The organism is Nocardia arizonensis, from assembly GCF_001310275.1.
In the GTDB taxonomy this organism is placed as follows: Bacteria; Actinomycetota; Actinomycetes; order Mycobacteriales; family Mycobacteriaceae; genus Nocardia; species Nocardia arizonensis.
The window spans coordinates 1-57,671 of record NZ_LGYZ01000082.1 but is presented as its reverse complement, the minus strand read 5'-3'; the positions used below and the strand labels follow the sequence as shown (position 1 = coordinate 57,671).

Sequence of the window (57,671 nt, the reverse complement as noted above, 5' to 3'; positions counted from 1 at the left end):
CCGCGAGGTAGCCGAGGCGCGCGACCTCCGAGGGGCGGAAGTCCGGCCCGCCGGGGCGGCCGAGCATCAGCACCTTGCCCGAGTTGCCCAGCGGGGCGGCGGCGAGTTTGGTGTCCATGTCGCGCCAGATCTGCGGCACCCAGTCCGCCTCGGAATCGAGGGATGTCGGCTTGTCCAGCGGCATCCAGGGCGCCGAACCGGCCTGGGTCTGCGGTGCGCTCTGACTGCCGACCACTCGGTAGGCGCCCTGCGGGCCGACGTCGATGATCGTGCACCAGCCGACGCGAAGCACCCGTGGCACGCCGTCGACGAGGACCTGCATGCGGTCGTCGCGGGCGCCCGCCACCTGATCGATCAGTTCGAGTTCGCGGTGGGTGTCCAGGACGCCCGAATACGGGCGGATGGAGTCGACGTGCACGTCGCCGAGGGATTCGGCGGCCGTGATGAGGGTGTCGGGCAGTGAGTTGGGCGGCACCTCCACGACGAGGTCGTCGACCGCGAAGCCCGCGCCGCGCTCCACCACGTCAAGCGAGAGGATGTCCGCGCCGACGGAGCCCAATGCGAGCGCGAGTGCGCCGAGGCTTCCCGGGCGATCCGGAAGTTGCACGCGGAGCAGATAAGACACGCGCGATCCTTTCCTCTGGCCGGCCGAGCGTGGATGTCGGATACCCCGGTCCGGCAATACTTACACCCCGGAGGGTCCGTTATCGACTCGAATTGCGTCCAGTGAGGAACGCCACGCGGCAAATTCGAGACATGGCGGCGTGTCGCTCTAGTCGAGGGGGTGTGTCGTCGCTTTCCGGGCGCGGAAGATGTGCGGGCCCGGTCGGGGTCTAGGCTGTCCGATGGCCGAATTCTCCACGCTCAACCATGCCGAAAGGGGTCCCGCGGTGCCCGCCATCTCCCGCGACGAGGTCGCACACCTCGCCCGGCTGTCCCGGCTCGCGCTGTCCGATGCCGAACTGGACCAGTTCGCCGGTCAGCTGGATTCGATCCTGAGCCACGTGCGGACCATCTCCGAGGTCGCCGCCGCGGATGTTCCGCCCACCTCCTCGCCGAATCCGGCGACGAATGTGACCCGGCCCGACGAGGTCCGGCCGAGCCTCACCCCGGAGGAGGCGCTCTCGGGCGCGCCCGCGGTGGAGGAGCAGCGATTCATGGTTCCGCAGATCCTGGGAGAGGGCGAATGAGCGCGGTGTATCCGGTGGCGATCGGGGCCGTGGGGTCGGGAGTGGCGGCATGAGCGACCTGACCACCCGCACCGCGGCCGAGTTGGCCGAGCAGATCCACGCGCGCGAGATCACCTCCGTCGAGGTGACCCAGGCGCATCTGGACCGCATCGCCGAGGCGGACGGCGACATCCACGCGTTCCTGCACATCTCCGGCGAACAGGCCCTCACCGCGGCGGCCGCGGTGGACGCGGCGCTGGCCGACGGTAAGGCGCCCGCCTCGCCGCTGGCCGGAGTTCCCTTGGCGCTCAAGGACGTCTTCACCACTGTCGACGCGCCCACCACCTGTGCCTCCAAGATCTTGGAAGGCTGGGTCTCGCCCTACGACGCTACGGTTACCGAGCGTTTGCGGGCCGCGGGCATCCCGATTCTCGGCAAGACCAACATGGACGAGTTCGCCATGGGCTCCTCCACCGAGAACTCGGCTTACGGCCCCACCCGCAACCCGTGGGACACCTCGCGCATTCCGGGCGGCTCGGGCGGCGGTTCGGCCGCGGCGCTGGCCTCGCACCAGGCGCCACTGGCCATCGGCACCGATACCGGCGGCTCCATCCGCCAGCCCGCCGCCGTTACCGCGACCGTCGGCACCAAACCCACCTACGGCACCGTCTCGCGTTACGGTCTGGTCGCCTGCGCCTCCTCGCTGGACCAGGGCGGCCCGTGCGGGCGTACGGTGCTCGACACCGCGCTGCTGCACGAGGTCATCGCAGGCTACGATCCGCGCGATTCGACCTCCCGCGACGTGCCGATCCCGCCGGTGGTCGCCGCGGCCCGCGAGGGCGCGCGCGGGGATCTGCGCGGGTTCAAGGTCGGCGTGGTGAAGGAATTGCACTCCGACAGTTACCAATCCGGTGTCATCGCCTCCTTCGACGCCGCGGTCGCGCTGCTGCGCGAACTCGGCGCCGAGGTGGTCGAGGTCTCCTGCCCGCACTTCGAGTACGCGCTGTCGGCCTACTACCTGGTCATGCCGAGCGAGGTCTCGTCCAACCTGGCCCGTTTCGACGCGATGCGCTACGGATTGCGCGTCGACGACGACGGCAGGCACAGTGCCGAACAGGTCATGGCGGCCACCCGCGCCGCCGGATTCGGCCCGGAGGTCAAGCGCCGTATCATGATCGGCACCTACGCGCTGTCGGCGGGCTACTACGACGCCTACTACGGTCAGGCGCTCAAGGTGCGCACGCTCATCACCCGCGACTTCGACCGCGCCTACGAACAGGTCGACGTGCTCGTCTCGCCGACGAGTCCGTTCACGCCGTGGAAGCTCGGCGAGAAGGTCGACGATCCGCTGGCCATGTACCTGTCGGACCTGTGCACCCTGCCCACCAACCTGGCCGGCCATCCCGCCATGTCGGTGCCGTCCGGGCTGAGCGAGGACGACGGACTGCCGGTCGGTCTCCAGATCATGGCTCCCGCCCTCGCCGACGATCGGCTCTACCGGGTCGCCGCCGCCTACGAGGCCGCCCGCGGACCCATCGCCTGATCCAATCGCCCTTCCCGCGCCCGTGCGCTGCCGGGCCGGGAGGGGACGGTCAGTCCTCCCGGTCCGCGGAGACGACGCGCTGGTGGGCGGTGAGCAGCAGATGGTCGAACTGGGTCTGGGTGTGCACGGCCGGGCCCGGGAGGGTGCCCAGATCGGTCATGATCTGAGCGGCGAGGTCGCGCAGTTTGGTGTTGGTCTCCTGCGAGCGCCACCGCAGCACTCCGAACGCCTGGTCGGAGCTGATGCGGTAGACGTAGCGCAGCACGCCCTTGGCCTGTTCGATCGCCGCCCGCGACTCCTGTAGATCCGGCAGTGCCTCGTCGAGCGCTTGCCTGCGTTCCTCGTCGATGACCTCGGTGAGGTCGATGTAGTAGCCCTCGACCCCGACGACCTCCTCGTCCTCCAGGAGTTGATCGGAGAGCACGATCACCTCGTGCGGTGCGCCCGCGGTGTCGATGATGCGGTGGCGGCTACAGAAGGGCACCGAATTGGTGACCATATCGGAGATGAGCCCGGCGACGTAGTCCCGATCCTCGGGATGTTTGTGCGAGAGCAGCAGCTCGGTGGTGGGATGGGCCTCGCCCGCCGCGTATCCGTGCATCGCGGCGACCTCGTCGGACCATTCCCACCGTTGATCGACGAAACGGAAGCCGAACCGACCCGCCGTGAGCGGAACGCCGCCGCCGAGCACCTGTCCGGCCGCCTCGTCGCCGAGCGGTAGAACTTCTTCGATTTCGGTCACCGCACGAGTATGCCCAAATCGTCGGCGCAGGTCGAAGGGGCTCCCGCTGCGATCGTCGTCGCCGACCCGCTAGGCTACGTCAGCCCTTCATGGGAGCCGCGGCTCCGAGGGGTCCGCTGATCCGGAAAGGCCGGGTACTCCAGGTGTTGATGAGTTCGGGCTCGACAGTCGAGCCGTACGCGGGGCCACGACGGCCCATCCCGTGGCGAACCGGCGTGCTGATCGCCGCACCGCGGGCGCGTGCGTGATCCGGTCGACTTCCCTCGCCGTTCGCCCAGGGTGGCCGTGGCGTCCGCGTCCGTGCCAGGACGGTGAGTATCCATCGCCGGACGAGAAGGAGATCGGTGCGAATGTCGGTCGGAAGTGACGGTGTGGGCGTCCCGCCGCCCCTGTCCGTAACCGAGGCGACACTGGATCACATGGGTGCGGGAGTGTGGCATCGGCCGGAACCGCTGGTATTGCTGGTCGAGGACGACGAGGGCGACGCGCTCCTGGTGGAGGAGTTGGTCGCCGACGGCGCGCCGGGACTGCGTCTCATTCGCGCCAGTTCGATCGCCGAGGCGTGCGCGCGGCTGGCCGACCGGCGGCCCGATTGCGTCCTGCTCGACTTGAACCTGCCCGACGCGCACGGACTCGACGCGCTGGCCCGCATCCACGACTACGCCGAACATGTCCCGGTGGTGGTGTTGACGGGCCTCGACCAGGAGCAGACCGGTCTGGCCGCGGTCGCCGCGGGCGCGCAGGACTATCTGGTCAAGGGTCGCGTCGAACCCGAATTGTTCGGCCGCGCAATCCGATACGCCATTCAGCGTAAGCAGACCGAACTGGCGGCGGCGGCGCTGCGCACCAGTCAGATGCGCGCGGAGGAGAACGCGCGCCTGGAACGCGGACTGCTGCCGACCCCGCTGTTGCGCGGGGAGCGCGTCATCGACGTGGTCTCGCGATATCGGCCCGGTCGGGTCAGAGCGCTGCTCGGCGGTGATTTCTACGATGTCGTCCAGCACGACGACGGCACCGTGCACGCGCTGATCGGCGACATCTCGGGACACGGACCCGACGAGGCCGCTATCGGGGTCGCGCTCCGATTGGCCTGGCGCACACTGGTTCTGAGCGGTATCACCGGCACCCGCCAACTCGCGGTGCTCGAGGAGGTGCTGCTGGCCGAACGCACCGGGCGGCGCACCTTCGCCACGGTGACCACACTCGTGCTCGACCCCGCCCGGCGCACGGCGTCGGTGCTGCGCGCCGGGCACCACGGCATGTTCGTCTTCGACGGCGCCGGGATCGACATGATCGAGGTGCCGGGCGGCCCGGCGCTGGGTTTCCTACCGGGACAGGCCGATTGGCCGCCGCAGGAGGTGCGGATGCCGATGGGTACCGGGCTGCTGCTGTTCACCGACGGCCTTTTCGAGGGCCATATAGGTTCGGGGCAGGAACGTTTGGGCGAAGCGGGGCTGTTGCGGCTGGCGCGTGACCTTTCCGGTCACCCGCCCGCGGAATTCGTGGACGCGCTGATCGAGCGCGCGGAGAAGCTGGCCGCCCAACACGGCGGACTGGCCGACGATGTGGCGGTGATGTACCTGCGATGGAATCAAGACGCGGCGAACCGGGGTGGTCAGCGGTGAGTGCAGGTGTTCGGGGGAAGGATTTCGCGGGTCGATTGACCGTTCAAGCGTGGTTTCAGGTCGTGCTCGGCCTCATAGCGCTGTTGGTGCTGATATGCGCGGTCGTCGGCTCGGTGGTGATCACGCAGGGCAATCGGGCGGCCGACCGGCTGCTCGACCACGTCCAGCCCGCGACGGCGGAGGCGTATCGGCTGCAAGCCGCGCTGATCGATCAGGAGACGGGTATCCGCGGTTTCGCGATCACCGCCGACCCCCAGTTCCTGGTGCCGTACACCCGAGGCAAACAGGACGAGGCGAATTCGGTGGCGCGGCTGCGAGGATTGCTGGCCGATCGCGCGCCGTTGCTCGAGGATCTCGACGGGGTGCAACGGGCCGCGCAGCGCTGGCGTGCGGACTATGCCGAACAGCTGGCGGCGGGCGTTCCCGCCGCGGGCGGCGTGCCCGCGGCCGAGGGCGCGGCCACCGAACGTGGCAAGGTGCTCTTCGACGAGTTGCGAGCGCGTTTCACCGCGCAGAACGACGGCCTGGCCGCGGCGGCGCGCCATGATCGCAAGGAGCTGAACACCACCCGGACGGTGCGCGACGCCGTCCTCGGCGGCATGATCGCGGCGATTCTGGTGGCCGGTCTGGTGCTGATGGTGTTGGTGCGGCGTCTGGTGGCCCAACCGCTCGGATATCTCGAGAACTCCTCGCTGCGGGTCGCCGACGGTGACTTCGACCACGAGATCACCGCGCACGGTCCGTCGGATCTGGCGACGGTCGCCGAGGCGGTGGAGCGAATGCGCCGCCGCATCGTCGAGGAACTCGCCTCCTCGCGCGTGCAGGAGACCAAGCTCGAGGAGCAGGCGGCGAATCTCGACGCGCAGACCGTCGAACTGCGCCGCTCCAATGCCGAACTCGAGCAGTTCGCCTACGTCGCCTCGCACGATCTCCAGGAACCGCTGCGCAAGGTGGCCTCGTTCTGTCAGTTGCTGGAGAAGCGTTACGGCGACGCGCTCGATGAGCGCGGCGCCCAGTACATCGCATACGCGGTGGACGGCGCCAAGCGGATGCAGGTGCTGATCAACGACCTGCTCACCTTCTCCCGGGTTGGCCGGGTCAACGACCGCACGACGGTCGTGGCGCTCGATCAGACCCTGGACAAGGCACTGGACAATCTGGCCTCGGCCGTCGAGGATTCCGCCGCCGTCGTCGAACGCCCCGAGCGGCTGCCCGAGATCACCGGCGACGCGACGCTGCTGGTGATGCTGTGGCAGAACCTGATCGGCAATGCCGTCAAATTCAAGAGTCCCGAACGGGAACCGGTCATCCGCATCACCTGCGAGCGCGTCGAGGACGAGCGCGCGGGATGGCAATTCGCGGTGTCCGACAACGGAATCGGTATCGCCCCCGAATTCGCCGACAAGGTGTTCGTCATCTTTCAGCGATTGCACAGTCGCGACGAATACAGTGGGACCGGTATCGGACTGGCGTTGTGCAAGAAGATCGTCGAGTACCACGGCGGGCGCATCCGGCTCGATCCCGCCTACGGCGAACAGACGGACGGCACCCGCATCGTTTTCACCCTGTTCGATTCAGACCAGCCATCCGACAAGGAGCATTCCGCGTGAGCGTGCACGGCAGACCCATCGATATCCTCCTCGTCGAGGACGATCCGGGCGACGAACTGATGACCAGGGAGGCGTTCGAGGACAATCGAATCGGCAATACGCTGCACGTCGCGCACGACGGCGAGGAGGCGCTGGATTTCCTCTACCGCCAGGGCGCCTACGCCGACGCGCCGCGGCCGGATCTCATCCTGCTCGATCTGAACCTGCCCAAATACGACGGCAGGCAGGTTCTGGAGAAGATCAAGTCCGATTCCGATCTGGCGCACATCCCGGTGGTGGTGCTCACCACCTCCTCCGCCGAAGAGGACATCCTGCGCAGCTACAAACTGCACGCCAACGCCTACGTGACGAAGCCGGTCGATCTGGATCAGTTCATAACGGCGATCAAGCAGATCGATGACTTCTTCGTCCAGGTGGTGCGGCTGCCGCAGCGGTGAGCGGCAGCCGCGGCGCGTTCAGTTCGCGTCGACGGCCCGGTCGACGGTGTCGAAGACGGCCAGCAGTTTGTCCAGGCCGGTGACCTCGATCGGGCGGCGGACCTGATCGGAGGCGACCACCCGCAGCCCGCCGGCCGGGGCGGTCTCGGTGGCGACGAGCAGTACGCTCAGCCCGGCCGAGCCGAAGAAGCTCACCCCGGACAGGTCGACCACGAGCACCGGCGGCTGCTCGCGCAGCGCCTCCTCGACGGCCGCCTGCAATCGCGGCGCCGATGCCACGTCCACCTCACCCGTGACCATCAGCACGGCGGTGGACCGTACCGTCGTGTGTTCCACGTCCAGCAGCGAATTCTTGCCCTCGGAGCTCATCGGGCCACCGCCTCGGCGCCGCCGGTGCGCTCGGGAACATCGCGCACTTCCGGTGCGCTCGGGGTCGCCATCACTGCACTACCTCCGCTGCGTGTCGAACCTCTGCCGAATCCGGATGCGGCGCAGAGGATGAGCCTTCGGAGGTCAACCTACCCGACTCGGGCGAGGGATATGCCCCCGGTTCGCCGCGCCGGCCGGTCGGGTTATCCTGACCGCCACGGACGGGTTCGACATCTCGACTAGGCGGTAGGTATGGCGGAGTGGACCACGAGTGCCCCGACGACGATCGAGGTCAGGGTTCCCGCCCAGCTCGAACAACTGGCCATGCTGCGGGCTCTGGTCGAAACGGTGGCATTCATGGCGGATTTCGCGGTCGACGAGGTTACCGACATCCGGCTCGCGCTCGATGAGGTCGCCACCGGTCTGATACTGGAGGCCGCGCCCGGCTCCACCCTCGACTGCGCGTTCACCTACAGCGACTCCGCGGCCATGCACGTGCGGGTGCACGCCGTCTCCTCGACCGCGACGCCGCCGAGCCAGGACAGTTTCGGCTGGCATATCGTGCGCACGCTGACGCGGTCGGTGGCGGCGACGCAGACCGAATTCGACGCCGTGCGCAACGGTTATCCCACCGTGGTCGACTTCGACTGGGTGCGGGGCGGCACCGATGGCCGGTAGCGGCACGGAACAGTCCGGGTCCGAGCCGCGCAGACATTCCGGCACCGAGTCCTACGACAATCTGGAACCGCTGTTCACGCGGTTGGCCGCCCTGGACGCCGAGGATCCGGCGCGGGAGGCGTTACGTCAGGACCTCATAGAACGCTGTCTGCCGCTCGCGGCCAATATCGCGCGCCGGTTCTCCGGCCGGGGCGAGAACTTCGACGATCTGGTGCAGATCGCCCGCATGGGCATGGTGCAGGCGGTGGACCGCTTCGATCCGTCCTACGGCGCCTCGTTCCTGTCCTTCGCCGTGCCGACGATCATGGGCGAAGTGCGCAGGCACTTCCGCGATCACACCTGGGCGGTGCGAGTCCCGCGGCGCCTGAAGGAGATCCAGCAGGCCATCGGCCCCGCGACGGAGAAGTTGACCCACGAGCTCGGACGCATGCCGAGGGCGCGCGAGATCGCCGCGGAGATCGGGGCGGAACTCAGCGAGGTCACCCAGGCGCTGATCGCCAGGAACGCCTATCAGGCCGCTCCGCTCGATCCGGGGCCGGACGCGGGGGATCAGGACAATGCCGCCGCCTCGGTGCTCGACACCCTCGGCGCGCCCGACGCCAATTTCGGTTCGGTCGAGGACTACCTGGCCGTGCGCCCGTTGATCGAGGCGCTGCCGCAGCGACAGCGTCAGGTGCTGATCTGGCGGTTCTTCGACTCCATGACCCAGAACGAGATCGCCGAGCGGCTCGGCTGCTCCCAGATGCAGGTGTCGCGCATTCTGACCAAGACCCTGAACTCGCTGCGCGAACAGGCCATGCGCGACTGACCCGGTCTCAAGCCGCCATCAGCGCGTACTGGGTGGTGCCCTGTTCCCCGGTGTGGGTGCGCACGAGATCGCAGAGTTGGTGCACAAGCAACAGGCCGCGTCCGCCGGGCTCGCCCGCGCGCGCGGGGCGGCGACCGGCCTGCGGATCGGTCCACGAACCGTGGTCGTGCACCGCGCAGACCAGGTGCGCGCCGTCGGACCACATGCGCAGCCGCACCGGGCCGACGCCGTGGCACAGGCCGTTGGTGGCGAGTTCGGTGACCACGAGTTCCAGATCGGCGATCCGCGCGGCGTCCTCGGCGAGCGATCCGGCGTGCGCGACGGCCCAGCGCCGGGCCGCGGACACATCGGCGGATTCGGCCACGATCATCTCCGCGGCGTCGGCGGGTTCGGCGAGTGCCTGGTTGTAGCGTCGCAGCACAGCCTCCGGTGCGTAGTCCTCGCTCTTGCGCCGATGCTCGCCCTCCCACAGCAGCGGGTGGGTCGCTGCGGCGTCAGCGATGGCGGTCGCGTCGAGTCCGGCGCGGTCGTATGGGCACACGATGGTGATGTCACGTCCTTCGAACGCCTGGTTGATCAGGGCTTCGTGCTGGACGCAGGCCGGATACTCGAGTGCGCTGCGACCTGCCCAGATCGGCTCGCCGATGATGCGGACCGGCTTGTCGATGTGTTCGTCGGCGAAGGCGCGCAGCACGCCGGGAATGATTCGGCCCGGATTGCGGCCGGCCTCGGTCATATCGATCATGCGCACCGCGTCGGCCCGAGCGCCGAGCGCCTCGCGCAACAGCCGCAGGCGCGGGAGCGGTGCGGCCACGGCGACGGGTTCGCCGAGGGTGATTCCGTCGAGGACGAACGGCAGCAGACCCGCCACGTAGTCCTCGTCGCCGTCGTAGAACATCGCCGGGTGGACCAGGCCGCCGGTCGGCGCGGTGGATGTCGCGGTCATATCGCTTCCGTGGCGTTCGTCTCGGGTGTGGAGGGCGCGGGCGACCGCATGGTCCGAGCGTACGTCCACCGGGCGCGTGCCACCACGTGGGTTCGCGGGCCGGGTCGCGCGCCGCGCGCCGCCGCGGTGCACGACGCGATAGCGGGCCGATTCGCCACGGCGGTCGACGGGCGAGGTGCGGGTCCTCGGCGCGTCGCGCTGCCAGTCGAATTCGACGCGGGTCGGATAGCCGGAGACGGTGATGTCGAAAGGGTCGCGGGTGGCCGTCGCGGCCGTGGTCAGCGTCCGCACGATGCGCCAAGCGATATCACCGTCGGCTATCGCGTCGTCGGCCCAGGCGACGGAGGTGACCTCGACCGAGAGCCGGTCGCGGTCGTAGGTGAAGGAGCAGTCGAGCGTGGAGCCCGGCACCGCGTCGACGATCAGCGCCGAGGCCACCTCGTTGAGGGCGAGCCGGATATCGGCGATGTCCTCGGCGGTGTAGGCCGCGTCCACCGATACCGCCTCGGCCACCGACCGCACCAATCCGAGTTGTTCGCGTCGGGCGGGCAGCCGTATCCGCACCGTGGTCGTATCGGCGAATGCCACGGACGGGGTCGGCCCGGAATTCGATCGCATTGATTCTCACCACCTTCGGGTGCGAGCTCCGTACGGGTCCGTACCCCGGCCCCCGCCGATAACGTGTGATTTCGTGAGCATTCGGTCGACATCATGTCGGCTGATGTCGGTCGATTACCCGGGTAGGGGTGATCGAATCCCGTCGTCTCGAATCTCGCGACCGTGATTTGTCGCGCATCGAATCGCCCGCGCCGCGCTGTCGGCGCGCGTACGCATCGGCCGGATCCGATATCGGTGTCGACCTCGGGACCGAGGGCCGTGGATGTGGAGTGGGCGTCGGCGGGCGGTGCCGCCGCGTACGGGGCGCACCGCGGTGTCACGCTCGGGATGGCTCGCATGCGATGTCGCATGCCCGCGCGGGCGGCGGCGGCCGAACGGCGGCGGGTCCGCGCGCGGCGCTCAGCTCGTTCGCGACGATTCGGCGCGGCGCTGGATACCGGCTGTCATCCCGTCGAAGCCGCGCCGCAGATTGCGGCCGAGGAGGGCTGCGACCAGGGGGTGCAGCCAGCCGTCGAGTTGGAAGTGCGATTCGTAGCGGGTGCGCGTCTCGCTGATCGGGGTGACGGTGTGCGAGCGCAGGCTGTGCAGTGTGCCGAGGGGCGCCGGACGCATGCAGTAGCTGAGTTCGCGGCCCGGTGTGTGGCTGCGGATGAATTCGCGCTGGCGGCGCGGGGTGGAGCCCGCCACGGTGACCAGCATGTCGATCGGCTCACCGGGAACGAGACTGCTCGCGCATTCGGTGACGAACGGATTCCACTCGCCGTAGCGGGGCAGGTCGGTGATCACGTGCCACACCACCTCGGCGGGCGCGTCGATGTAGACCGTCTCGTCGATGACAAAGCCCATGCGAGCAAATTAGAACATGTTCTACATTCGGGCAAGGTGCGGTTCAGCATCCGCCCAGACCGGTGCCCTGATCGACGCCGTAGCGGTGACCGTGCCCCGGCGGTGCATCGAGGGCGGCGATCAGATCGGCGGTGGTCTGCACGAAACTCACCAGCGGCAGCCAGCGCGGGGCGGGCGCGTCGGCACGGACCCCCGTGCGGTCCGGCGCGCGCCACAGCAGCGCGGGCGACCAGCGCACCACCGGATCGGAGCTGTTGGCCAGCACCGTCGCGCCCGCGCGGTGCACCGCCGCACCGGGCGGACCGGCCCACAGCACCGCGCAGGTCCGGCGATCCTGATCGGCGTCGTCGGTGAAGATGGCGCTGCCGCCGAGCGCGCCGAGACTCTGGCCGTACACGTAGAGCCGGGGGCGGTGTTCCAGCGCCGCGACCCGCCCTTCCAGCGCGGTGAACAGCCCGCGGGCGGCGTCGACCGCCGCGTCCCGACCGAACAGGAAACTCACCCAGCTCGGTGCGTGGGAGTACTGCACGCCAACCAGTGCCACATCCGCCCCGAAGCGCCGCGTCATGCCCTCGGCCGCGCGCGCGTCGATCCATCCCGAACCGGTCGGAACCGTGACGACGATATTCGACCGGTCGAATCCGCCCGACCGCTCGAGCTCGCGCACCGCCAGCCGCACCCGGCTGTCGAGATCGGGCGCGGAGCCGAGTCCGACGTACACCGTGACCGGACCGGGCGGCGTCCGCGCCACGAACCGACGACCCTGCGAGCCGAGCGAATCCCACGGCACCGCCGAATCCGGCCCGCCCGAACGGGTCGGTGAATCCGGTCGCACGACCGCCGGATCCATCCTCGCGTCCGCGGCCGCGTAGACCGCGCGCCTGCCGTCGAGGGCCGCCGGGACACCGGCCAGACCGGCGACCGTCGCGATCGACACCCCGAGCGCGACCGCCCGCAGCCTGCCAAGCGCCCGCACTCCCCGCCCGATACCCCGGGCCGAACCCAGGCAGATCGCCACCGGCACGGCCGCTCCCAGCGCCCACGTCACCCAGTACCCGGGTCCGATGGGCGGGGTGCCCATGGCCGCGCGCAATCCGCTCTGCCAGTGGCCCGCCGCGGTCGCGGCCGCGACTATCGACAACGCGGTCGCCGCCGCGGCGGGTCGCCGCGCGGCGGTGAACAGTCCGTCGACGTCGACACCGCTGCGGCGCAGGGCGAATCGGACCATACCGGCCGTCGCCAGTGCCACCGTGACCAGTAGGGCGGTCAGGATCGCCTGTGCGCCCGGTGTCCGCGGCAGCAGATTGGGGGCCAGCGAGATCAGTGTTCCGATGCCGACCGCGGTGGTCGTCCCGATACGTGGACCCCTCGGGATTCGGGCCGCGAGGCGCTCGGCCGCTTCCCGTGTGCGGACGACGTCGGCGGTCGGACGGACGTCGGTGGCGCGGATGCCGGTTCGGTGAAGGGGACCGCGCGCAGGCGTGCGGGTGGCCACATCTCCGATGTGCGTGGTTTTCGGTACGAGCGCGGCGTCCGCGCTCGCCGCCGATGACCTCGGGCCGCGAGTAGCGTTGCGGCACGGTGTGTTCGGAGTCCTTCCGTACGATTCGGGCGCCGCCGGATCATCGGATGCCGCGGTATCGCCGATGGTGTCGGTCATGCGCGGGCTCCCGCGAGTGGTGCGGTCCGAGCATGCCATTCGGTACCGCGGCGGCCGCGCCGGTGGGTCGTGCGGGCGAGGACGAGGCCGGCCACGCCGAGCGCGCCGAGCGCGCCGAGCAACGCTCCGGCGGCCCGCGCGAGGCCGGCGGAGGATTCGAGCACGGGGACTCCGTAGTGCTGGCGGCGGGAATTCAGGTCGACCGCGGTATCGGCGACATCGGCCATCGCGAAGCAGCCCGCCCGGTCCACCGAACCGGAGCGGGCGGCGCAGGCGCGGCGCATACGTCGGTCGAAGGCGGTGTCGATGGCCTGACGGGCCCACGGGCCGAGCGGTGCGCCCGACCGGTCGGCGTAGCGCAGCAGGTCGTAGCCGAGATCGTGTGCCTTGCAGGCGGTCTCGAATTCGTGGGGCAACGGCACGGGGGAGGAGCAGTCACCGTCCGGGTGCACGCTCGTACCGTCGAGGATGGCGGGGCGGTATCCGGCGAGCTCGGCGAAATCCTCCGGCAGGGTGACCGTTTCGGGAGTCGCGGCCGTGAGTTGGGCGACGGCCCGTGCCGCCGCGGCGTTCTCGGCTACGGCCACGGTGGGTTGCGCGCCGGCGAGCGGTGCGAACGCCACGGCGAAGGACATCACCGTGAATGCCGCCATCGCGACCGCCCCGCACCGACGCAGCGCCGCCGGGGTCATCGGGTCGGTCGTCTCGACCGACGGCGACGGGACGCGGGGCATCGGAACGGTCGGCGACAACGTCACGGGCGCGGCGTGCTCGACGGCCGGACGTGCCGCGGTGCTCGGGTTGCTCATGGTGGACGACGCTAGGAACGGGCAGTGCCCGCGCACGTCCCGCCGGAGTGCGGTTCCCGGTGCACCGCGGCGGGGGAGCGGGGGCCCGATCTCACACCGGGGTACGGGGACGGAATTCACCCGCGGGTATGACGGCGGTCGGCGGGGCGGGTTTCTAGTGTCGTAGGCATGCAACGACAACGCCGTGGCCGCTTCCGGCGGATCAGCCCCCGGATGTGGATCGACCTGAGCGTCCTCGCGGTCGCGGTGGTGTTGTACACCGTCTCCTGGCCCACCCTGCACCTCACGCATTCGGTGCCACCGGGGGTGCAGCCGTTCGTCGCGGCGCTGGCCGCCTTCCCGATCGTGCTGGTTCGGGCCAACCCGGCACTCGGCTGGGCCATCTCGGCGGGCGCGGCGCTGGTCATCGCGCTGGCGATACCGCATCAGCCGCACAACGACCTGCCCTTCCAGGTCGTGCACATCATCTCGTTGATCGTGCTGCTGTTCGCGGTGGCACTGCGCGCGGTGCCGCAGATCGTGGCGGTCGCCTGGGTCGCGACCTCGCTGCTGTTCGGCGCGACGATGTCCGACGGCGGAGTCAGCGCGGCGTGGGGATGGCCGATCGGGCTGGCGGCGGTGGTGCTGTTCGGGCTGCTGGTGCGCAGGCTGGTGTCCTCGCGGGCGCAATTGCTGCGCCAGGAGGAGGAGAACGAACTGGAACGCGCGCGGCGGGCGATACTGGAGGAGAAGGCGCGCATCGCCCGCGACCTGCACGACGTCGTGGCCCACCACATGTCGCTCGTGGTGGTTCAGGCCCAGACCGCGCCCTACCGGGTCGAGGACGTGAGTCCGGCCGCCCGCGCGGAATTCGACTCCATCGGCGCGACCGCGCGTGAGGCGCTCAACGAGATCCGCGGCATGCTCGGCGTGCTGCGCAGCGACGGCCAACTGCCCGAACACGCGCCCCAGCCACGGGCCGCCGACGTGCTCGCGCTGTTCGAGGGGGCGCGACGGGCGGGCGTCACCATCGAGTGGACCGTGCGGGGCGACCTCGACACGGTGCCGCACACCACCGGCCTCGCGCTGTACCGCATCGCACAGGAGTCGCTGTCCAACGCGGCAAGGCACGCGCCGGGCGCGCCGGTGTGGATCCGCCTCGAATACGGGCACGACCTGCGCATGCGGGTCACGAACGCGGCCGCCGCCACGTCGGGTGGCGCGGTCGGCAACGGCGGACACGGTATCGCCGGCATGCGGGCCAGGGCGCTGGCGGTGGGCGGCGAGGTCACCGCGACGCCGTTGCCCGACGGCGGATTCGAGGTCGAGGCGCGCCTGCCGCCGATCACCGAAGCGGGCGATCCGGTGATCGCCGCGGTCGGCATCGAGTGATCGCCCCTGGCAAGTGATTTCGGACTCGCGCCTGCCGGGTCGCCGGCGCCCGCGAGCGACCGGCCGAGACGCGCGGTGACCGTATCGCCGTACGCTGGGCCCGTGCCTATCACGGTTTTGATCGCCGACGACCAGGCGATGGTGCGCCAGGGGTTCGGCGCTCTGCTAGCGGCCCAGCCGGATATCAGCGTCGTGGGTGACGCGCCCGACGGCAGGGTCGCGGTGGCCGAGGCCAAACGCCTGCGCCCGGACGTGGTGCTGATGGATGTCCGCATGCCGGAGATGAACGGACTCGACGCCGCCCGCGACATACTGGCCGCCGGTTTCGATCCGCCGGTGCGGGTGCTCATGCTGACCACCTTCGATATCGACGACTACGTGTACGAGGCGCTGAGCGCGGGCGCGAGCGGATTCCTGCTCAAGGACGCGCCCGCGGAGGAACTCGTGCGCGCGGTCCGGGTGGTCGCCGATGGTCAGGCACTACTCGCGCCGACCGTGACCCGCAGGCTGATCGCCGACGTGACCCGCAGGCGCACCGCGGCGCGGGCCAGACCCGCGCCGGAATTGGCCTCGCTGACCCCGCGTGAACGCGAGGTACTGGAACTCATCGCAAAGGGCATGTCCAACACCGAGATCGCCGAGTCGCTGTTCGTGGCCGAACAGACCGTGAAAACCCATGTGTCCAAGGTGTTCTCGAAACTGAGCCTGCGCGACCGGGCGCAGGCCGTCGTGCTGGCCTACGAATCCGGGCTGGTCACGCCGGGCTGAGCGCTCAGCGCGGACATTTGCCGCCGCGAAGTTCGTCGATGTGGCGCTCGAGCAGTCGGGCCAGCCGATTGAGCAGCGCGGTGCCGTCCTCGTAGGTGCCCGAATCGGCCCGTGCGGCGACAGCGACGGCGACCTGGCCGGACGCGGCGGGCACCAAGCCGAATTGGCGCACCGTGTAGACGCCGGTGTCGTCGTCGGGGCCCCAGCCGCCCTTGAACTCCGCGCCGTCGATGGTGCCGAGGCCCCAGCCCTGTTCGGGGGTGATCTCGCCCATCAGCTTGGTCACCTCGTCGGTCTGCGACAGACACGGCAGTTTGGCGGCGAAGCGCACCTGCTCGGTCAGCGTCCACTCCGTGGAACCGAAAGAGGTGTAGTCCAAGGTGGTTCGCGGGCCTGCCACGCCGGTGGTGAGATCGCCTGCCTCGTCGAGAACGTTCTGCACCGCCTGCGCCGCCTCCAGACCGTCGCCGAGGGACTGCCACAGTTCTTCGGCGGCGTCGTTGTCGGACACCGTGATAGCGGCCTCCGCGGCGGGGCGCGCCCCGTCGGGGTCGTGGCGCAGCGCGGCGATGGCCAAGGGCACCTTGATGGTCGACCACGCGATGCCGGTGGTCCAGTCGCCGAACACCGTCATGCGGCCGCCGCCGACGGGCATGATCGCCAACCCGACCTCGCCGCCGAGCATCGGCTGCAACTGGGTGAAATCGGCGGCGAGGGAATCGGGCGTGTTCAGCGACCAGTTGGGGCGTCGCCCGTCACCGGTGTCGATGGTGATGGTCGGCGCGCTGGTCGCCTCGTGGCGTTGCGGGAGCAGGGTGCAGGAGCCGAGGGTGAATACGGCGAGGACGGTTGCCAGACGCAGCATCGTTCGATATGTGACAAGCATGCCAGTCGTCCTCACCGCCGTGTCCTCCCCACCACCGGCGCGGGCCGTTGTCCTCGGGATCGGCCCGTTGCCCTTCGGCGGTGATACAACATTTCCCTCTACAGTTTCTCCGATCTTCGCGGAGAATTCGAAATCCCGTGGCAGTTCGGCCACCGGGTAAGCTTGGCCGGCGATGCGCTGTGCCGGTCGGCCACCCGCCGCGTGTGACGCGACCTCGCGCCCGCCGCGCACTCGCTACGCTCATTCCCGAGGCGGTTCACGGAAGGGGGCGGCGGTGCTGAACAGCGGTGAGGTGTTCGCGGGCTACACCATCGAGCGCTTGCTCGGACAGGGTGGCATGGGGTCGGTATACCTGGCCCGGCATCCGCGTTTCGCCCGTCAGACCGCGCTCAAACTGCTCAATACGGAACTGTTCACCGATGCCGAGGTGCGCGCCCGATTCGAACGCGAGGCCGATCTGGTTGCCCAGCTCGACCATCCGAGCATCGTCACCGTGTACGACCGCGGCTCGGAGAACGGCATGCTGTGGATCGCCATGCAGTACATCGACGGGGTGGACGCCGCGGCGGTCAACCCCATGACGCTGCCGCCCGAACGCGCGGTGCAGATCATCGAGGGCGTGGCCGACGCGCTCGACTACGCGCACGGGATGGGCGTGCTGCACCGCGACGTGAAGCCGGCCAACATCATGTTGGCGCGGTCCTCGGGCGGGCAGAAGGAACGGGTCTTCCTCACCGACTTCGGCATCGCTCGTCTGCGCGAGGAATCCACCCACCTCACCCAGACCGGCATGTTCACCGCGACCCTGGCCTACGCCTCGCCCGAACAGATGACCGGCGGCCACCTCGACCCGCGCACCGACCAATACGCCTTGGCCTGCGCCCTGTACTGGCTGCTGGCCGGCGTCGGCCCCTTCGACGCCGACAATCCCGCCGACATCATCAAAGGCCACCTGCAACTCGCCCTGCCGCCGCTGGCCGTGCGCCGCCGTGGACTGAATCCGGCACTGGACGCCGTACTCGCCGCGGGCATGGCCAAGCGTCCCGAATACCGTTACGCTTCCTGCGCCGAATTCGCCGCGGCCGCCAAACACGCGCTGACCACCACGACCGGCCCGCGCCTGCCCACCCCACCCAAGGTCCCGGCTCCGCCCAACCCGCCCCAAATCCCACTCGCGTCGTATCCCGCCCCGTATCCGGCTCCCATCGCCCCACCGCCTCCGCCGCAGGGTCCGGCCGGCGCGCCTCCCGGCTATCAGGCTCCGCCGAATCCCGTGCCGCCGGGCTATCCCGCCGCCCCGCCGCCGGGATACGCGCCGCCCGGGTACGGTCCCGACGCTCCCCACGCGGGATACGAGGCGGCTGCCGGATATCCGCCCGCCGGGTACGCGGGCGGGCAGGCGGGGCAGCCTCCCGCCACGCCGGGGCCGCCTCCCGTCCGAGCCGCGCCGCAGGTCGGGACATCGGGCGACGAGACCGCCGTGTTCCCCGTCGAGTCCGTTACCGCGGTGCCCGGCCCCGAGGCAGGCGGCGTCGCGGGCGGACCGAGCGCAGGCGTCGATCTCGTGAAGAAGCGCCCGGGTGGTTCCGCCGAAGCGGACGCGCTCGCGGCGGGACAGGTCGCCGGGGCGACGGCGAGTTGGGCCGAGAACGTCTCGGCGGCAACGGTTTCCTACGCGACCCAGGCCGACCCCGTGGCCGCGGACGCCGGGGGGACCGGCGGGTACAGCGGCGTGCCGTCCGGTAGCGAGCCGGGATCGCCCGCGGCTCAGCCGAGCGGTGTCCTCTCGCCCGGCGCCGCGATCGCACACCCGGACGCGCAGGCGACGGAAGGGCAACAGGACGTGTCGGCCGAGCGATCGGGTCCCGGTGCGGTGCCGGAAGGTACGAGCGCGGGTGGGGTTGTGGACGGATCCGGCGCGGGCAGCGCGTCGGATCGGCCCGGTGTCGATGACGACCGACCCGGCGCGGCCGAGCGGGGAGATGTGGGGTCCACGGTCGACGGAACCGGCGGCGGCGCCGGGGCGGTGGACCGGACCGGGCCGGGCTCGGGGGCATACGGGGGTGGGGCCGGCTCCGCGTCGGCGGTCGGAGACCGTGCGATCGGGGCGGGGTCGGTCGCCGCCGGTGATTCCGGGGTAACGGACTCGCCGGGAGCGCCGCCGGGGACCGAGGGCGGGGTGGACGAACGGCGCACCGGTGGGGAATCCGCCGGGGCGCAAGGCGGTTCGCTCGCGAGTGCGCCGGGAGGACCGTACGTCGGCGCGCCACCGGGGGAAGGGTTCGGGCCGCCGCCGGGCGGCCGGGCGGAGTACGCGCCGGGGTACGGCGGGGGTACGGAGCGGCGGGCCCGGGGTACGGGGATGCTCATCGCGTTGCTCGCGGTGGGGGTCGTCGCGATGATCGTGGTGGCGGTGGGAGTGCTCGCGGTCGTGGTGATCGGGGACGAGTCGTCGTCGGATACCGCCGCCGCTTCGCCGTCGTCGACATCGGCCGGGCCGCGCTCGGCGGTGCCCACGGGAGCGCCGGATCGGCTGACCGCCAGCAAACGCGCGTTTCCGCGGCTGCTGCCGCAGGAGCCGGGTATGCGCGGGGACGGGTATCAGGACGCGGCGTGTACGGCTTTCCGGCCCAGCGACCTGTACCAGCCGCAGGAGGCTGCCCTGCGGTCGAGCCGGTGGACCATCGCGTGGGAATGCGTACGGGTGAGCAGTGATTCGAGCCGGCTGAACTACACGATCCTCGGCTACGACTCCCCCGGAAACGCACAGGACGCGGTCGCCGCCCTGCCCGCCGGTACCGAGACCGCGGGCGTCAAGGCCGGCGTGCCCTATACCCGGCGGATGTGGGTGGTGCAGGATCCGCCCGGGCCGTTGCAGCCGTACTTCTACACCTCGAAGATGGTGGTGAGTTTCGACGACGACCCCTCGCGCGCCGAATATCTGGTCTACGTCAGCCATCTCGGCACGTCCCGCAACCCCCAGTCGGCGCAGCCATCGGCCGACGCCGAGGTCGCCGACTGGTGGTCGCGGGCTCCGCTCTGACGGGGTCAGTCGACCGTCAACGCCTCCACGATGGGCATACGGGCCGCGCGCAGAGCGGGCGGAATGGAGCCGAGCAGGGCGAGCAACAGCGCCGCCGCGCCGTAGACCAGGATCACGATGCCGGGCCGGTAGACGATGTCGATGGTCATGGCGTGACCCATCGCGACCGTCGCCAGATACTGCACGATCGCGCCGACGGCCAGACCGAGTGTCGCGCCGACGATTCCGATACCGGCCGCCTCGGCCAGCACCGAGCGCAACAGGAATCGGCGACCGGTGCCCATCGCGCGCAGCACGCCGAGTTCGCGCCGCCGTTCCAGTACCGAGAGCATGAGGGTGTTCAGCAGCGCGATCGTGGCGACGAGTACGACGATCCAGAGGATCGAACCGCTCAACGCGGCCCCTTGCCGCATGCTGGACGATATGGCCGCCACCGCTTCCGCGCCCGTGTCGACGTGCATGCCCTGCGGGGCGAACCCGCGGATCTGCGAGACGACCGCGGCGGTGTCCGCGCCAGGCCGCAAGTGCACCGACAGCAGCGTCTCGCCCGGACGCTGATACCACTGGCGCAGGACGTCGAGGTCGAGCACGATGACGCCCGCGATCGCGCTGAAGTACGGAATCACCTGGAGCACTTCGACTTCGTGCACCCCGGTCGGCGTCGGAAGCGCGACCATCGACCCGGGCTCCGCGTGCAGCGACCGCGCCACATCCCGGGAGATGACGACGCCGGTACCGGCCGTGATGCGCGGCATGACCGTCGGGTCGATCGTGTCGAACCGGACGTCGCCGCGGGCGGTGGCGTACCCCTGGAGCATGACCCGCCCGGTTCCCAATGTCGCGAAGGCCATCTGCGCGGGCACCACGTCCTCGACCTCCGGCAGCGCCGCGATGCGGGCGCCGAGTCCGGTGGGCAGCAGCGGCCCGGTCGGAAACTGTTCCATCGGTGCGGGACTGACGAAGATGTCGGTCGCGGCCAATTGGTCGAAGCCCGAGGTCGCCGAATCGACCATATTGCGCGAGGCTCCGCCCACCGCGACCGTGGCGGCCACGCCGATGAGCACCGTCATGGCCGTCGCCCAGACCCGGCGCGGCGCGCGCTCCAGCGTGGTAGCGCCGAGTTCGCCCGGTGCGCCGAACCAGCGCGCGATGGCGGCCGCGCACCGCACGATCGGTCCGGTGGCGGCGAAACACAGGAGCACGGCGGCGGCGAGCGAGGTCGAGATGGCGGCCAGTGAGACGCGGCCCAGATCGGTGAAGGCCGTGTAGATCGCGACGCAGGCCAGGGTGAGGCCGAGGCCGATGGCGGCCAGGCGCAGGATCGGGCCCGCGGTGTCGGCGCTGCCGACACCGACCGGGGTGAGCGCCTCGATCGGCTCGACCCGGTAGACCTGCCGTGCGGCCACCGCGGAGGCGGACACACTGGTCAGCAGACAGGCCGCCACCGCGACCGGAATCGCGTACCACGGCACCAGGTATTCGGTGCGCGCCTCCACCGATTGCATGATGGCCGTTGGCAACCGGTCGATGGCGAAGCGGCCCATGAAGATCCCGAGCGCCGCGCCCGCCGCGCTGCCGAGCAGGCCGAGCAGGGCGGCCTCGGCGAGCAGATCGCGCACCATCGGTCCCCGGTCGGCGCCGATGGCGCGCAGCATCGACAGTGTCGGCCTGCGCTGCGCCACCGCCATGCTCATGGCGTTGTAGATGAGGAAGGCCGAGACGATCAGCGCCGCGGCCGAGGACATCAGGGTCGAATAGCGCACGATCTGGATCGCACCGCCCGCCTGCGCGGTGCGCAGACTCGGTTCGGCGACCACGGCCCGTCCGCCGACCGCGTCGGTCAGGTTTCGGCGCAGCTCGTCCACGTCGGTTCCCGGTGTCGGCACGATCTGCACCGAATCCAATCTGCCGACCCGGTCGGTGAGCCGCTGCGCCAACGGAAGCGGCGCGGCGACGATATGGCCGCCGTTGAGCTGGGCGGAAGCCTTGTCGTCGAGGACGCCCGCCACCGTGACCGTGCCGGACCCGAGCGGGAAGGTATCGCCCTCGGATCGGCCCATCCCGCTGCCGACGAGCACCCCGTTGGGCACCGACAGCAGCGACATCGCCCGCGCCGACATCGGTCCGGCCAGATCACCGCCGAGCGCGGCGACATTCGCGTCGGCGCCGATGAGCAGCGCCCGGTCGGCGTCGCCGCCGATCTGCGCGCGCAGCATCGGCACCGCCTTGTCGACGCCCGGGGTCGCGGCGACGCGCGGCAGCAGATCCTGTTCGAATCCGGCGTCGGTGATGCCGGAGACCTCGAGTTGGGCGCGCCCGCCGAGCGCGGAGGTGAGTTTGTCCACCGACCCGGTGACCGAACCGGAGATGCTGAGCACCGCGACCAGCAGCGCCGCCGAGACCGCCATGACCGCCAGCGACAAGAGGGTCCGGCCACGGTGCGCGAGCAGTTCGCCGATATTGAACAGCCGCAGCCGATCCAAGGCCGCGCCGATCATGCGCGCACCGAACCCGCGTCGACCCGCTCGCGTTCGACCCGGTCGTCGGAGCCGATTCGCCCGTCGCGCAGGGTGATCACCCGATCGCAGTATTCGACCGCGCCCATGTCGTGGGTCACCATCACCACCGCGTTGCCGTTGCTCGCGATCTCGCCGAGCAGCCCGAGAATGGCGGCGCCGGTGCGCGAGTCGAGATTGCCGGTGGGTTCGTCGGCGAGGATGAGGGGCGGGTCCATGATCAGCGCCCGCGCCACGGCGACACGCTGCATCTGCCCGCCGGACAGTTCGGCGGGCCGGTGCTGGGCGCGGTCGGCGAGTCCGACCAGCTCGAGCAGTTCCAGCGCGCGCGGCTTGGCCTTGCGCAATCCCGTGCCGTCCAGCAGTTTCGGAATGGCGACGTTCTCCCAGGCGGTCAGCGTCGGCAGCAGGTTGAAGAACTGGAAGACGAAACCGACCTGATGCCTGCGGAATTCGGACTGCCTTCGCTCGTCGAGTGCACCGATCTCCTTGCCGCGGAATCGGATCGACCCGGCGTCGGGGGTGTCCAGCGCGCCGAGCAGATGCAGCAGCGTGCTCTTGCCCGAACCGGACGGGCCGATGATCGAGGTGAAATCACCGGATTCGATGCGCAGATCGATACCGTCGAGCGCGCGCACCGACTGGGTGCCGATCCGGTAATCCTTGGCGATACCCGCCAGTTCCATCATGGCCGGTTCGGACATGGGGTCCCCAATTCGTCGTCGTTGTCGGAATTCAGCGTGCCAGTGCCGCGTCGCGGGTGCGCGGGTGCGCGTCGAGTACCGCGCGCAGGGCGGGCTGTTCGGCCGACAGTTCGAGGTAGGCGTCGAGTGCGGACTGTCCCTGCGTCATGGCCTGATCCAATTTAGCGGCGAGGTGATTGTTCCAGCGGTGATACAGGGTCAGCAGTAACCCCTCCGGCCCGCCGAAGAGTCGGTCGAGGTCGGGTAGGTCCGCGAACAGGTCGGGTCGGGCCGGGTCGACCGCGGCCCGGTCGAGCACGGTGTGCACGATTGCGGAACGGGCGTGGAGATCTTCCCATGACATGGCATGGCCTCCCGTGAGATGACGGTGCGACGTGAGTGACGCTGCGGTTCACGCTACGGTCGCTCCGGGGTGGCTGTCGTCGTGCCGTGGACGCGATTCGATCTCCTACCGGGGTAGGAGTGCCCGCCCGCTCCGGGGACGATGCGTCGCGGCGGTCGCGGCGGCTAGCCTGGGAACATGGATGTGATCCACGCCATCGGCTCGCCGCCGAGCGCCGTCGCGGCGGTGCCGTTCCGCGAGCGGGGGACCATCCGTGACCGGTTCGCGGCCTTCATTCGTCATCCGATCGCGGTCGTGCGGACGAATCTGGAAGAACTGCCCTTCGACTATCCCCCTTCGGTGATGATCAGCGCCGACGCCGCGCTGATCATCGTGGTGGGCGGGGCGATGATCCAGCGCCACGACTACTTTCCGACGGTGTTGCCGTTGGCGGCGGCGATGTTGGTCTTCGTGTCGGTGCCGATGTTCTGCTTCTTCGGTCTGACCCCGAGTCCGATCCTGCTGGCCGCCTCGGGACTCGGCGCCACCGCGATCTTCCTCTTACAGCCGGTCTCGGCGGATTTCGCCCCGTTCGTGCTGGTGGTGGTCGTCGGCGAGGTCGCGGCCATCGTGGCCAAACGATGGAGCGCGCTGTTCGCCGTGCTCGCGATGCTGGAGTTGGTCGCCTTCGACGCCGCCGGATACCTGTACTGGAATACCGACGGGCACCGGTTGCAGGGCATCCAGATGTACACCATCGGCGTCGCACTCGGCTGGCTGGTCGGGGTCATGTTGCAGTACCAGCGCAGATTCCTCTATCAGGAGCGCGAGAGTCAGGCCATTCGCGCGACGCGGGCCGCCGACGAGGAGCGCGGGCGCATCGCGCGCGAGGTGCACGATGTCATCGCGCATTCGCTGAGCGTGACCCTGCTGCATCTCACCGCCGCCCGGCACGCCTTGCAGACCGACCGCGACGTCGACGACGCGGTGGAGGCGCTGGTGGACGCCGAACGGCTCGGCAGGCAGGCCATGGCCGACATTCGGCGCACCATCGGGCTGCTCGACAACGGACAGCCGTCCAAACACGCGCCCGAACCCGGCCTCGGCGATATCGACGACTTGGTGACCGACGTGGTGCGCGCCGGTCTCGATGTGCGCAGCAGCCGAACCGGCGATGTCGGGGCGGTCTCGCCCGCGGTCGGACTGGCGCTGTACCGCATCGCCCAGGAGTCGCTGGCCAATGTCGTCAAACACGCGCCGGGCGCGAGCGTCACGGTGCGACTTGTCGTCGACGCGGGCAGCGCGCGGCTCTCGGTCGACAACACCCTGCCGCAACCGCCGCCGCGCGAGCGCCCGGGTGGAATCGGCGGCAATGGCATGGGGCTCGACGGCATGCGGCAGCGCGCGGAACTGCTCGGCGGCGCCATCAACGCCGGTCCCTACGACGACGGATGGTCGGTGCGCGCCGAATTCCCGATCGGATCGCACCGCGGCATGCCGTCGTGTCCGCTGCCCGGATTGATCAATGGGGTCTCGACGGCATTACGCGACGGCGCGCGGATCACGTCCGCGGCCACCGCCAGGGAGGGGATGTGACGACGTCCGCGGGCGGCGAGGACACCATCGCCGTGCTCGTCGTCGACGATCAGGAACTCGTGCGCGGCGGACTGCGGCGCATCCTGCGCCGTCGCGACGGATTCGTGGTCGGCGAATGCGCCGACGGCGACGAGGTGGCGGCGGCGGTCGCCGCCGAGCGTCCCGACGTGGTGCTGATGGACCTGCGGATGAAACGCGTGGGGGGTATCGACGCCACGCGGGCGCTGCGCGCGGGCATCGGCGCGCCGCCGGTGCTGGTGCTCACCACCTTCGACGACGACCAACTGCTCTCGGGCGCGCTGCGCGCAGGCGCCGCGGGATTCATCCTCAAGGATTCGCCTGCCGAAGACCTGATCCGCGCGGTGCGCACGGTCGCCGCGGGCGGGGCATGGCTCGACCCGTCGGTCACCGGCCGGGTGCTCTCGGCCTACCGCAGCGTGCGCCCGGCCACGTCACCGGCCGACAGCCGACTCGGTGAACTCACCGCCCGCGAATACGAGGTGCTCGAACTCATCGGCCGCGGGCGCAGCAACTCCGAGATCGCCGCGCGGCTCGGCATCTCCGAGGTCACCGTGAAAAGCCATGTCGGACATATATTCGGCAAGCTCGATCTGCGAGATCGAGCGACCGCGATCGTCTTTGCGTTTGACCACGGGGTGGTCGCACCGGGAGAATCCATTGTTTGACGGGTAGGTCCGGGATCGTACGTCGCCGCCCGCGGAATGGAGGACGCACGGGGTGGACGGACCTGGATGGAGGGTCGGTAGCCGGTTCGGGCCGTATGAGCTGCGATCACTACTCGGCCGCGGCGGTATGGGCGAGGTCTACAAGGCGTACGACACGGTCAAGGACCGCATGGTCGCGATCAAACTGCTGCCGGAAGAGTACGCCCAGGATCCGGCGTATCAAGTGCGCTTCCGGCGCGAATCGCAGGCCGCCGCCCGCCTCGCCGAACCGCACATCATCCCCATTCACGACTGGGGCGTGATCGACGGTGTGCTTTTCATCGACATGCGCTTGGTCTCCGGTGTGGATCTGCGTTCGATACTGCGCACCAAGGGGCCGATCGCACCGGAACGCGCGCTCGGCATCATCGAGCAGATCGCGGCCGCGCTCGACGCCGCGCACGCCGACGGTCTCGTGCACCGCGATGTGAAGCCCGCGAATATCCTGGTCGGCGAGTCCGATTTCGCCTATCTCGCCGATTTCGGCATCGCCCACCTCGAGGGCGACGCCGCGGTGACCCAGGTCGGCATGACGGTCGGTTCCTACATCTACATGGCGCCGGAGCGCTTCGACGTCGGCCAGGTCACCGCGCGCGCCGATATCTACTCGCTGACCTGCGTCCTGCACGAATGCCTCACCGGGACAACGCCGTTCCCGGCCTCGGGAATGAACGCGCTGATCCGGGCGCATCTGACGGAACCTCCGCCGCGTCCGAGCCTGCGTCGTCCCGGGATCGCGCCGGCGATGGACGAGGTCGTCGCCCGCGGTATGGCCAAGAATCCGGCCGACCGGTACCCCACGGCGACCGCGCTGGCCCAGGCGGCGCGCGCGGCGTCGACCGCCGTGGTTCCCACCGGGCCGACCTTCGTGGTGCGCACGCCCGACCCGTCACGCTTCGGCAAGACCGAGGCCGCGCCCGCGAGCTCGATCATCCCGCCGGAGTCCACCGGCGAACTGTCGATCATCCCCACCGCGGCGACCGCGGTGCATCCCAGCGAGCTCCAGTTCATCCCGCTGCCCACCGCGCAGCAGGATCCCGCGCCCGTGCCGGTACGCCCGTTCCCCGACGCGCACCTGTATTCGGAGCAACAGCGCTACGACGAGGCCCATCGGACCCAGGTGCCACCGGTCATCTCCGGGCCGTACCCGCCGCAGAGCGGGCCGATGGGCGCGGTGGCGCCGCCGACCCAGATGTACGGCGGTCCCGAATCACCGACGGCCGCGCCGCCGATCGTCTCGCACGCCGAGCCCGCTCCGGCGACCGAGAAATACGATTTCGCGCCGGATCCGTCGACGATGACGCAGCGCTTCGAACCTGTCGCCGCGCCTCTCGACGCATATGCGTCCTACGACGCGGGGGCACAAGATCACGGCGGCGCACCAGGTTTCGGCGTGGCGGGCGGATTCGCCGCGGAGACCAAGCGCTACGACGGAGGGCACGCGCCGGGATACGGCCAGGTGGCACAGGGCCATGCACCGGCGTCGGATGGTTACGACGCCGGTCCGGGGCAGTACGGGACCGAGACCAGCAGGTACGACGGTGCGGTACACCAGGCTCCCGCGGCATACGGCTACGAACCCGGCACACCGGAGTACGGTGCGCCGGGCGACCAGTTCGGCGTACGAACCCAGCGCTACGACTCGGCCCGGCATCCGGGACCCGCGCCGCAGGGGTACGCCGAGGATGCGGGATATGCCGCCGCGCAAGCGTATTCGGACTACCATCCCGAATCCGCCGGTCCGGGCGGGTACGCGCCGGACGGGTACGCCCAACAGCCCGAATACGGATACGAATCGGGCGGCTACGGATACGAGCAGTACGCCGAGGACTACGGCGACGCGGGCTCGCAGCCGCCCGCGCGGCGGTCGATCGTCGCGCCGATCCTGATCGCGGTTGCGGTCATCGTGGTGATCGCGGTCGGCGGCGCGGTCGGGTGGACAATGCTGCGTTCGGGGCAGCAGGATTCCGGGATCGAGGATCAGGCCGGTCCGGTCGCGACCGCCGCGGTTCCAAGGGGCGCCACCACCCCCGGCGGGTCGACCGCCGCGTCGCCCACCACAACCAGCGCCGCGACCACCTCCGCCGCACTGCCCGCGGGCGCCAAGTCGTGCTCCACCGGGCGGGCCGTGCCGGGGTCGTTCACCCAGTCCGCGACGGGCAGCGAGGTCACCAGTTGTCCCTTCGCCGAAGCGGTGCGTCAGGCATACGCCGAATCCGCGGCCGCCACCTCCTCGCGCTCGCCCCGGTCGGTCGTGGCGACCAGCCCGGTCACCGGGCGTACCTACACGATGAACTGCGTGCCGGAGGGGCAGATGGTCACCTGCACCGGCGGCGAGAACGCGGTGGTCTACATCTACTGAGGTGCGCGAGCGGGCCGTGTCGGAGACGGGGACGCGGCGGTGCGCGGATGGACGGCGGTCGGCGGTCGCGTGTAGCGTGCCCGCACCGAGTACGGTTGCCCGTTACCGTACCGACCCGGGAACGTGGGGAGCTACGAAACAGTGATGCGCCAGGTCATGTCTCATAGTGTTGGTCGGGTAGCCCTCGGTGTGCTCGCCCTGCTGCTCACGGCCTCGTGCGGCGCCGATGCCGGCGAGAGCGGCTCGGCGGCCGAGACGACGAGCATCACCCAGGCGGCGGCGGTCTCCGAACCGCGGCTGTCGCTGACCCTGCCCGGCACGCTGGCGGCCGGGTTCCAGGAGCTACAGGGCACCCTGCGGGGGCACTACGGTATGGCGATCATGCCGGTCGGCGGCACCAAGATGGTCACCTTCGGCGACTGGACCACCGGTCCGGCCTGGTCGACCATGAAGGTGCCGTTGACCATCGCGGCCATTCGCGGCGGCGCCTCGACCGGCGGTGACGCGGCCACCGCGGCCATCACCGAATCCGACAATGCCGCCGCCGACGTGCTGTGGCAGGCGCTGGGTTCCGGCCAGACCGCGGCCGCGGCCGTCGAGGCGGTGCTGCGCGACGGCGGCGACGCCGAGACCGTGGTGCCCGCCACTCGCGTCCGTGCCGAACATTCGGCCTTCGGCCAAGCGCAATGGTCGCTGGCGGAACAGGTTCGGTTCGCCTCGCGATTACCGTGCATGGTACAGAGCGCGCCGGTGATCAAACTGATGGAACAGATCGTGCCGAGTCACCGATGGGGTCTCGGCGCGTTCTCCGGTGCGGAATTCAAGGGCGGATGGGGACCCGACACCTCCGGCAAGTACCTGGTGCGCCAGTTCGGGCTCATCTCGACGCCGTCCGGGCAGATCGCCATCGCCTTTGCGGCGCAACCGGATTCGGGTGCGTTCAGCGATGGTATGAATGCATTGGACAAGATGGCTTCCCTGATCTCCGAACACCTCGGCGAACTGGCCGCGGGCAAGTGTTCGCCGTGAGGTCGCGCTCGGAATGACCACATCCGCGAGGTGGAGGTAACGGGGTGGATGACGCGGATTCGCGGGTCGGCGCCCGTTTCGGGCCCTACGAGCTGCGATCGCTGCTCGGCCGGGGCGGAATGGGCGAGGTATACGAGGCGTTCGACACGGTGAAGGGCCGGGTCGTCGCGGTGAAGCTGCTACCGGCGGAACTGGCGAAGGATCCGGTGTTCCAGCAGCGTTTCCGGCGCGAGTCGCAGGCCGCGGCCCGCCTTGCCGAACCGCACATCATCCCGATCCACGACTGGGGCGAGATCGACGGTGTGCTCTACATCGATATGCGGTTGGTGCGCGGCGACGACCTGCGTTCGGTGCTGCGCGGCAAGGGCCCGTTGAGCCCGGTGCGCGCGGTGGCCGTCATCGAGCAGATCGCGGCGGCTCTCGACGCCGCGCACGCCGAGGGCTTGGTGCACCGGGATGTGAAACCCGCCAACATCCTGGTCACGCCTTCGGATTTCGCCTATCTCGCCGATTTCGGCATCGCGCGCTCGGTGGGCGACCCCAGCCTGACCGATACCGGCGCGGCCGTCGGCTCCTACAGCTACATCGCCCCCGAACGACTGGACTCCGCCCCCATCTCCGGCACCGCCGACGTCTACTCCCTGGCCTGTGTGCTCTACGAATGCCTCACCGGCTCCCAGCCCTTCCCCGCCTCCGCCCTGAGTGTGCTCATCCGCGCCCACCTCACCACTCCGCCCCCGCGCCCGAGCATCGGTCGCTTCGGCCTACCGCAGGCACTCGACGGCGTCATCGCCCGTGGCATGGCCAAGGATCCGGCCGACCGCTACCCCACGGCCTCCGCCCTCGCCGCCGCCGCCCGCGCCGCCCTGACCGCCCCGCCACCGGACACCGCCAACCCTCCGCGCTCCGCCCCGCCAACCGTCGTCTTCCCCGCCGTCGACCCCGCCGCCGATCCGCCCACCGGCGACGACTCGACCACTCGCCGAATCCCCGCGTCGGACCCCGCCCGCCGAATCCCCGTCGCTCGCCCTTCGGCCGACCCCGACCCCGACGCCCGCTCCGCCGCCCCCACCCTCGACCTGGGCACCGGCTCCGGCGGCCCACCGCGCGGCGCGGTGGCCGAATCGAATCCGCGACCGATCGCCGGGGCAGGTGGCGGCGGGGCGAGAAGTCGTCCCGCGACGAGTCGGGCGGCGTCGCCCGGTGGCGCGGGTGAATCGAATCCGCGACTTGTCGCCGGTGCGCCCGCTGTCGATCCGAGTGCGCTCGGTTCGGACGCCGGACGGGCGGCCTCGGCTCCGACCGTCGACCTTGGGGCGGTCGGGTCCGATACCGGCGCTCGGTCCGGCCCGACGCCGAGGACCGATCCGGGTGCGGTCGGCTCGGATTCCGGTGGGCGGTCCGCCTCCGCCCCGACCGCCCACTTCGAGGCGTCGGGTACCGGAACACGCGGGGGGACCGGCATACCCCGTGGCACTCGGCCGATGGTCGATCCGGGCCAGGGCGGTGGGCGGCCCGACGCGGTGACCGTCGACCTCGACGCCGCCCGGACCGGGCCACCGGTGCGACCGCCCGACGACCGCGCCGCGGCCGCCCGGCGACCCGCGCCGCGCAAACAGGCGCAGGCGAGGATCGCGCGGCCCGGGGCGGGCGGACAGCTCGGTCCTCGGCCGAACTACCGGCGCGTCGATGAGACCGCGGTCACCCTGGAACGGTCCGCGCTGATGGGACCACCGCCCGCGCCGAAATCCCGGCGCGGACTCTGGGTGCTCGCCGTGCTCGTGGTCGCGGCGTCGATCGCGGGCGGGGTCGGGTGGGCGGTGCGGGACGCGCGGCACACGGCGCCGTCGACGCAGCCGAGTGTCGGGTTCCGGCTGCCCGACGGTGCGCGCACCTGCACCACGACCCAACCGGCCGCGGGCCGGTTCAGCGTGTCGGCTGTCGGTACGGCGGTGACCAGCTGCCCGTTCGCCGAGGAGGTGCGCACGGCCTACGGCGCGACCGGGGACGCGGAGGTCGGCGAACAACGCGAGGTGACCGCGACGAGTCCGGTCAACGATCGCGAATACACCATGCGCTGCACCCGGGGAACCGACTACGTGACCTGCACGGGCGGCGAGAACGCCGTGGTCTACCTCTACTGAACACGAACGCCGGTCCGGTTTCGCTGTGCCGCACCGGCGTCGACACTGAAGGAGTCGACATCCATCCACTGACACGATCCGGGGAGCAACGGTGAGCGCAGCTGGTAACCCAAGGTTCACGGGGGCGCGGGCCCCGGGGTACGCCGGACCCGGCAAGATATCGGGCATGCGCATCGGAGTCTTGACCGGAGGCGGGGACTGTCCGGGACTGAACGCGGTCATCCGCGCGGTCGTTCGCACGGCGAACGGACGCTACGGAGACGCTGTCGTCGGATTCGAGGACGGCTGGCGCGGCTTACTCGAGGATCGCAAGATCCAGATACTCAACGACGATCGCACCGATCGGCTGCTCACCAAGGGCGGCACCATCCTCGGCACCGCGCGCACCAATCCCGACGTCCTGCGCAATGGCCTGTCCCGCATCAAACAGACACTCGACGACAACGGCATCGACGCACTCATACCGATCGGCGGCGAGGGCACACTGACGGCCGCGAGCTGGCTGTCCGACGAGGGCGTGCCGGTGGTCGGCGTGCCCAAGACCATCGACAACGACATCGATTGCACCGACGTGACTTTCGGCCACGACACCGCGCTGAGCATCGCCAGCGAGGCCATCGACCGGCTGCACACCACCGCCGAATCCCATCAGCGCGTCATGCTTGTCGAGGTCATGGGCAGGCACGCGGGTTGGATCGCGGTCAACGCCGGTATGGCGGCGGGCGCGCATCTGACCCTGGTGCCCGAGGTGCCCTTCGACGTGGACGAGGTCTGCACCATGATCAAGCGCCGGTTCCAGCGCGGCGACAAGCATTTCATCTGCGTGGTCGCCGAGGGTTCGCATCCGGCCCCCGATTCCGGTTTCGCGCTGCGCGAGGGCGGTATCGATGAATTCGGGCACGAGCGGTTCACCGGTGTCGCCCAGCAACTCGGGGCCGAGATCGAGCGCCGCATCGGCAAGGAAGTGCGCACCACCGTACTCGGGCACGTGCAGCGCGGCGGCAGCCCCACCCCCTACGATCGCGTGCTGGCGACCCGTTTCGGTCTGCACGCGGCGGAAGCGGTGCACGCGGGCCGATTCGGGCAGATGGTCGCGCTGCACGGCACGAACATCGATCTCGTTCCGCTGTCGGAGGCCACCAAACAGCTCAAACGTGTTCCTGAATCGCGATACAGCGAGGCCGAAGCGTTCTTCGGTTGAGCCCGAAGGGTTTACGCTGTCGGCCATGCCACGCATCGAAATCGAGGATCTGCCCGTCGATTCGGCCGATGTCCTGCGTCGACGCGCCCGGGTGGCCGGTATGCCCGTGACCGAATACCTGCGCGCGGAACTGATCGCCCGCGCCCGCACCAGGGTGCCGGACGACGCGGTCGTGGAATTCCTCGCGACGCAGGGCCGCGAACTCTGCTGCGAATGGGACGCCGACGCGGTGGCGCTGGTGGACACCTACGACCTGCCGGTCGAAGCGTTGGATCGCTACGGTCGCCGGGCGGGGGCGACGGGTCTGTCCCTGGGCGAGTACGTGCGCGGCCAGCTCATCAGTCTGGCCCGCCGGACCAGCGTGGACGACGCGCTGGAGGAGTTCCGGGAGGCGCGGCGTCGCGACCCGAACCTGGTCGTGGACATGGAGGCGATCGAAGCCTCCATCCGCTACGTCCACGGCGAATAGCGTTCGGAGCCGAATCATCCTCGCGGCGCGGGCGCGCGCGACCGTCGGTGGACGCGGTTGGGCGCCCGCGTCGGTACCGTGGCGGACATGCGCACCGGACGACTGATCGCGTCGATACTGTCTCTGGTGGCCGTCGCGGTGGTGGCGGCCTGTTCCTCGGATGCCGACCCGCCCGAGCCGACGACCGGCGACTGGCACGGGTCCATCCTGATCCCGGACCATCCGCTCGGGATCGGCGTGACCTTCACCGCCGAGCACACCGCGACCATCGACATTCCGTCGCAGGGTATGACGGGCGTGGCGCTGAAGGACGTCCGAACCGACCGCGGCGGTGTCGAATTCGCGATTCCGGACATACCGGGTGATCCGGTCTTCAAGGGCCGCTACGAATCCGACCGCATCACCGGCGATTTCACCCAGTCGGGGCAGAGTTACCCGACCACGCTCGAGCGCGGCAAGATCGCCGGTCCGGCGCGGCCGCAGGAGCCGAAACCGCCGTTCCCGTATCGCTCCGAGGACGTCACCTACCGCAGCGGTGACATCACCGTCGCGGGCACGCTGACCACGCCGCAGGGCCCGGGTCCGTTCCCCGCGGTGCTCATGATCACCGGCAGCGGCGCGCAGAACCGCGACGAGGAGCTCATGGGGCACAAGCCCTTCCTGCTGCTGGCCGACACCATGACCCGCGCCGGATACGCCGTGCTGCGCACCGACGACCGCGGCGTCGGCGGCACCGGCGGCGATCTCGGCCAGGCGAGCTATCCCATGCTGGCGGGCGATGCCGCCGCCGGTGTGCGGTTCCTGCGCGACCGCGGCGATATCGACCCGGCCCGGGTCGGACTGTTCGGCCACAGCGAGGGCGGCTATCTGGCCCCCTTGGTCGCCTCGGCGCCCGACAGCGGCGTTGCCTTCGTGATCCTCATGGCCGGTCCCGCCGTGCCGGGCGGTGACGTGCTGATCGAACAGACCCGGGTGATCATGGCCGCCGATGGGGCGAGCCAGGAGGACATCGACCGGGAAGTCGCCACGAGCACCGAGATGGTGCGGCTGCTGAAGGCCGGTGACATCGAGGGCGCCAAGGCGTTCCTCGAGCGCGCCAACGCCGAAGCGTCGCCGGACGAGCGGGTGCCCGACGAACAGGTCGACGCGCAGATCACCCCGTATTTCACGGCATTGATCACCTACGATCCGACCGCCGCGCTGTCCGCGTTGCGCGTTCCGGTGCTCGCCTTCTTCGGCGACAAGGACCTTCAGGTCCTCGCGACCCAGAACGAGGGGCCGACGCGGACCCTGCTCGCCGCCGACCCGGACGCGACCGTGCGCACCTTCGCGGGCCTGAACCATCTCATGCAGCCCACCGCGACCGGCAAACCCAGCGAGTACGCCGGCAACGAGATCACCCTCGCGCCGGAGGTGCTCACCACCGTCACCGATTGGCTCACCCAGCGTTTCCCGCCGAGGTAGGCGCCCGCGGCGGACCGTGACCGGCCCGGAGGTCGGCGCGGTCCGCCGCCGGGACTTACCTAGACTGATGCGTATGAGCGCACCCACGGTCGAGTTGATGGACTACGCCGATGTCATCGCCCGGTACGAGCCGGTGCTCGGCATGGAGGTCCACGTCGAGCTGTCCACGGCGACCAAGATGTTCTGCGGTTGCCCGACCGAGTTCGGCGCCGAGCCGAATACCCAGGTGTGCCCGGTCTGTCTCGGCCTGCCCGGTTCGCTGCCGGTGGTGAACGAGCGGGCCGTGGAGTCGGCGATCCGCATCGGACTCGCGCTCAACTGTTCGATCACCCCGTGGGGTCGTTTCGCGCGCAAGAACTACTTCTATCCTGATCAGCCGAAGAACTACCAGATCAGCCAGTACGACGAACCGATCGCCACCAACGGTCACCTCGACGTCGTCCTCGACGACGGCAGCGTCTTCCGGGTGGACATCGAGCGCGCGCACATGGAGGAGGACACCGGTAAGTCGCTGCACGTGGGCGGCGCGACCGGGCGCATCCACGGCGCGAGCCACTCGCTGCTCGACTACAACCGCGCCGGCGTGCCGCTCATCGAGATCGTCACCAAGCCGATCACCGGCACGGGTGAACGCGCGCCCGAGGTGGCGCGCGCCTACGTCACCGCGCTGCGCGAGGTGCTGCGTTCGCTGGCCGTCTCCGATGTGAAGATGGAGCAGGGCTCGCTGCGCTGCGATGCCAATGTCTCGCTGATGCCGGTGGGCGCGAGCGTATTCGGCACCCGCACCGAGACCAAGAACGTGAACTCGCTCAGGAGCGTCGAGGTCGCCGTGCGCTACGAAATGCGCAGGCAGGGTGCGATACTCGCGGCGGGCGGCACGATCGTGCAGGAGACGAGGCACTTCCACGAGGCCGACGGCTCCACCTCGCCCGGTCGCCGCAAGGAGACCGCCGAGGACTACCGCTACTTCCCCGAGCCCGATCTGGAACCGGTCGCGCCGTCGGCCGATCTGGTCGAGTCCCTTCGCGCCACCATTCCCGAATACCCGTGGTTGCGGCGCGCGCGCATCCAGTCCGACTGGGGTCTGTCCGACGAGGTCATGCGCGACCTGGTGAACGCGGGCGCGCTGGACCTGATCATCGCCACCGTCGACGCGGGCGCGCCCGCGAACGAGGCGCGCTCCTGGTGGGTCGCCTACCTCACCGAGAAGGCCAAGGAACGCGAGGTCGCCCTCGACGAACTGCCCATCACCCCCGCCCAGGTCGCCGAGGTCATCGCGTTGGTCGAGGCCAAGACCGTGAACAACAAGGTCGCCAAGCAGGTCGTCGATCTGGTCCTTGCGGGTGAGGGCGAGCCGGGCGCGATCGTCGAGTCCAAGGGCCTCGGCATGGTCAGCGACGAGAGCGCCCTGCAAGCCGAGGTCGAGAAGGCGCTGGCCGCCAATCCCGATATCGCCGAGAAGATCCGCTCCGGCAAGGTGCAGGCCGCGGGCAAGATCGTCGGCGATGTCATGAAGGCCACCCGTGGCCAGGCCGACGCCGCCCGAGTCCGCGAACTCGTCCTGGCCGCCTGCGCGTGACCTCCGGTCCCGACCGCCGCTGGGCGGCCGGGACCACCGGACACCGATCTAGTCGGGTCCGCCGCCGCCACCGGCCTGCGGGAGCGGGATGCGGACCACACGGTCGTCGTTGGGGCCGGGTTGGCCGTCGGTCTTGTTCACCGTGCCGACCCAGAAGCTGCCGTCGGGGCCGAGGGTGGCGCCGCCGAGACGGCCGTACTTGTCCTGGGACAGCAGGCTGGGGGCGGTGGTGACCATATGGGTGTTGGGGTCGACGGTGGCAAGGGCGAGCGCCTTGCCGTCGGTGAGGGCGACTCCGACGCCGTCCACCGCGGCCGCGCAGCCCGCGACGCCGGGGCGGTCGGGCCAGGTCCAGCCGCTTGCGACCACGCCCTGCGGATCGAGGCGCTGCAAGCGGTCCTCGAGCGGGGTGCGGTCGGTGAACCACAGGCTGTCCTTGCCGTCGAAGCACAGGTCGCCCGCGACGCCGATCCCGGACACGGCGACCTCCGGGGCCGCACCGGGGGCGGGGGAGTTGACCCGCAGCAGTTTGCCCGCGAGCGAGGTCGGGGTCGAGGCGAGGCCGGGATTTCCAGCGTCACCGGTCAGCACCATGAGCTGATTCGGGCCGGTCCACTCCAGTGCGCCGTGATTTCCGGTGGCGCCCTTGGGGATTCCGGTGACGATGGCCTTGGGCGAACCGCCCTCGGCGATGCGCACCACCCGGTTGTCGGCGCCGGTGGTGATGTATGCGTAGAGCAGTCCGTCCTCGGCGAAGGTGGGCGAGAGCGCGATATCGCTGAGTCCGCCGTCGGCCGACCCGTCCACGTCGACCTTCGCGACCTCGACCGGCGGGGTGTCGGGATCGACCACCTTGAGGATGCGCCCGGTGCGCCGTTCGGCGACCAGCGCGCCGTCGCCGACGGTGATGATCCCGCCGGTGGTGTCCAGGCAGGTCGCCACCACGGCCGGATCGGGATCGATACACGGCCCGCTGGGGCGGGTGGTCGACGGCGGCGTGGTCGAGGGCCGTTTCGGCTGGGCCGGATTGAAGGTCGGCTCCGGCGTGAACGGACTCGCCGCCGAATCGTCGAACCGGGCGCATCCGGCCACCAGCATCGAGCCGAGCGCCAGACACATCGCGACGCGACCCACGACAACCACACTCATAGCTCAGACGTTACGGAAATACCGCGGCCCGCGCCGCTCCCGGGTGGGGTGTCGGGGTGTCCGCTCGGATCGGCGCCTGCGATTGACACGCCGCGGCGTTTGGGCTGTCGGACCCGACGCCGCGACATAGGGTATGCCCGTGAGTGACAAGCCGAAGGACACATCGGGGCCCGACGCGCCGTCGCCGGGCGAGCAGGAGGCGGCTTCGACAGGCCACGGCGCCCGAAGCCCGTACGACTCGCCGACCGGGGAGCTACCGCGACTCGACCTGGCGAAGGAGCCGGGCAAGGGCGCCGACGTGCCGCGCACCGAGGAGGAACTCGGCCTCGAACCCGACGTGCCGACGGTCGCCGAACACACCGCCGCGACGGGCGGCACGGGCGCGGCAGGCGCGGGTGCGGCGGGAGCGGGTGCGGCCGGTGCGGCCGATGACACCGCCACCGCCCCGTACTCCTACGCCAGCATTCCGCCCGCGGCCGGTCCGCCCGGCGGGCCATCGCGCACCGTGCGCCGCCGCGCTGTCGAAACGCGGCGCGGCACCCTCGATCTCGGTCTGTTCCTGCTTCGGCTCATGATCGGCGGCACCTTCGTCTACCACGGTTTGCAGAAGGCCACCGGCTGGTTCAACGGTGCGGGATTCGACGGCACCCGCGACATGATGATCGAGGGCGGCTGGGACCATGCCACCCTGTCTGCGGTCCTGGTGACCGTCGGCGAACTCGGCGGCGGCGCACTGCTGGTGCTCGGTCTGGCGACGCCGATGGCCGCGGGCGCGGTGCTCGCGGTCATCCTGGACGCGTGGATGTGGAAGCAGGGCATGGTGCCCGGCTTCCAGTACCGCGCGAGTCTGCCCAGCGGAGTCGAATTCGAGAGCGTGCTCGCGGGCGCGGCGACGGTCATCATCCTCACCGGCCCGGGACGCTGGTCGCTTGATCGCAATCGCGGCTGGGCGGTGCGCCCGAGCTATGGGTCGTTCGTCGTACTTTTGCTCGCCATCGCCGCCGCCGTCGGCACCTACTGGTATCTGCACGGCGGGAATCCGCTCACCGGCATCGGTCCCTTCGACTAGTGTCCCCCCGTCATCAGTTCGTTGAATAAACAGGTTGTCGGCTCGCTTGGTGGCGGGCAGGGGCGGTCGGGTGCCGAGGTGGTGTTGACCGACGAGGAGCGGCAGACGCTCGAGCGATGGGCGCGGCGGGCCAAGTCGTCGCAGGCTCTGGCGCAGCGATGTCGAATCGTATTGGGTTGCGCGGCAGGAAATCCAACAGCGAAGTAGCGTCGGAGTCGGGGATATGGCCGCAGACGGTGGGTAAGTGGCGCAACCGGTTCGTGGCACGCAGGCCGGAAGGGTTGGTCGACGAGCCGCGGCCGGGTGCGCCACGCAAGATCACCGGGACACCGGCGCGGCTGTGAACGGCTGTGGACGCGGGAATCTCCCGGCTCCAAGCGGATTCGGCGGATGCTCGAATCAGCCCCGGCGGCGGGTCTGAGCCTTGAATCGCCAGGCCGGTAGGGTGTGCATCGTGACGATACGCGCGAAGATCTGCGGGATCCGGTCCGAGTCGGACTTGCGCATCGCGGTGGATTCAGGGGCCGACGCGATCGGACTCATCAGCGGAGTGACGCATTTCAGCGAGGATGCGCTGGGACCCGATCGAGCGGCGGAACTGTCCATGCGTACACCTCCTTTTGTGACAAGGGTGCTCGTTACGCACCTCGAGGACGCTTCCGAGATCATCGACCTCGCTGATCACATCGGGGTGGACGCTATCCAGGTGCACGGATTGGTGACCGCAGAGACGACACGTGAGGTTCGTACCAGGGCGCGCGGGCGGAAAGTGCTGCGGGCAGTGCACGTGACCGGACCAGATGCGGTCGATGTCGCTGTGCGTGCCGCGTCGGATTGTGATGCTGTCTTGCTGGATTCGCGAACCATTGACCGTCTCGGCGGAACCGGCAAGACCCATGATTGGTCGATCAGCGCACAGATCGTGGGCGCGTTGAAAGAGTCGGACTGCCGTGTGATCCTCGCGGGAGGCCTCAACTCCGCCAATGCGGCCGAAGCGATCGCTGCGGTTGCACCGCATGGTATCGACGTCAACAGTGGGGTCGAGACCCCCAATGGAGACAAGGACGCACTCGCGTGCGCGGCTTTCGTAGCTGCCGCGCATCAGGCGTCGAGCCGGAGCGGAGCTGAACAGCCACGGCCGTGAGCACCAAACCCCCGGCCAACAGGGTGGTGGGTGTGATTCGTGTGCTGGTCAGCAGCGCCCCGACGACGGAGGCGGCGACGGCCTCGTTCAACCCGATGATTCCAGCGGTCGTCGCATCCAGCGTTTTCAGTGCCCACCAGTAGAGAGCAAATCCGGGGCCCAGAGCAAACGCGCCTACTGCGATCAAGTGGATAGTCGCAGAATATGAAGGCGGCTTGGAGACCATCATGGGCAGACAGAACCCCGCCGCGATCAGAAGCTGCAGGCCGGCCGAGGCCATGGTCGGTCGGCCCGCTGCATGCCTGGCCACGAGGGTGACCAGTCCGGCTACGCACGCGGCGCTGGCCACCGCCAAGGCACACCCCGCTCCGATCGCGGCGGCGTCGCCGAGGTCGGATTGTTCGGCGGTCACCAGCAGGATCGCGGTGGACACCAACACCAATTCAATGACAGTCGAGATGTTGAAGCCACGCCGCCCGGTAAGGACCTCGGCCACGATGATGAGCATCGGCGCAGTGAGGTGCAAAGCCACCACCACCGGGAGCGGCCCAAGGCGCAACGCCGCGACATACAGCATAAGGTTCGTCATTTCGAGTATGCCGAGACCGAGATAGAGCCACCTGTCGGCGGCGAGCGTCCGCCACGGGTGATCGCCACGCAAGACGCATACCGCGAGGATCACGAGCGCGCCCCCGGCCGCGACCGGAGCAGCCGCCCCCAGGCTCGGTGCGGAGATCGCGGACATCAAGGCGCTCGAGACACCCCAGAGCGAGGTCGCCGCGACCAAGAGGATGACTGCCCGTCCAGTGCTTGTCACGACAGGAGAAAGGTGACCACCGGAAGCACGACCGCGGTGTAGGCGGCGAACACTGCTGCCGCGATACGTCCGTTCGGGACGGTCGGCAATCGGGTCGAGACGCTGGCGAACGTGCCGGTTGCTATGAAGAGGACGCCCCACACGACCAGTGCGCGGCTGCCGATCTTCCCCAGGTCGTCGGCGAAGCGCACTGCGAGCAGAGCGATCGTCAAACCGGCAGGTCCACCCACTGCCAACAGCGCCGCACCGGCGTGGCTGTTCATCACCATAGGGCGACCTCGGGCGGACAACAGCTGTTGCGCGTCCGCGTGGTGGACGCCATCGGCGCGGCAGACCAGGTCGAAGACCTTTGCTGGATTGATGCTCTCGTTCAGCAGTCCCCGGATGCTCGCCATGGTCTCGAGCGCCTGAGTGGTGGCGTATGAAGTGACGAAACCGGAAGCCGAGGTTCTGAAGCCTCCTCTGTGCGCGTGGCGCTGAGCGGTCTCCTGCAGATCCAGCAGTTCCGCCAGAGCCTGTCGTACTGCGGGATCGAAGAGCGTTCGCTGGTCCGCGGCCACGACCGCTCCGACGGCGAGATGCAAGGTCAGATGACGCCAGGTGTCGGAGACATCGCCGCGTCGAAACGCCTCCTCCTCGATGCGGGCCTCTTGGCGCCGTAGGCCGTCGAGAAGTCGACCGACCACAAGGTTCCGGGCGCGTTCCAGCCTTTTTCCGCCGAGTGCGGCGATCTCGGGACGTGCGAGTGTTGCAGCCACATGCGCACAGGCGTACAGCGGCTCGATGCGGGGGTCCTGGTCGATCGTGGCCGACACCAGAAAGCCGGTCGCTTTCACAATCGATTGCGCGGCGTTCTCTTCGGTAAGTGCCGGGCTGATGAGAGCCTGTATGGCGGTTGCGGTCGCGGTAATGGATATCGGGCCTGCCTGGCTGGACATACGCCAGCCACCGGTAGCCTGATCTTGTTCCGAGATCAGTGCCTGCCGACACGCGATGGCATCGGGGTCTGCCTGATCGGCCCCAAGGCAGTGCAAAGCGCGTAGTTTCCAGGCTAGGTCGATGGGCGCTTGGAACGGCCAATCATGGCCTTCATAGCGATGCACCACCGCTTGTCGGACCAACATGGAAACCTCGTCCGAGCGGGGAATCTCGTACCCGAGAGCCGCCAGCGCGCACACCACCTCGGCTGTATTCTGCGGATTCGGTGGTACATCGGGCACCCATCCCCAGCCCGCACCGCCGTGCCCGTCGCTGAGCTGGTTGCGATTCATCCATCTGAGCGCGTCGTCGATTCGTTCGTCGAGACTCGACATATCCCCTCCGTGCGCCGCCCCTTGCCGTGATGCTCTGTCGGACAAAGGATTTTGCCAACCATACCAGCGGTCGCGGGCTCGACGAGATGGTCGCGCGCGCCGAGACGAGGCACGCCCCGGTGTTCGCACCGGGGCGTGCTCGTCGTCGTCAGCCGGTCACGGCACGCGCCGGACCGCGCCCTTGTCGGCTGAGGTCGCGAGCGCCGCGTAGGCGCGCAGCGCCGTGGTGACCGGACGGTCGCGGTCGACCGGCTGCCAAGGACGTTCGGAGGCTTCCATTTTCGCGCGTCGCTCGGCCAGCACCGCGTCGTCGACGACGAGCTCGAGCGTGCGGGTCGCGACGTCGATGCGGATACGGTCGCCGTCGTGGACGAGGCCGATCACGCCGCCGCTGGCCGCCTCGGGGGAGATGTGGCCGATGGACAGACCCGAGGTGCCGCCGGAGAAGCGACCGTCGGTGATGAGCGCGCACTGCTTGCCGAGGCCCGCGCCCTTGAGGAAGGCCGTAGGGTGCAGCATCTCCTGCATGCCGGGACCGCCCGCCGGCCCCTCGTAGCGAACGACGATCACGTCACCGGGCTCGATCTTCTTCCCGAGAATGGCCGACACGGCCTCCTCCTGGGATTCGACCACGACGGCGGGCCCTTCGAAGGAGAACAGCTCCTCATCGATGCCCGCCGTCTTGAGGATGGCGCCGTCGGGGGCGATATTGCCGCGCAGCACGACCAGTCCGCCCTCGACGGTGTAGGCGTGCTCGACGTCGCGGACGCAACCCGATGCCGCGTCGGTGTCCAGCGAGGACCAGCGGTTCTCGGTGGAGAACGGTTCGGTGGTGCGCACCCCGCCCGGCGCGGCGTGGAACAGCTCGATCGCCTCGTCGGATGCCTTGCCCGAGCGGATGTCCCAGGTGTCGAGCCATTCGTCGAAGCTCGCGGTGTGCACGGTGGTGACGTCGCCGTCGAGCAGTCCGGCGCGGCGCAGTTCGCCGAGGATGGCCGGAATACCGCCCGCGCGGTGCACATCCTCCATGTGGTAGTCGGAGTTCGGCGACACCTTGGACAGGCACGGCACCCGGCGGCTGATCTCGTCGATGGTGCCGAGATCGAAATCGATCTCGCCCTCCTGTGCCGCGGCGAGGGTGTGCAGCACCGTATTGGTGGAGCCGCCCATCGCCACGTCCAGCGCCATGGCATTGCGGAAGGCCCGTTCGTTCGCGACATTGCGGGGCAGCACCGAGGCGTCGTCCTCGCGGTACCAGCGGTTGGCGATATCGACCACGATCGTGCCCGCGCGCTCGAACAGGGCGCGGCGCGCGGCGTGGGTCGCCAGCGTCGAACCGTTGCCGGGCAGCGCGAGTCCGAGCGCCTCGGTGAGGCAGTTCATCGAATTCGCGGTGAACATGCCCGAGCAGGATCCGCAGGTGGGGCAGGCGCTGCGCTCGACCTCGCCCAGACCGTCCTCGGACACCGCCTGATTCGCGCTGGCCGCGATCGCGGTGATGAGATCGGTGGGTGCCTGGGCGACGCCGCCGACCACGACCGCCTTGCCCGCCTCCATCGGACCGCCGGAGACGAAGACGGTCGGAATGTCGAGGCGCATGGCGGCATTCAGCATGCCGGGGGTGATCTTGTCGCAATTGGAGATGCACACAAGCGCGTCGGCGGTGTGCGCGTTGACCATGTATTCCACCGAGTCGGCGATGATCTCGCGCGAGGGCAGCGAGTAGAGCATGCCGCCGTGGCCCATGGCGATGCCGTCGTCCACGGCGATGGTGTGGAATTCGCGCGGGACACCGCCCGCGGCGCGCACCGATTCCGCGACGATCTCGCCGACGTCCTTGAGGTGCACGTGGCCCGGCACGAACTGGGTGTAGGAGTTCGCGATGGCGACGATCGGCTTGCCGAAATCGGAGTCGGTCATACCCGTGGCACGCCACAGCGCGCGGGCGCCCGCGGCATTGCGGCCGATGGTGGTGGTGCGTGAACGAAGCGGTGGCATGGGTCCTCGATGGGGTCGCTGGGCTGATGTGCGACTGCGCGGAGTTGCCTCGGCGGCCACCCAACGGTACTCCCGGTGTCCGCGGCCCCCGTCGGGGGTGATGCGGCCGTAGGGCGGCGCTCGGTCGGGCGGGACTTCGGCCGTGCGGGACTCGGTGACGGTGGGTGGTCGTCCGCGATCGGTGTCGCCGCGAGGGTGTCGTCGGCGCGGGCGGCCTGCTCGGGCCGTGTCGCCCGAACCGTCTCGGCGGCGCGCGCATCGGAGTGTGTCACCGGGATTCGCGCACCTGTCCGCGGAGTCGTGTCGACTCTATCCGCGCCCGGCCCGTGGGAGGACGCGATCACGGGGCGTGCCGGTGATCAGTCCCGCCGCTGCTCTTCGTCGGTCTCCTCGGCGGCCCGACGAGCGCGGTCCTCGGCCTGCTCGGCGGCGGCGAACGGGTCCGGGATACGGCCGTGGGATGCGGTGATCAGATCGCGCAGTCGGTCGTAGCTCACCGCGGGCAGGGTGAGTTCCGAATCGTCGTCGAGGTGTACCCGCACGAAGCCGCGCTTGGGGATGCGCAAGCCCTTGACCCGCTCCCAGTCCACGTGGCGTGAGCCGAAGACGGTCCGCAGGTCGAGTCCGTTCGCCGAGACGGTGGTCTGCGTGCGCAGCACCCATACGGCTACCCCCAGCGGAAGCACCGGCAGCCCCCACAGGAAGGCGGGCGCTCCTACGAAGAAGAAGAAGACCCCGAGCAGCAGCACGAGCACCCCGAGCAAGGCCAGGCGCGGTACGCGGATGACCTTGGCGGCAGGCGCGGGCCGCTCGGCGGCCGTCGAGCTACCCGTATCCGATCCCTCGGGCGGGGTGTGGGACGATTTAGCCGGTGGCACGGACTGATGCGGTGATGACACACAACCATCCTCGCATCCTGGTGAATGGACACAAGCAACCGCCTGTCCCACATAATGGGACGCACGCAGTCATCTGTTTGACTCTTCGGTTCACTCCCGCTTAACGTCGTGCGCGTGAATCGAAACGAGTTGCTCGTACTCGGCCGGCGCGTCCAGCGTTGAGCCTGACTACCTGAGTCGAATACGTCAGCTCGCGTTGCGACGCGCCACCCTCGATCAGCCATGCGCTGACGGGGGCTTTTTTGTGTTCGGGCGAATGTCCGCACGGGTGCGTCGCATAGGTTCCACCCGTAGCGCCCAGAACAAGCCGCATCAACAGTGTTGTCCGGGGTCTAGTACGAACAGTTAGGAACGAAGACGGTGAGTGCACCAACCGCACGGCCCGGCCCATCGGCCCGCAGGCCCGCGCCTTCGGCGAATCAGCAGGCAGCCCCTGCGAATGCGACGACGGCTACCCGCCGCCAGGTACCGCCCGAGCGGGTCACCGGCGCGCAGTCGGTAGTCCGTTCGCTCGAGGAGCTCGGCGTCGACACGGTCTTCGGCATTCCTGGCGGCGCGATCCTTCCGGTCTACGATCCGCTCTTCGACTCGACCCGGGTGCGCCACGTGCTGGTGCGCCACGAACAGGGCGCGGGTCACGCCGCCACCGGATACGCCCAGGCCACCGGGAAGGTCGGCGTGTGCATGGCGACATCGGGTCCCGGCGCCACCAACCTCGTCACCCCGATCGCCGACGCCCAGATGGACTCGGTGCCGATCGTGGCGATCACCGGGCAGGTCGGTCGCAGCCTGATCGGCACCGACGCCTTCCAGGAGGCCGACATCTCCGGCATCACCATGCCGGTGACCAAGCACAACTTCCTCATCACCGAGGGCGTCGACATCCCGCGCATCATGGCCGAGGCGTTCTACCTGGCCGCCTCGGGACGTCCCGGCGCGGTGCTGGTCGATATACCCAAGGACGTGCTCCAGGGGCAGACCACCTTCAGCTGGCCGCCGGAGATGCGTCTGCCCGGCTACCGTCCGGTGACCAAACCGCACGGCAAGCAGGTGCGCGAGGCGGGCCGCATGATCGCCGAGTCCAAGCAGCCGGTGCTCTACGTCGGCGGCGGCGTCATCAAGGCCGACGCCTCGGCCGAACTGCGGGAACTGGCCGAGCTGACCGGCATCCCGGTGGTCACCACGCTCATGGCGCGCGGCGCCTTCCCCGACAGCCACCACCTCAACATGGGCATGCCGGGCATGCACGGCACCGTCGGCGCGGTCGCGGCATTGCAGAAGGCGGATCTGCTCATCACCCTCGGCGCCCGCTTCGACGACCGCGTGACCGGTCAACTGGATTCCTTCGCTCCCGACGCCAAGGTCATCCACGCCGATATCGATCCCGCCGAGATCGGCAAGAACCGCCACGCGGACGTGCCGATCGTGGGCGACTGCCGCGAAGTCATCATCGAGCTGATCGAGACCCTCAAATCGGATCCGGCCGGATCGCCGAAGCTGGACCTGACCGCCTGGTGGCAGTACCTCGGCGGCATCCGCGACAGCTACCCGCTTGGCTGGACCGCCCCGAGCGACGGCTCGCTGTCGCCGGAGTACGTCATCGAGGCGCTGGGCAGACTCGCCGGACCCGACGCGATCTACTGCGCGGGCGTCGGCCAGCACCAGATGTGGGCCGCGCAGTTCATCAAGTACGAGAAGCCGCGCACCTGGCTCAATTCCGGCGGTCTCGGCACCATGGGCTACGCCGTACCGGCCGCGATGGGCGCCAAGATGGGCGCGCCGGAGCGGGAAGTGTGGGCGGTCGACGGCGACGGCTGCTTCCAGATGACCAACCAGGAACTGGCCACCTGCGCGGTGGAGGGCGTGCCGATCAAGGTCGCGCTGATCAACAACGGCAATCTCGGCATGGTCCGCCAGTGGCAGACCCTGTTCTACGAGCAGCGCTATTCCAACACCGATCTCGGCACGCACACCCTTCGCATCCCCGATTTCGTGAAACTGGCCGAGGCGCTGGGCTGCTACGGCATCCGCGTGGAGAAGGAGCAGGAAGTCGAGGCCGCGATCCGCGAGGCGCAGTCCATCAACGACCGCCCCGTGGTGATCGACTTCATCGTCGGCAAGGACGCACAGGTGTGGCCGATGGTCGCCGCGGGCACCAGCAACGACGAGATCATGGCCGCGCGCGGCATCCGTCCGCTGTTCGATGACGACGAGCAGGCCGCCGAGCCCGCCGTCATCCACGAGGCGCTCGGACAGAACAGGGATCATGCCGCCGATCGGGCAGGCGCCGAACAGAACCGGGGGAACGAATGAGCACCACCCACACGCTGAGCGTTCTCGTCGAGGACAAGCCGGGCGTGCTGGCGCGGGTCGCGAGCCTGTTCTCGCGGCGTGGCTTCAATATCGAATCGCTGGCAGTCGGCGGCACCGAACTGCCGGAAATCTCGCGGATGACCATCGTGGTCACCGTGGAGGACCTGCCTTTGGAGCAGGTCACCAAACAGCTCAACAAGCTGGTGAACGTCATCAAGATCGTGGAGCAGGACGCCGACGCCTCGGTGGCCCGCGAGCTGATCCTGGTGAAGGTGCGCGCCGACGCGAGCGTGCGCACCCAGGTGATCGAGGCCGTGACCCTGTTCCGGGCCAAGGTCATCGACGTGTCACCGGACGCGCTCACCGTCGAGGCCACCGGCACCCGGTCCAAGCTCGACGCGCTGCTGCGCATGCTCGAACCGTACGGAATCCGTGAGATCGTCCAGTCGGGCGTCGTCGCGGTGGGACGCGGACCGAAGTCCATCACCGCGACCCGATAAGGGCCACGGCACAACACAACCCAACAAACAATCACCGGACCCGAGTCCGGTGTTCCCCGCCGCCGGCGGGGATGATCCCCCGGAAGGAACCACTGTGGCAGTCGAGATGTTCTACGACGACGACGCCGATCTGTCGATCATCCAGGGCCGCAAGGTCGCCGTCATCGGTTACGGCAGCCAGGGCCACGCGCATTCGCTGAGCCTGCGCGACTCGGGTGTCGAGGTACGCGTCGGTCTGGCCGAGGGGTCGAAGTCGCGTCCGAAGGCCGAGGAGGCGGGCCTGACCGTCGGCACCCCGGCCGAGGTGTCGGAGTGGGCCGACGTGATCATGGTGCTGGCGCCCGACACCGCGCAGGCGTCCATCTTCACCAATGACATCGAGCCGAATCTGAAGGACGGCGACGCGCTGTTCTTCGGCCACGGTCTGAACATCCACTTCGGACTGATCAAGCCCCCGGCCAATGTCACCATCGGCATGGTCGCCCCGAAGGGCCCGGGTCACCTGGTGCGTCGTCAGTTCGTCGACGGCAAGGGCGTCCCGGCCCTGATCGCCGTCGACCAAGACCCGAAGGGCGAGGGTCAGGCGCTGGCGCTGTCCTACGCCAAGGGGATCGGCGGCACCCGCGCGGGCGTCATCAAGACCACCTTCAAGGAGGAGACCGAGACCGACCTGTTCGGTGAGCAGGCCGTATTGTGCGGTGGCACCGAGGAACTGGTCAAGACCGGTTTCGAGGTCATGGTCGAGGCCGGTTACGCCCCGGAGATGGCCTACTTCGAGGTGCTGCACGAGCTGAAGCTGATCGTCGACCTCATGTACGAGGGCGGCATCGCGCGCATGAACTACTCGGTGTCCGACACCGCGGAGTTCGGTGGCTACCTGTCGGGTCCGCGCGTCATCGACGCCGACACCAAGAAGCGCATGCAGGACATCCTCAAGGACATCCAGGACGGCAGCTTCGTCAAGCGGCTGGTCGCCAATGTCGAGGGCGGCAACAAGGAGCTCGAGGCGCTGCGCAAGCAGAACGCCGAGCACCCCATCGAGGTCACCGGCGCTAAGCTGCGCGCCCTGATGAGCTGGGTGGATCGCCCGATCACCGAAACCGCCTGACTCGCGGTGTGATTACCGATGGCCCGCCCGAACTCGGAGCGGGCCATCGGCGTTCGCCGGACGGCTAGCTGCTGCCGAACAGGCCGTGCGGGAGGTGGAAGTGCCACGGATTGTGCCACGGGCCGTGGCGGTCCCATGGATCGCGGTCGTGGCGCACCCTGCCGCCGCAGGTCCGACCGCTGTCCGCGAACCCGGGCGGTTATGATCTTCGACCATGTCGTCGGATGCGGGGGCGGCGCCGTCGGCCCGGATGATCGATCTGTTCGCGGGCCCGGGCGGCCTCGATGTCGCCGCGCGGTGGCTCGGCATCCCGGTCACCGGCGTCGAATGGGACGACAATGCCGTCGCGACCCGCGACGCCGCCGACCTGTCGACCATCCGCGCGGATGTGCGCGATCTCGGCCCGGAACTGTTCCCGGAGGCCACCGTGCTCGCGGGCGGCCCGCCATGTCAGACGTTCTCGGTGGCCGGATCGGGTGTCGGGCGCCAGGCATTGGACGAGGTGCTGCGATTCGTCGAGCGCATGGGCGCGGGCGATCGATCCGTGCGGGTCGAGTTGAAGAAGTTGCGTGACGAGCGCACCGGACTCGTGCTCGAACCGCTGCGTTGGGCACTGGACGCCATGGATGTGCACGGCAGGCCCTACGAGGTGATCGTGCTCGAACAAGTGCCCGCCGTACTCCCGGTGTGGCAGCGCGTGGGCGCGGTGCTGGCCGCGCGCGGCTACCGCTTCCACGCCGATATCCTGCGCACCGAACAGTTCGGCGTCCCGCAGACCCGCAGGCGCGCGATCCTCATCGCCCACCTGCGTCGGCAGCCGCGACTGCCCCGGGCCACCCACCGGAGCTTCCGGCCGGGCGCGGCGGTCGCGGCGCGCGACACCGATCTGGCGGATTGGCGACCGCAGGGACCGCTGCTCGCTCCGGGCCGGGAATTCGTCGTCGTCTCCAACTACGGCACCGGCGGCGATCCCAAGGCGCGCGGCCGTCGCCGCCACGACGAACCCGCCTACACGGTCACCGGCAAGGTCTCCCGCAACCGCATGGTGACCGCGCGGGGCGACTACATCCGCCACCTCGACATCCGAGACGCGGGACGGCTCCAGACCTTCCCGCCCGACTATCCGTGGTCGGGCAGCGATATCGCCCAGCAGATCGGCAATGCCATCCCGCCCCGGCTCGCGGTCCAGGTACTGGCGCGCGCCGTCTTCGACCGCGATCCCGATCCGCACGCCCTCGACGCCGTGGTATCGGGCAAGTGGGACACCTACCGCGAGGGATGTCGGGACGCGCTACTCGGACCGGGGGCGCGACTGTCCGACCCTCTCGCAGGCGACCCGCAATTCGCCGAGCACTGGTCGGCCACACCGTAGTGGCTTCCGCCCGTTGCGAACGCCCGTGGTGATCGGGACATTCGGCGTCGATCCGCCGTGCCTGTCACGCCTGCGGCGCCACCTCCGCGACCAGGACCGGCCGTCGCTCCCGCCGCGATGTCTCGCATGCCTCGGCGACACGGAACGCCTCGAGCGCGGCGTCGGGCGTACACGGATTGGCCATGGCATCGGTGGCGACCGCCACGAAGGCGATCAGTTCCTCCACGTAGGCGCGATGGAAGCGGTCGAGGAAGGTCGGATACGGGGGCAAGGCGGGTCCGTCGCGGCCGGGTTCGGCGGAGTGCAGCGGGGTGCGCTCGTCCAGGCCGACGACGATATTCGACCGCGCGCCGAGCACTTCGAGGCGGACGTCGTAGCCCGCGCCGTTGTGGCGGGTCAGCGACACCGTGACCAGGGTGTCGTCGTCGAGGGTCAGGATCACCGCGGCGCTGTCGACATCGTCGCAGGCCGCGAACATCGGATCACCGCCGCGGCCACGGGCGTACACCTCGACGATCGCGCGGCCGGTGACCCAGCCGACGATATCGAAATCGTGGACGCCGCAGTCGCGGAAGAGTCCGCCCGAGCGGGTGAGATAGTCCGCGGGCGGCGGGGCCGGGTCCAGCGTGGTGGCGCGCAGGGCGTGCAGCCGACCGAGTTCGCCGGAGTCGACGGCGGCGCGCGCGGCCCGGTAGCCCTCGTCGAATCGGCGCTGGAATCCGACCTGCACCGGCACGGTCGATGCCCGCAGTCTGTTCACCACGGCCAGCGTGCCCGCCAGATCGGCCGCCAGCGGCTTCTCGCAGAACACCGGAATTCCACGCTCGACGGCGCGCAGGACCAGATCGGGATGGGTATCGGTGGGGGTGGCGACGACGACGCCGGTCGGTTCGGCCGCGAGTAGGGCGTCGAAATCCGCGACCGCCTCCGCGCCGAGTTCGGCGGCGACGGATTCGGCGCGATCGGGGTCGGCATCGGTCAGCAGCAGCCGGTCGACCTGTGGCAGGCACGCCAGCGTCGCGGCGTGCGTGGCGCCTATGCGGCCGGTGCCCGCCACGGCGAGAGTGACCGTTCGAGCCGATGTCATCGAATGAGCCTCCTGCGGATTCGATTGTCCGGCGCGCGAATTCGCGAAGGACGTGGGTCGCGCCATCCCGCCTCCGCTCTCGGCCCGGTGACCTTCGCCGTGACGGAGGTTACAAGTTCGGCGAGTACGGATCAACAGAGGCGCCGATCGGTCGAAACACCCATTCGAAATCCGGCGCGCGACCAAGCATGAACGATGTTTCCGCAGGTAGACGGGGGTGAACCGCCGATGGTGCGACCCTTGACACCCGATGGCCCCCGTTACATAGTTGGAGCGCTCCGATACGGGCGCACCGTCACCTCGAAGGCCGGAGAGACCGATGAGCGAAGCCCTCCACCCGCCGCCGCGCATCGCCGCGGCGCCGATCTCGTGGGGGGTGTGCGAGGTGCCGGGCTGGGGCGCCGTGCTCGACGCGCCGACCGTGCTCGCGGAGATGGCCGCACTCGGGATCACCGCCACCGAATTCGGTCCGCCCGGGTATCTGCCGCACGATCCCGGCGAGATCCGCGCACTGCTCGGCCGCTACGGCATCAGGGGTATCGGCGGCTTCCTCGCCCATGCCCTGCACACCGACCCCGCCGCCGCCGTCGAGACCGCCCGGATCACCATCGACCGTTACGCCGCCGCGGGCGCGGAGGTCCTGGTACTCGCCGCCGCCACCGGGGCCGAGGGCTACGACGCGCGCGCGGCGCTGTCGGAATCCGAATGGCGGACCCTGCTCGCCACCGCCGCCACCATCGCCGAGCTCGCCGCCGACCGCGGACTGCGCACGGTGATGCATCCGCATGTGGGCACCCATATCGAAACCGAAAGTCAGATCGAGCGATTCCTCGCCGACTCCCCGATGGAACTGTGCCTGGACACCGGCCACATCCTCGTGGGTGGCGGCGATCCGGTGCGCTCGGTCCGCCGCTACGCCGACCGCGTCGGCCACGTCCACCTCAAGGACGTCCGCGCCGCGGTGCTCGCGGAGGTCGGCGCGGGCACGATCACCTACACCGAGGCCGTGCGCCGGGGACTGTACGCGCCTCTCGGCGCGGGCGACATCGATATCGCCGCACTGCTGACGGCGCTGCGCGATAGCGGATACGGCGGCTGGTACGTCGTCGAGCAGGACACCGCGTTGCGCCCCGGCGAGTCCGCCCGCGAACCCAGCCGTGCCGCGGCCCGCAGCCTCGAACATCTCGCGCGCCTGCTCGTCGCGACCCGCAGCTGGGTCCAAGCATGAACGACCAGCCGGAGGTGCTGACCGTCGGACGCGTCGGGGTCGATCTGTATCCGCAGCAGAGCGGCGTACCGCTGGCCGAGGTCGCGAGTTTCGCGAAGTCGCTCGGCGGCACCGCCACCAATGTCGCGGTGGCCGCGGCGCGGCTCGGCAGGCGCAGCGCGGTACTGACCAAGGTCGGCCCCGACGGATTCGGCGACTACGTGCGCACGGCGCTCGAGACCTTCGGCGTCGCGGCGCGTTACGTCGGCACCGCGCCGAATCTACTGACCCCCGTGGTCTTCTGCGAGCTCACTCCGCCCACCGATCCGCCGCTGCTGTTCTATCGCGCCCCCATCGCCCCGGATCTCACGCTCACCGCCGCGGACGTGCCATGGGATGTCGTGGATTCGGTTCCGCTGCTGTGGGTCACCGGCACCGGCGTGAGCGTCGAACCCGCGCGCGAGACCCAGCGCGCGATCCTGCGCCGCCGTGGCCGCCGCGATCACACCGTCCTCGATCTGGACTACCGGCCCATGTTCTGGTCGGCGGAGTCGACCGCACGCGCGCGGATCGCCGAGCTGATCGAGTGGGTGAGCGTGGTGGTGGGCAATCGCGAGGAGATGCGCGTGGTCGTCGGCACCGCCGACCCGGAGGCGGCCGCGGACCGGCTGCTGGCCGCGGGTGTGCGCCTCGCGGTGGTCAAATGCGGGGCCGACGGTGTCCTGATCGCCACCGCCGAGGAACGGTGCACGGTGCCCGCGCACCCGGTCGAGGTCGTGTGCGGGCTCGGAGCGGGCGACGGATTCGGCGGCGCGCTGGTGCACGGACTGCTCGCGGGCTGGCCGCCCCGGCGGCTGGCCGCCTACGCCAATGCCGCGGGCGCGCTGGTGGCCGGGCGGCTGGCCTGCGCCGACGCCATGCCGACCCGTGAGCAGATCGAACGGTTGCTCGCCGTCGATCCCGCGACCATGCGCCCGGAGATCCGGGAGCGGGCCCGATGAACCCGCACCGGCGCGCGGGCTCGCTGCGGGTTGGCGCGGATCCGGTCGTGCTGACCGCGCCGGAGGCCGGGTGGTCCTATGCGGGACTGCGGGTGCTCGACACCCCCGCGGGCGGCTCGCGCACCGTGCGCACCGGCGAGTACGAGGCGTTCGTGCTGCCGTTGGCCGGATCGGGCACGGTCGAGGTCGACGGCGAGCGCTTCGCGTTGCGCGGCCGGGATTCGGTTTTCACCAGGGTCAGCGATTTCGCGTACGTGCCGCGCGATGCCGAGGTCACCGTGTCCAGCGCGCGCGGACTGCTCGCCGCACTGCCCATGGCGCGCTGCGAGCGCAGGCTCGCGCCGAGGTACGGTCCGGCCGAGGAGGTTCCGGTGGAGGTGCGCGGCGCGGGGCAGGCCACCCGCCAGGTCACCAATTTCGGCGTGCCCGGTGTCTGGGAGCACGCCGACCGGCTCATCGCCTGCGAACTCCTCACTCCCGACGGCAACTGGTCCTCGTATCCGCCGCACAAACACGACGAGCTGAGCGCCTGCGAGGTCGTCAACGAGGAGATCTACTACTTCCGCATCGCGGGCGGCGACGCGATAACGCCATCGGACGAGGGTTTCGGTCTGCACCGGACCTACACCACCGACGGCACACTCGACGAGACCGTCACGGTGCGCGACGGCGACGTATTCCTCATCCCGCGCGGCTACCACGGTCCGTGCGTCGCCGCGCCCGGCTATTCGATGTACTACCTCAATGTGCTCGCCGGTCCGGGGGAGCGGTCCATGGCCTTCTGCGACGATCCGGCGCACGCGTGGGTGCGCGCGAGCTGGGACGGCCGCGCCAAGGATCCGCGGTGTCCGGTCACCGATCACCGGGGTCGGCGATGAACGCCGCGCACGAGGGGGGCGCGCCGTGCGGTTGACGACGGCGCAGGCCCTGGTCGCCTGGCTGATCGCCCAGCGCTCGGAAACCGTGGACGGGCGCGAGGTCGCGCTGTTCCCCGCCGTATTCGCCATCTTCGGCCACGGCAACGTCCTCGGACTCGGCACCGCACTGCACGAACGGCGCGCGGAACTGCCGGTCTGGCGCGGTCACACCGAACAGGGCATGGCGCTGGCCGCGGTCGGCTACGCCAAGGCCGTACACCGCAGGCAGGTCGGGGTGGTGACCTCCTCCATCGGACCCGGCGCGACGAATATGGCGACTGCCGCGGGTGTCGCGCACGCCAACCGGCTGCCCCTGCTGCTGCTCCCGGGCGACACCTTCGTCGGGCGCGCGCCCGATCCGGTGCTGCAACAGGTCGAGCACTTCGGCGACGCGACGGCCACCGCCAATGACGTGCTTCGCCCGGTGAGCCGCTATTTCGACCGGATCACCCGCCCGGAACAGCTCATGGCGACGCTGCCGCAGGTCGCCGCCGTGCTCACCGATCCGGCCGCGACCGGCCCGGTGACCCTCGCCCTGCCCCAGGACGTCCAGGTCGAGACCTTCGACTTCCCCGATGACCTATTCGCGCCGGTGCGTCATCTTGTTCCCCGCCCGCGCGCCGACACGGGCGAACTGGCCGCGGCCACGGCGATCCTGCGCGCTTCGCGTCGCCCGCTGCTGATCCTGGGCGGTGGCGTCCGGTATGCCGATGCCGGTGCCGTCGCGCTGGAATTCGCCGAACGGCACGATATGCCGGTCGCCGAGACCACCGCCGGTCGCACCCTGGTACCGCACGGACACCGGCTGTACGCGGGTCCGCTCGGAGTCACCGGTTCCGCGTCGGCGAACGAGCTGGCGGGCGCGGCCGACACCGTGCTCGCGGTCGGCACCCGCCTCCAGGATTTCACCACCGCGTCCTGGTCGGTCTTCGCTCCCGATGTCGCGATCGTGACCGTCAACACCGCCCGCTTCGACGCGGTGAAGCACGGCGCGACGGCCGTGGTGGGCGACGCCGCGGTGACCCTGCCGCAACTCTCGCCGTCCGGGTGGCGCGCCGATCCCGAGTGGACCGCGCGGACGGCGCGGCTGCGCGCGGACTGGGACGCGCGCGTCGACGAACTCCGCGCGCCGCGGGCCGAGGTGACGTACGCGCAGGTCGTCGGCGTGGTCAATGAGTCGAGCGGCCCGCACGATTACGTCATGACGGCCTCGGGCGGACTGCCGGGTGAACTGGTCGGCGGCTGGCGCGCCACCGGCGGTCCTCCCACGATGGACGTCGAATACGGATTCTCCTGTATGGGCTACGAGTTGGCGGGCGCCTGGGGTGCGGCGATGGCGCGCACCGACGGGGTGGTCACCACGCTGCTCGGCGACGGTTCCTATCTGATGCTGAACTCGGAGCTGTTCTCCGCGGCGTTCGCGGGCCACGGCTTCGTCGCGGTGGTGTGCGACAACGACGGCTACGCGGTCATAGCGAGACTGCAACAGGGGCAGGGGGGCGCGCCTTTCAACAATTTCTACGCCGATTGTCGGACCGTGCACGCCGCGCCGCCGCGCGTGGATTTCGCCGCCCACGCGCGGGCATTGGGTTGCGCGGCCGTCACGGTTTCCGGAATCGACGAATTCCGCGACGGCTACGCGTGGGCGCGGGCCACCGCGGTCGCCGAGTCCCGGCCGTCGGTGGTCGTCGTGCGCACCGCGGCGCACGGCTGGACCGAGACCGGGGCCTGGTGGGAAGTCGGTGTGCCCCAACACCTTTGTGGGCGGTCCGAGCAGGAGGCGGGCAAGGCGGCGCAGCTGCGCCTGCTGCGACGGTGATGATGGCGGGAATCCGCCGCGTCGGGCGGTCGGGGTGGGAGTTCGCACGCAAAATCCGGTGCTGGAGGAGGGATAGCTCACAGTAACCACCACCGGATGTGGAGGAATTCACCGAATCGTGGCATCGTTGATCTACGAGACCAGGACATCCCGTTGTCAGAATCTGGCTCGTCTACAGAAAGTATGAAATGGCTCAAGGCATTGTGAAGTGGTTCAACAGCGAGAAGGGCTTCGGCTTCATCGCGCAAGACGGCGGAGGTCCCGACGTCTTCGTGCACTACTCGGCTGTTAGCGGCGCAGGTTTCCGTTCCCTCGACGAGGGACAGCGCGTGGAGTTCGAGATCGGCCAGGGTCAGAAGGGACCGCAGGCCCAGGATGTTCGCGTCCTCTGATCGCTAGGCCGCGTTCTCTGATCGCGACCAGGCTTCGACGGCCCCCGCACCACATGGTGCGGGGGCCGTTGTCATTTCCGATCAGCCCCGCTCGCCGGAACTGGCGGATCGCGTCCGAGCCACGCGCATCCTCCAGGAACCCGCAGTCGGCGGTGCCCTTCGACGTCGAGTTCGCGCCCATGCCACCATTGTTCGATCGGGCGGGGTCGCGGCAGGCGGCGGTGCGGGCACGGAGGAAGCGCGAGGCATGGTCCACGGCACGGTGAAGTGGTTCGACACCGAGAAGGGTTTCGGATTCATCGAACAGGACGGCGAGGGCGCCGACGTCTTCGTCGACTATCGGGAGCTAGAGGGTTCCGGATTCCGGGCTCTCACGGCGGGGCAGCGCGTGCAGTTCGAACTGCGTCAGGTGAAGGCCGGACCGGAGGCTCTTAAGGTCCGCGTCGTCGGCTGACGCGCGGCATCGGGCCGCCGCGGTGTGGGTCGCCGTGGCGGCCCGATGCTGTCCCCGGCGCGTCTCCGATGGCGCCGTTCGCGCCTATCACCGATCGATAACTTCGGATCGCGACCCCCGATTATCGGGGGCACAACCTAGGTTCGTCAGATGTCCGAATATCGCTAGAAACGCTGGCGTAAATGCCGACTACCTCCGCATTCAAGGCTGAACATCAGAGTTTTCCAATATTTCGATCGATTGACGGCCGTGACCGATCGACCGGTGCGACACCGGGTCATATCTGCTGGTAGAGGCATGTTTATTCGATACGCGAGCCCCTAATTCCGGTGTCTCGGGCGACGCTCGATCCGATAATGTGTGCCGCATCACTCTTCAGGGGAATTCCGTAACCGAATTCGAAGACCCGCCGATGTGCCCTGTGTCGGCCGGTTCGGTCGACACAATTTATCGACGAGAAGGAATTCTTATGATCCCCGTTATCATCGACACCGGTTCCGCCGCGCTGAACGGCCTGCTGAGCACCGCGGGCGCCGCCCTGCACGGCATCATCGACACCCTGTGGACGGGATCGTTCGGTCGTTGATCGGCGGCCCGCCTAGGGCGGACGACTTCGGATGGCCTCGTACCCGGGTGCGAGGCCATCCGCGCGTCACGGCACTGACGGCGGGTGCCCACCGGGGGGAAGACGGTTTCGAAACCGCGCCGACTAAGCTGGTCGGCGGTAATTGCCGACCTCTCCCCAGGAGTACCCCACAGTGAGCCAAGCAGGCCGTCCCGTAGTCCTGATCGCCGACAAGCTCGCCCAGTCGACCGTCGACGCGCTCGGTGACGGAGTCGAGGTTCGGTGGGTCGACGGTCCCGACCGCCCGGCGCTGCTCGCCGCGGTCCCCGAGGCCGACGCGCTGCTCGTGCGCTCCGCCACCACGGTGGACGCCGAAGTGCTCGAGGCCGGGAAGAACCTCAAGATCGTGGCCCGCGCGGGCGTCGGCCTCGACAACGTCGACGTGCCCGCCGCGACCGAACGCGGCGTCATGGTTGTCAACGCGCCAACCTCGAACATCCACACCGCG

At 69.6% G+C, this 57,671-nt stretch carries 49 protein-coding genes and 1 pseudogene (1 of these 50 running past the window's edge); 33 read left to right on the top strand and 17 right to left on the bottom strand.

The features are described from left to right. A protein-coding gene (locus APZ21_RS18010; RefSeq protein ID WP_054814490.1) for an ACT domain-containing protein crosses the window boundary here: on the bottom strand, nt 1-625 show its 5' portion. The gene continues 26 nt to the left of window position 1, outside the view; only the first 625 of its 651 coding nucleotides appear in the window; the start codon lies at nt 623-625; the stop codon falls past the left edge of the window. 265 nt (nt 626-890) lie between these two features. On the opposite strand from APZ21_RS18010, the gene gatC reads away from it, so the two are divergent. Both gatC and gatA read left to right on the top strand, forming a co-directional pair. Beyond that, nucleotides 891-1,190: an Asp-tRNA(Asn)/Glu-tRNA(Gln) amidotransferase subunit GatC gene (gene gatC, locus APZ21_RS18005; RefSeq protein WP_054814509.1), complete on the top strand. Its 300-nt coding sequence runs from the start codon at nt 891-893 to the stop codon at nt 1,188-1,190. A gap of 49 nt (nt 1,191-1,239) precedes the next feature. Then, the gene (gene gatA, locus APZ21_RS18000) at nt 1,240-2,712 is read left to right on the top strand and encodes an Asp-tRNA(Asn)/Glu-tRNA(Gln) amidotransferase subunit GatA (protein ID WP_054814489.1); all 1,473 of its coding nucleotides are present in this window, start codon (nt 1,240-1,242) and stop codon (nt 2,710-2,712) included. Nucleotides 2,713-2,761: 49 nt separating this feature from the next. On the opposite strand, the gene APZ21_RS17995 is transcribed toward gatA, so the two are convergent. Beyond that, nucleotides 2,762-3,454 carry an ANTAR domain-containing protein gene (locus tag APZ21_RS17995; protein ID WP_239476696.1) on the bottom strand — a complete coding sequence of 231 codons (693 nt, stop codon included), beginning with the start codon at nt 3,452-3,454 and terminating at the stop codon, nt 2,762-2,764. A 419-nt stretch (nt 3,455-3,873) separates the two neighbouring features. Between APZ21_RS17995 and APZ21_RS17990 the strand changes: the two genes are divergently transcribed. Genes APZ21_RS17990 through APZ21_RS17980 form a run of 3 tightly spaced genes read left to right on the top strand, consistent with a single transcriptional unit; the run spans nt 3,874 to nt 7,126 of the window. Then, nucleotides 3,874-5,079: a PP2C family protein-serine/threonine phosphatase gene (locus APZ21_RS17990; RefSeq protein WP_082393217.1), complete on the top strand. Its 1,206-nt coding sequence runs from the start codon at nt 3,874-3,876 to the stop codon at nt 5,077-5,079. Next, nucleotides 5,040-6,689, top strand: a complete 1,650-nt coding sequence (locus tag APZ21_RS17985) for a sensor histidine kinase (protein WP_082393213.1) — start codon at nt 5,040-5,042, stop codon at nt 6,687-6,689. The genes APZ21_RS17990 and APZ21_RS17985 overlap by 40 nt, the downstream gene beginning before the upstream one ends. Then, nucleotides 6,686-7,126 (top strand): response regulator, encoded by a 441-nt coding sequence (locus tag APZ21_RS17980; RefSeq protein ID WP_054814486.1) that lies wholly within the window; start codon nt 6,686-6,688, stop codon nt 7,124-7,126. The genes APZ21_RS17985 and APZ21_RS17980 overlap by 4 nt, the downstream gene beginning before the upstream one ends. Nucleotides 7,127-7,144: 18 nt before the next feature. Here the strand turns inward: APZ21_RS17980 and APZ21_RS17975 are convergent, their stop codons facing one another. Beyond that, a complete protein-coding gene (locus tag APZ21_RS17975) occupies nt 7,145-7,495 on the bottom strand; it encodes an STAS domain-containing protein (protein ID WP_054814485.1) in 351 nt (116 codons plus the stop codon). Between the two features lie 252 nt (nt 7,496-7,747). On the opposite strand from APZ21_RS17975, the gene APZ21_RS17970 reads away from it, so the two are divergent. Next, on the top strand, nt 7,748-8,173 hold the full coding sequence (locus tag APZ21_RS17970; protein ID WP_054814484.1) for an ATP-binding protein: 426 nt from the start codon (nt 7,748-7,750) through the stop codon (nt 8,171-8,173). After that, nucleotides 8,163-8,981, top strand: a complete 819-nt coding sequence (locus APZ21_RS17965; protein WP_054814483.1) for an RNA polymerase sigma factor SigF — start codon at nt 8,163-8,165, stop codon at nt 8,979-8,981. Before APZ21_RS17970 ends, APZ21_RS17965 begins: the two co-directional genes overlap by 11 nt. 7 nt (nt 8,982-8,988) lie before the next feature. On the opposite strand, the gene APZ21_RS35660 is transcribed toward APZ21_RS17965, so the two are convergent. The 4 genes from APZ21_RS35660 to APZ21_RS17945 all read right to left on the bottom strand — a co-directional run bounded on the left by APZ21_RS35660 (nt 8,989) and on the right by APZ21_RS17945 (nt 13,860). Then, complete coding sequence (locus APZ21_RS35660; protein ID WP_239476695.1) at nt 8,989-10,545, bottom strand: anti-sigma factor RsbA family regulatory protein; 1,557 nt, start codon at nt 10,543-10,545, stop codon at nt 8,989-8,991. A 399-nt stretch (nt 10,546-10,944) separates the two neighbouring features. Next, complete coding sequence (locus APZ21_RS17955) at nt 10,945-11,391, bottom strand: SRPBCC domain-containing protein (RefSeq protein ID WP_054814482.1); 447 nt, start codon at nt 11,389-11,391, stop codon at nt 10,945-10,947. A 43-nt stretch (nt 11,392-11,434) separates the two neighbouring features. Further along, nucleotides 11,435-13,051: an alpha/beta-hydrolase family protein gene (locus APZ21_RS17950; RefSeq protein WP_082393212.1), complete on the bottom strand. Its 1,617-nt coding sequence runs from the start codon at nt 13,049-13,051 to the stop codon at nt 11,435-11,437. After that, complete coding sequence (locus APZ21_RS17945; protein ID WP_156371156.1) at nt 13,048-13,860, bottom strand: hypothetical protein; 813 nt, start codon at nt 13,858-13,860, stop codon at nt 13,048-13,050. Before APZ21_RS17945 ends, APZ21_RS17950 begins: the two co-directional genes overlap by 4 nt. 168 nt (nt 13,861-14,028) lie before the next feature. On the opposite strand from APZ21_RS17945, the gene APZ21_RS17940 reads away from it, so the two are divergent. Further along, nucleotides 14,029-15,231, top strand: coding sequence for a sensor histidine kinase (locus tag APZ21_RS17940; RefSeq protein WP_054814481.1), 1,203 nt, complete (start codon nt 14,029-14,031; stop codon nt 15,229-15,231). A 102-nt stretch (nt 15,232-15,333) separates the two neighbouring features. Next, entirely contained in the window at nt 15,334-15,999 is a 666-nt protein-coding gene (locus APZ21_RS17935; RefSeq protein WP_054814480.1) for a response regulator, read from the top strand. 4 nt (nt 16,000-16,003) lie between these two features. Here the strand turns inward: APZ21_RS17935 and APZ21_RS17930 are convergent, their stop codons facing one another. Further along, nucleotides 16,004-16,885, bottom strand: a complete 882-nt coding sequence (locus APZ21_RS17930; protein WP_239476694.1) for a serine hydrolase — start codon at nt 16,883-16,885, stop codon at nt 16,004-16,006. A gap of 274 nt (nt 16,886-17,159) precedes the next feature. Here APZ21_RS17930 and APZ21_RS34140 point away from each other — a divergent pair, with 274 nt between their 5' ends. Beyond that, complete coding sequence (locus tag APZ21_RS34140) at nt 17,160-19,928, top strand: serine/threonine-protein kinase (protein WP_054814478.1); 2,769 nt, start codon at nt 17,160-17,162, stop codon at nt 19,926-19,928. A gap of 5 nt (nt 19,929-19,933) precedes the next feature. Here the strand turns inward: APZ21_RS34140 and APZ21_RS17920 are convergent, their stop codons facing one another. The 3 genes from APZ21_RS17920 to APZ21_RS17910 are packed head-to-tail and all read right to left on the bottom strand — an operon-like array spanning nt 19,934 to nt 23,491. Then, complete coding sequence (locus APZ21_RS17920; protein WP_054814477.1) at nt 19,934-22,426, bottom strand: FtsX-like permease family protein; 2,493 nt, start codon at nt 22,424-22,426, stop codon at nt 19,934-19,936. Then, on the bottom strand, nt 22,423-23,148 hold the full coding sequence (locus APZ21_RS17915) for an ABC transporter ATP-binding protein (RefSeq protein WP_054814476.1): 726 nt from the start codon (nt 23,146-23,148) through the stop codon (nt 22,423-22,425). The genes APZ21_RS17920 and APZ21_RS17915 overlap by 4 nt, the downstream gene beginning before the upstream one ends. A 31-nt stretch (nt 23,149-23,179) precedes the next feature. Next, nucleotides 23,180-23,491 carry a hypothetical protein gene (locus APZ21_RS17910; protein ID WP_054814475.1) on the bottom strand — a complete coding sequence of 104 codons (312 nt, stop codon included), beginning with the start codon at nt 23,489-23,491 and terminating at the stop codon, nt 23,180-23,182. A gap of 177 nt (nt 23,492-23,668) precedes the next feature. Between APZ21_RS17910 and APZ21_RS17905 the strand changes: the two genes are divergently transcribed. The 9 genes from APZ21_RS17905 to gatB all read left to right on the top strand — a co-directional run bounded on the left by APZ21_RS17905 (nt 23,669) and on the right by gatB (nt 36,039). Next, on the top strand, nt 23,669-25,066 hold the full coding sequence (locus tag APZ21_RS17905; protein WP_082393211.1) for a sensor histidine kinase: 1,398 nt from the start codon (nt 23,669-23,671) through the stop codon (nt 25,064-25,066). Nucleotides 25,067-25,098: 32 nt separating this feature from the next. Continuing rightward, nucleotides 25,099-25,752, top strand: a complete 654-nt coding sequence (locus tag APZ21_RS17900) for a response regulator (RefSeq protein ID WP_054814505.1) — start codon at nt 25,099-25,101, stop codon at nt 25,750-25,752. A gap of 52 nt (nt 25,753-25,804) precedes the next feature. Next, nucleotides 25,805-28,153: a serine/threonine-protein kinase gene (locus APZ21_RS36360; RefSeq protein ID WP_371852287.1), complete on the top strand. Its 2,349-nt coding sequence runs from the start codon at nt 25,805-25,807 to the stop codon at nt 28,151-28,153. Nucleotides 28,154-28,309: 156 nt separating this feature from the next. Continuing rightward, the gene (locus tag APZ21_RS17890) at nt 28,310-29,182 is read left to right on the top strand and encodes a class A beta-lactamase-related serine hydrolase (RefSeq protein WP_239476693.1); all 873 of its coding nucleotides are present in this window, start codon (nt 28,310-28,312) and stop codon (nt 29,180-29,182) included. A gap of 44 nt (nt 29,183-29,226) precedes the next feature. Continuing rightward, nucleotides 29,227-31,326: a serine/threonine-protein kinase gene (locus APZ21_RS36355; RefSeq protein WP_371852286.1), complete on the top strand. Its 2,100-nt coding sequence runs from the start codon at nt 29,227-29,229 to the stop codon at nt 31,324-31,326. A gap of 166 nt (nt 31,327-31,492) precedes the next feature. Continuing rightward, nucleotides 31,493-32,527 (top strand): ATP-dependent 6-phosphofructokinase, encoded by a 1,035-nt coding sequence (locus APZ21_RS17880; protein ID WP_054814473.1) that lies wholly within the window; start codon nt 31,493-31,495, stop codon nt 32,525-32,527. Between the two features lie 25 nt (nt 32,528-32,552). Continuing rightward, the gene (locus tag APZ21_RS17875) at nt 32,553-32,996 is read left to right on the top strand and encodes a hypothetical protein (protein WP_054814472.1); all 444 of its coding nucleotides are present in this window, start codon (nt 32,553-32,555) and stop codon (nt 32,994-32,996) included. Between the two features lie 87 nt (nt 32,997-33,083). Beyond that, nucleotides 33,084-34,460 carry an alpha/beta hydrolase family protein gene (locus tag APZ21_RS17870; protein WP_054814503.1) on the top strand — a complete coding sequence of 459 codons (1,377 nt, stop codon included), beginning with the start codon at nt 33,084-33,086 and terminating at the stop codon, nt 34,458-34,460. A gap of 73 nt (nt 34,461-34,533) precedes the next feature. Next, nucleotides 34,534-36,039, top strand: a complete 1,506-nt coding sequence (gene gatB, locus APZ21_RS17865) for an Asp-tRNA(Asn)/Glu-tRNA(Gln) amidotransferase subunit GatB (RefSeq protein WP_054814502.1) — start codon at nt 34,534-34,536, stop codon at nt 36,037-36,039. 48 nt (nt 36,040-36,087) lie between these two features. On the opposite strand, the gene APZ21_RS17860 is transcribed toward gatB, so the two are convergent. Then, on the bottom strand, nt 36,088-37,188 hold the full coding sequence (locus tag APZ21_RS17860) for a PQQ-dependent sugar dehydrogenase (protein ID WP_054814471.1): 1,101 nt from the start codon (nt 37,186-37,188) through the stop codon (nt 36,088-36,090). 139 nt (nt 37,189-37,327) lie between these two features. On the opposite strand from APZ21_RS17860, the gene APZ21_RS17855 reads away from it, so the two are divergent. The 3 genes from APZ21_RS17855 (at nt 37,328) to APZ21_RS33075 (ending at nt 39,401) form a co-directional block, all read left to right on the top strand. Beyond that, complete coding sequence (locus APZ21_RS17855) at nt 37,328-38,257, top strand: DoxX family protein (RefSeq protein ID WP_054814501.1); 930 nt, start codon at nt 37,328-37,330, stop codon at nt 38,255-38,257. Between the two features lie 116 nt (nt 38,258-38,373). Further along, nucleotides 38,374-38,601, top strand: coding sequence for a helix-turn-helix domain-containing protein (locus tag APZ21_RS35140; RefSeq protein WP_307586749.1), 228 nt, complete (start codon nt 38,374-38,376; stop codon nt 38,599-38,601). A gap of 110 nt (nt 38,602-38,711) precedes the next feature. Next, nucleotides 38,712-39,401 carry a phosphoribosylanthranilate isomerase gene (locus APZ21_RS33075; protein ID WP_239476692.1) on the top strand — a complete coding sequence of 230 codons (690 nt, stop codon included), beginning with the start codon at nt 38,712-38,714 and terminating at the stop codon, nt 39,399-39,401. Here APZ21_RS33075 and APZ21_RS17845 read toward each other — a convergent pair. From APZ21_RS17845 to APZ21_RS17830, 4 genes are all read right to left on the bottom strand, one after another. Beyond that, on the bottom strand, nt 39,286-40,188 hold the full coding sequence (locus APZ21_RS17845; protein WP_156371155.1) for a DMT family transporter: 903 nt from the start codon (nt 40,186-40,188) through the stop codon (nt 39,286-39,288). The two genes, APZ21_RS33075 and APZ21_RS17845, sit on opposite strands and share 116 nt — an antisense overlap. Nucleotides 40,189-40,214: 26 nt before the next feature. After that, a complete protein-coding gene (locus APZ21_RS17840; protein WP_054814468.1) occupies nt 40,215-41,531 on the bottom strand; it encodes a prenyltransferase/squalene oxidase repeat-containing protein in 1,317 nt (438 codons plus the stop codon). Nucleotides 41,532-41,687: 156 nt separating this feature from the next. Beyond that, nucleotides 41,688-43,529 (bottom strand): dihydroxy-acid dehydratase, encoded by a 1,842-nt coding sequence (ilvD, locus tag APZ21_RS17835; RefSeq protein ID WP_054814467.1) that lies wholly within the window; start codon nt 43,527-43,529, stop codon nt 41,688-41,690. A gap of 359 nt (nt 43,530-43,888) precedes the next feature. After that, a complete protein-coding gene (locus tag APZ21_RS17830; protein ID WP_156371154.1) occupies nt 43,889-44,428 on the bottom strand; it encodes a PH domain-containing protein in 540 nt (179 codons plus the stop codon). A gap of 360 nt (nt 44,429-44,788) precedes the next feature. Here APZ21_RS17830 and APZ21_RS17825 point away from each other — a divergent pair, with 360 nt between their 5' ends. The 4 genes from APZ21_RS17825 to APZ21_RS17810 all read left to right on the top strand — a co-directional run bounded on the left by APZ21_RS17825 (nt 44,789) and on the right by APZ21_RS17810 (nt 49,721). After that, nucleotides 44,789-46,741 carry an acetolactate synthase large subunit gene (locus APZ21_RS17825; RefSeq protein ID WP_054814466.1) on the top strand — a complete coding sequence of 651 codons (1,953 nt, stop codon included), beginning with the start codon at nt 44,789-44,791 and terminating at the stop codon, nt 46,739-46,741. Then, the gene (gene ilvN, locus APZ21_RS17820) at nt 46,738-47,241 is read left to right on the top strand and encodes an acetolactate synthase small subunit (protein WP_054814465.1); all 504 of its coding nucleotides are present in this window, start codon (nt 46,738-46,740) and stop codon (nt 47,239-47,241) included. Before APZ21_RS17825 ends, ilvN begins: the two co-directional genes overlap by 4 nt. A 106-nt stretch (nt 47,242-47,347) precedes the next feature. Then, entirely contained in the window at nt 47,348-48,349 is a 1,002-nt protein-coding gene (ilvC, locus tag APZ21_RS17815; protein ID WP_174553568.1) for a ketol-acid reductoisomerase, read from the top strand. Nucleotides 48,350-48,563: 214 nt separating this feature from the next. Then, complete coding sequence (locus APZ21_RS17810) at nt 48,564-49,721, top strand: DNA cytosine methyltransferase (protein WP_082393207.1); 1,158 nt, start codon at nt 48,564-48,566, stop codon at nt 49,719-49,721. Nucleotides 49,722-49,785: 64 nt separating this feature from the next. Here the strand turns inward: APZ21_RS17810 and APZ21_RS17805 are convergent, their stop codons facing one another. Then, a complete protein-coding gene (locus APZ21_RS17805; protein ID WP_156371153.1) occupies nt 49,786-50,808 on the bottom strand; it encodes a Gfo/Idh/MocA family protein in 1,023 nt (340 codons plus the stop codon). Nucleotides 50,809-51,127: 319 nt separating this feature from the next. On the opposite strand from APZ21_RS17805, the gene APZ21_RS17800 reads away from it, so the two are divergent. The 7 genes and pseudogenes from APZ21_RS17800 to APZ21_RS17770 all read left to right on the top strand — a co-directional run. Then, on the top strand, nt 51,128-52,036 hold the full coding sequence (locus APZ21_RS17800) for a TIM barrel protein (protein WP_054814464.1): 909 nt from the start codon (nt 51,128-51,130) through the stop codon (nt 52,034-52,036). Continuing rightward, entirely contained in the window at nt 52,033-53,016 is a 984-nt protein-coding gene (iolC, locus tag APZ21_RS17795) for a 5-dehydro-2-deoxygluconokinase (protein WP_054814463.1), read from the top strand. Before APZ21_RS17800 ends, iolC begins: the two co-directional genes overlap by 4 nt. Next, the gene (iolB, locus tag APZ21_RS17790) at nt 53,013-53,894 is read left to right on the top strand and encodes a 5-deoxy-glucuronate isomerase (RefSeq protein ID WP_054814462.1); all 882 of its coding nucleotides are present in this window, start codon (nt 53,013-53,015) and stop codon (nt 53,892-53,894) included. The genes iolC and iolB overlap by 4 nt, the downstream gene beginning before the upstream one ends. 25 nt (nt 53,895-53,919) lie before the next feature. Beyond that, entirely contained in the window at nt 53,920-55,752 is a 1,833-nt protein-coding gene (iolD, locus tag APZ21_RS17785; RefSeq protein ID WP_054814461.1) for a 3D-(3,5/4)-trihydroxycyclohexane-1,2-dione acylhydrolase (decyclizing), read from the top strand. Between the two features lie 188 nt (nt 55,753-55,940). Further along, the gene (locus tag APZ21_RS17780) at nt 55,941-56,144 is read left to right on the top strand and encodes a cold-shock protein (protein WP_054814460.1); all 204 of its coding nucleotides are present in this window, start codon (nt 55,941-55,943) and stop codon (nt 56,142-56,144) included. A gap of 247 nt (nt 56,145-56,391) precedes the next feature. Then, nucleotides 56,392-56,598 (top strand): cold-shock protein, encoded by a 207-nt coding sequence (locus APZ21_RS17775; protein ID WP_054814459.1) that lies wholly within the window; start codon nt 56,392-56,394, stop codon nt 56,596-56,598. A 758-nt stretch (nt 56,599-57,356) separates the two neighbouring features. Beyond that, a pseudogene (locus tag APZ21_RS17770) lies at nt 57,357-57,671 on the top strand (phosphoglycerate dehydrogenase); the annotation flags it as partial.

Excerpts from the sequence above, each read along its gene's own strand:
- APZ21_RS17940 (WP_054814481.1), top strand. The coding sequence starts at position 14,029 with ATGCAACGACAACGCCGTGGCCGCTTCCGGCGGATCAGCCCCCGGATG.
- APZ21_RS17870 (WP_054814503.1), top strand. The coding sequence starts at position 33,084 with ATGCGCACCGGACGACTGATCGCGTCGATACTGTCTCTGGTGGCCGTC.
- ilvN (WP_054814465.1), top strand. The coding sequence starts at position 46,738 with ATGAGCACCACCCACACGCTGAGCGTTCTCGTCGAGGACAAGCCGGGC.
- APZ21_RS35660 (WP_239476695.1), bottom strand. The coding sequence starts at position 10,545 with ATGCGATCGAATTCCGGGCCGACCCCGTCCGTGGCATTCGCCGATACG.
- ilvC (WP_174553568.1), top strand. The coding sequence starts at position 47,348 with ATGTTCTACGACGACGACGCCGATCTGTCGATCATCCAGGGCCGCAAG.
- APZ21_RS17965 (WP_054814483.1), top strand. The coding sequence starts at position 8,163 with ATGGCCGGTAGCGGCACGGAACAGTCCGGGTCCGAGCCGCGCAGACAT.
- ilvD (WP_054814467.1), bottom strand. The coding sequence starts at position 43,529 with ATGCCACCGCTTCGTTCACGCACCACCACCATCGGCCGCAATGCCGCG.
- APZ21_RS17910 (WP_054814475.1), bottom strand. The coding sequence starts at position 23,491 with ATGTCATGGGAAGATCTCCACGCCCGTTCCGCAATCGTGCACACCGTG.
- APZ21_RS17920 (WP_054814477.1), bottom strand. The coding sequence starts at position 22,426 with ATGATCGGCGCGGCCTTGGATCGGCTGCGGCTGTTCAATATCGGCGAA.
- gatB (WP_054814502.1), top strand. The coding sequence starts at position 34,534 with ATGAGCGCACCCACGGTCGAGTTGATGGACTACGCCGATGTCATCGCC.
- APZ21_RS35140 (WP_307586749.1), top strand. The coding sequence starts at position 38,374 with ATGGGCGCGGCGGGCCAAGTCGTCGCAGGCTCTGGCGCAGCGATGTCG.
- APZ21_RS17945 (WP_156371156.1), bottom strand. The coding sequence starts at position 13,860 with ATGAGCAACCCGAGCACCGCGGCACGTCCGGCCGTCGAGCACGCCGCG.
- APZ21_RS17975 (WP_054814485.1), bottom strand. The coding sequence starts at position 7,495 with ATGAGCTCCGAGGGCAAGAATTCGCTGCTGGACGTGGAACACACGACG.
- APZ21_RS17810 (WP_082393207.1), top strand. The coding sequence starts at position 48,564 with ATGTCGTCGGATGCGGGGGCGGCGCCGTCGGCCCGGATGATCGATCTG.
- iolB (WP_054814462.1), top strand. The coding sequence starts at position 53,013 with ATGAACCCGCACCGGCGCGCGGGCTCGCTGCGGGTTGGCGCGGATCCG.
- iolC (WP_054814463.1), top strand. The coding sequence starts at position 52,033 with ATGAACGACCAGCCGGAGGTGCTGACCGTCGGACGCGTCGGGGTCGAT.
- APZ21_RS17875 (WP_054814472.1), top strand. The coding sequence starts at position 32,553 with ATGCCACGCATCGAAATCGAGGATCTGCCCGTCGATTCGGCCGATGTC.
- APZ21_RS17955 (WP_054814482.1), bottom strand. The coding sequence starts at position 11,391 with ATGGGCTTTGTCATCGACGAGACGGTCTACATCGACGCGCCCGCCGAG.
- APZ21_RS17985 (WP_082393213.1), top strand. The coding sequence starts at position 5,040 with ATGGAATCAAGACGCGGCGAACCGGGGTGGTCAGCGGTGAGTGCAGGT.
- APZ21_RS17990 (WP_082393217.1), top strand. The coding sequence starts at position 3,874 with ATGGGTGCGGGAGTGTGGCATCGGCCGGAACCGCTGGTATTGCTGGTC.
- gatA (WP_054814489.1), top strand. The coding sequence starts at position 1,240 with ATGAGCGACCTGACCACCCGCACCGCGGCCGAGTTGGCCGAGCAGATC.
- APZ21_RS17950 (WP_082393212.1), bottom strand. The coding sequence starts at position 13,051 with ATGACCGACACCATCGGCGATACCGCGGCATCCGATGATCCGGCGGCG.
- APZ21_RS17930 (WP_239476694.1), bottom strand. The coding sequence starts at position 16,885 with ATGCTTGTCACATATCGAACGATGCTGCGTCTGGCAACCGTCCTCGCC.
- APZ21_RS17775 (WP_054814459.1), top strand. The coding sequence starts at position 56,392 with ATGGTCCACGGCACGGTGAAGTGGTTCGACACCGAGAAGGGTTTCGGA.
- APZ21_RS17780 (WP_054814460.1), top strand. The coding sequence starts at position 55,941 with ATGGCTCAAGGCATTGTGAAGTGGTTCAACAGCGAGAAGGGCTTCGGC.
- APZ21_RS17880 (WP_054814473.1), top strand. The coding sequence starts at position 31,493 with ATGCGCATCGGAGTCTTGACCGGAGGCGGGGACTGTCCGGGACTGAAC.
- APZ21_RS17890 (WP_239476693.1), top strand. The coding sequence starts at position 28,310 with ATGTCTCATAGTGTTGGTCGGGTAGCCCTCGGTGTGCTCGCCCTGCTG.
- APZ21_RS17970 (WP_054814484.1), top strand. The coding sequence starts at position 7,748 with ATGGCGGAGTGGACCACGAGTGCCCCGACGACGATCGAGGTCAGGGTT.
- APZ21_RS17800 (WP_054814464.1), top strand. The coding sequence starts at position 51,128 with ATGAGCGAAGCCCTCCACCCGCCGCCGCGCATCGCCGCGGCGCCGATC.
- APZ21_RS17805 (WP_156371153.1), bottom strand. The coding sequence starts at position 50,808 with ATGACATCGGCTCGAACGGTCACTCTCGCCGTGGCGGGCACCGGCCGC.
- APZ21_RS17840 (WP_054814468.1), bottom strand. The coding sequence starts at position 41,531 with ATGTCGAGTCTCGACGAACGAATCGACGACGCGCTCAGATGGATGAAT.
- APZ21_RS17915 (WP_054814476.1), bottom strand. The coding sequence starts at position 23,148 with ATGTCCGAACCGGCCATGATGGAACTGGCGGGTATCGCCAAGGATTAC.
- APZ21_RS17905 (WP_082393211.1), top strand. The coding sequence starts at position 23,669 with ATGGATGTGATCCACGCCATCGGCTCGCCGCCGAGCGCCGTCGCGGCG.
- APZ21_RS17860 (WP_054814471.1), bottom strand. The coding sequence starts at position 37,188 with ATGAGTGTGGTTGTCGTGGGTCGCGTCGCGATGTGTCTGGCGCTCGGC.